The sequence below is a fragment of the Hymenobacter crusticola genome (genome assembly GCF_002154225.1).
GTDB classification, from domain to species: domain Bacteria; phylum Bacteroidota; class Bacteroidia; order Cytophagales; family Hymenobacteraceae; genus Hymenobacter; species Hymenobacter crusticola.
This window is the reverse complement of record NZ_MTSE01000011.1, coordinates 1-57,671: the sequence shown is the minus strand read 5'-3', so window position 1 is coordinate 57,671 and position 57,671 is coordinate 1. Positions and strand designations below refer to the sequence as shown.

The 57,671-nt window shown below is 57.4% G+C and carries 47 protein-coding genes, 1 pseudogene and 2 riboswitches (1 of these 50 running past the window's edge); of the genes and pseudogenes, 15 read left to right on the top strand and 33 right to left on the bottom strand.

The window, feature by feature from the left end; genetic code table 11:
- The 6 genes from kdpC to BXP70_RS18685 form a co-directional block, all read right to left on the bottom strand.
- Positions 1–523: the 5' portion of a potassium-transporting ATPase subunit KdpC gene (gene kdpC, locus BXP70_RS18710; protein ID WP_086595643.1), read on the bottom strand. The gene continues 44 nt to the left of window position 1, outside the view; the window shows 523 of its 567 coding nt (coding positions 1–523); it begins with the start codon at positions 521–523; its stop codon lies beyond the left edge, outside the window.
- A 214-nt stretch (positions 524–737) separates the two neighbouring features.
- Positions 738–2,783 (bottom strand): potassium-transporting ATPase subunit KdpB, encoded by a 2,046-nt coding sequence (kdpB, locus tag BXP70_RS18705; RefSeq protein ID WP_086595642.1) that lies wholly within the window; start codon positions 2,781–2,783, stop codon positions 738–740.
- A gap of 186 nt (positions 2,784–2,969) precedes the next feature.
- On the bottom strand, positions 2,970–4,670 hold the full coding sequence (gene kdpA / locus BXP70_RS18700) for a potassium-transporting ATPase subunit KdpA (protein WP_086595641.1): 1,701 nt from the start codon (positions 4,668–4,670) through the stop codon (positions 2,970–2,972).
- A 37-nt stretch (positions 4,671–4,707) separates the two neighbouring features.
- The gene (gene kdpF, locus BXP70_RS31070; protein ID WP_143436583.1) at positions 4,708–4,785 is read right to left on the bottom strand and encodes a K(+)-transporting ATPase subunit F; all 78 of its coding nucleotides are present in this window, start codon (positions 4,783–4,785) and stop codon (positions 4,708–4,710) included.
- Positions 4,786–5,225: 440 nt separating this feature from the next.
- The gene (locus BXP70_RS18690; RefSeq protein WP_143436575.1) at positions 5,226–5,579 is read right to left on the bottom strand and encodes a DUF7674 family protein; all 354 of its coding nucleotides are present in this window, start codon (positions 5,577–5,579) and stop codon (positions 5,226–5,228) included.
- Positions 5,580–5,714: 135 nt separating this feature from the next.
- On the bottom strand, positions 5,715–6,050 hold the full coding sequence (locus BXP70_RS18685; protein WP_143436574.1) for a DUF7674 family protein: 336 nt from the start codon (positions 6,048–6,050) through the stop codon (positions 5,715–5,717).
- Positions 6,051–6,780: 730 nt separating this feature from the next.
- Here BXP70_RS18685 and BXP70_RS18680 point away from each other — a divergent pair.
- Positions 6,781–7,077: a hypothetical protein gene (locus tag BXP70_RS18680; RefSeq protein ID WP_086595637.1), complete on the top strand. Its 297-nt coding sequence runs from the start codon at positions 6,781–6,783 to the stop codon at positions 7,075–7,077.
- 18 nt (positions 7,078–7,095) lie between these two features.
- Here BXP70_RS18680 and BXP70_RS18675 read toward each other — a convergent pair whose 3' ends face one another.
- Entirely contained in the window at positions 7,096–8,454 is a 1,359-nt protein-coding gene (locus tag BXP70_RS18675; RefSeq protein WP_086595636.1) for a sigma-54-dependent transcriptional regulator, read from the bottom strand.
- Positions 8,455–8,836: 382 nt separating this feature from the next.
- On the opposite strand from BXP70_RS18675, the gene BXP70_RS18670 reads away from it, so the two are divergent.
- Positions 8,837–10,069, top strand: a complete 1,233-nt coding sequence (locus BXP70_RS18670; RefSeq protein WP_086595635.1) for a cysteine desulfurase-like protein — start codon at positions 8,837–8,839, stop codon at positions 10,067–10,069.
- A gap of 89 nt (positions 10,070–10,158) precedes the next feature.
- On the opposite strand, the gene BXP70_RS18665 is transcribed toward BXP70_RS18670, so the two are convergent.
- From BXP70_RS18665 to BXP70_RS18625, 9 genes are all read right to left on the bottom strand, one after another.
- Positions 10,159–11,193 (bottom strand): aldo/keto reductase, encoded by a 1,035-nt coding sequence (locus BXP70_RS18665; RefSeq protein ID WP_086595634.1) that lies wholly within the window; start codon positions 11,191–11,193, stop codon positions 10,159–10,161.
- A 429-nt stretch (positions 11,194–11,622) separates the two neighbouring features.
- Positions 11,623–12,726, bottom strand: a complete 1,104-nt coding sequence (locus BXP70_RS18660; protein WP_086595633.1) for a serine hydrolase domain-containing protein — start codon at positions 12,724–12,726, stop codon at positions 11,623–11,625.
- Between the two features lie 170 nt (positions 12,727–12,896).
- On the bottom strand, positions 12,897–14,174 hold the full coding sequence (locus BXP70_RS18655) for a YeiH family protein (protein WP_086595632.1): 1,278 nt from the start codon (positions 14,172–14,174) through the stop codon (positions 12,897–12,899).
- 27 nt (positions 14,175–14,201) lie between these two features.
- Positions 14,202–15,653 (bottom strand): phytoene desaturase family protein, encoded by a 1,452-nt coding sequence (locus tag BXP70_RS18650; RefSeq protein WP_086595631.1) that lies wholly within the window; start codon positions 15,651–15,653, stop codon positions 14,202–14,204.
- Positions 15,654–15,854: 201 nt separating this feature from the next.
- Positions 15,855–17,549: a hypothetical protein gene (locus BXP70_RS18645; RefSeq protein ID WP_245849681.1), complete on the bottom strand. Its 1,695-nt coding sequence runs from the start codon at positions 17,547–17,549 to the stop codon at positions 15,855–15,857.
- Between the two features lie 283 nt (positions 17,550–17,832).
- Entirely contained in the window at positions 17,833–19,326 is a 1,494-nt protein-coding gene (locus BXP70_RS18640) for a DoxX family protein (protein WP_245849680.1), read from the bottom strand.
- 117 nt (positions 19,327–19,443) lie between these two features.
- Positions 19,444–20,844, bottom strand: coding sequence for a RagB/SusD family nutrient uptake outer membrane protein (locus tag BXP70_RS18635; RefSeq protein ID WP_086595630.1), 1,401 nt, complete (start codon positions 20,842–20,844; stop codon positions 19,444–19,446).
- Positions 20,845–20,943: 99 nt separating this feature from the next.
- A complete protein-coding gene (locus tag BXP70_RS18630; protein ID WP_086595629.1) occupies positions 20,944–23,988 on the bottom strand; it encodes a SusC/RagA family TonB-linked outer membrane protein in 3,045 nt (1,014 codons plus the stop codon).
- 164 nt (positions 23,989–24,152) lie between these two features.
- Positions 24,153–24,401, bottom strand: coding sequence for a hypothetical protein (locus BXP70_RS18625; protein WP_086595628.1), 249 nt, complete (start codon positions 24,399–24,401; stop codon positions 24,153–24,155).
- Between the two features lie 693 nt (positions 24,402–25,094).
- Positions 25,095–25,186, bottom strand: a riboswitch (SAM riboswitch).
- A 315-nt stretch (positions 25,187–25,501) separates the two neighbouring features.
- A riboswitch (SAM riboswitch) is annotated at positions 25,502–25,616 on the top strand.
- 143 nt (positions 25,617–25,759) lie between these two features.
- On the opposite strand from BXP70_RS18625, the gene BXP70_RS18620 reads away from it, so the two are divergent.
- Positions 25,760–26,944 carry a PLP-dependent cysteine synthase family protein gene (locus tag BXP70_RS18620; protein WP_086595627.1) on the top strand — a complete coding sequence of 395 codons (1,185 nt, stop codon included), beginning with the start codon at positions 25,760–25,762 and terminating at the stop codon, positions 26,942–26,944.
- Between the two features lie 179 nt (positions 26,945–27,123).
- Here BXP70_RS18620 and BXP70_RS18615 read toward each other — a convergent pair whose 3' ends face one another.
- Together BXP70_RS18615 and BXP70_RS30325 are read right to left on the bottom strand one after the other, a co-directional pair.
- Positions 27,124–27,696, bottom strand: coding sequence for a Crp/Fnr family transcriptional regulator (locus BXP70_RS18615; RefSeq protein WP_086595730.1), 573 nt, complete (start codon positions 27,694–27,696; stop codon positions 27,124–27,126).
- Positions 27,697–27,783: 87 nt separating this feature from the next.
- A pseudogene (locus tag BXP70_RS30325) lies at positions 27,784–28,185 on the bottom strand (hypothetical protein); the annotation flags it as partial.
- 928 nt (positions 28,186–29,113) lie between these two features.
- Between BXP70_RS30325 and BXP70_RS18605 the strand changes: the two are divergent.
- The gene (locus tag BXP70_RS18605; protein WP_086595625.1) at positions 29,114–29,824 is read left to right on the top strand and encodes a pirin family protein; all 711 of its coding nucleotides are present in this window, start codon (positions 29,114–29,116) and stop codon (positions 29,822–29,824) included.
- 117 nt (positions 29,825–29,941) lie between these two features.
- On the opposite strand, the gene BXP70_RS18600 is transcribed toward BXP70_RS18605, so the two are convergent.
- The 4 genes from BXP70_RS18600 to BXP70_RS18585 all read right to left on the bottom strand — a co-directional run bounded on the left by BXP70_RS18600 (position 29,942) and on the right by BXP70_RS18585 (position 34,263).
- A complete protein-coding gene (locus BXP70_RS18600; RefSeq protein ID WP_086595624.1) occupies positions 29,942–30,334 on the bottom strand; it encodes a hypothetical protein in 393 nt (130 codons plus the stop codon).
- A 157-nt stretch (positions 30,335–30,491) separates the two neighbouring features.
- Entirely contained in the window at positions 30,492–31,007 is a 516-nt protein-coding gene (locus BXP70_RS18595; RefSeq protein WP_086595623.1) for a hypothetical protein, read from the bottom strand.
- A 289-nt stretch (positions 31,008–31,296) separates the two neighbouring features.
- Positions 31,297–32,649 carry a glycoside hydrolase family 88/105 protein gene (locus BXP70_RS18590; protein ID WP_086595622.1) on the bottom strand — a complete coding sequence of 451 codons (1,353 nt, stop codon included), beginning with the start codon at positions 32,647–32,649 and terminating at the stop codon, positions 31,297–31,299.
- A gap of 276 nt (positions 32,650–32,925) precedes the next feature.
- On the bottom strand, positions 32,926–34,263 hold the full coding sequence (locus BXP70_RS18585; RefSeq protein WP_086595621.1) for a rhamnogalacturonan acetylesterase: 1,338 nt from the start codon (positions 34,261–34,263) through the stop codon (positions 32,926–32,928).
- Positions 34,264–34,565: 302 nt separating this feature from the next.
- Between BXP70_RS18585 and BXP70_RS18580 the strand changes: the two genes are divergently transcribed.
- Positions 34,566–35,273, top strand: a complete 708-nt coding sequence (locus BXP70_RS18580; protein ID WP_086595620.1) for a GAF domain-containing protein — start codon at positions 34,566–34,568, stop codon at positions 35,271–35,273.
- Positions 35,274–35,358: 85 nt separating this feature from the next.
- On the opposite strand, the gene BXP70_RS18575 is transcribed toward BXP70_RS18580, so the two are convergent.
- Positions 35,359–37,230: a M2 family metallopeptidase gene (locus tag BXP70_RS18575; protein ID WP_086595619.1), complete on the bottom strand. Its 1,872-nt coding sequence runs from the start codon at positions 37,228–37,230 to the stop codon at positions 35,359–35,361.
- 199 nt (positions 37,231–37,429) lie between these two features.
- Here BXP70_RS18575 and BXP70_RS18570 point away from each other — a divergent pair, with 199 nt between their 5' ends.
- Genes BXP70_RS18570 through BXP70_RS18560 form a run of 3 tightly spaced genes read left to right on the top strand, consistent with a single transcriptional unit; the run spans position 37,430 to position 39,448 of the window.
- Positions 37,430–38,236: a sterol desaturase family protein gene (locus tag BXP70_RS18570; protein WP_086595618.1), complete on the top strand. Its 807-nt coding sequence runs from the start codon at positions 37,430–37,432 to the stop codon at positions 38,234–38,236.
- Between the two features lie 46 nt (positions 38,237–38,282).
- Positions 38,283–38,870 carry an O-methyltransferase gene (locus tag BXP70_RS18565; RefSeq protein WP_086595617.1) on the top strand — a complete coding sequence of 196 codons (588 nt, stop codon included), beginning with the start codon at positions 38,283–38,285 and terminating at the stop codon, positions 38,868–38,870.
- Between the two features lie 44 nt (positions 38,871–38,914).
- A complete protein-coding gene (locus tag BXP70_RS18560; RefSeq protein ID WP_143436572.1) occupies positions 38,915–39,448 on the top strand; it encodes a hypothetical protein in 534 nt (177 codons plus the stop codon).
- Positions 39,449–39,494: 46 nt separating this feature from the next.
- Here BXP70_RS18560 and BXP70_RS18555 read toward each other — a convergent pair whose 3' ends face one another.
- Together BXP70_RS18555 and BXP70_RS18550 are read right to left on the bottom strand one after the other, a co-directional pair.
- Positions 39,495–40,442 (bottom strand): M90 family metallopeptidase, encoded by a 948-nt coding sequence (locus BXP70_RS18555; protein ID WP_086595729.1) that lies wholly within the window; start codon positions 40,440–40,442, stop codon positions 39,495–39,497.
- A gap of 135 nt (positions 40,443–40,577) precedes the next feature.
- Positions 40,578–40,928, bottom strand: coding sequence for a low molecular weight protein tyrosine phosphatase family protein (locus tag BXP70_RS18550; protein ID WP_143436571.1), 351 nt, complete (start codon positions 40,926–40,928; stop codon positions 40,578–40,580).
- A 278-nt stretch (positions 40,929–41,206) separates the two neighbouring features.
- On the opposite strand from BXP70_RS18550, the gene BXP70_RS18545 reads away from it, so the two are divergent.
- Positions 41,207–44,077: a glycosyl hydrolase gene (locus tag BXP70_RS18545; RefSeq protein WP_086595615.1), complete on the top strand. Its 2,871-nt coding sequence runs from the start codon at positions 41,207–41,209 to the stop codon at positions 44,075–44,077.
- A gap of 127 nt (positions 44,078–44,204) precedes the next feature.
- The gene (locus tag BXP70_RS18540) at positions 44,205–44,723 is read left to right on the top strand and encodes a gluconokinase (protein WP_086595614.1); all 519 of its coding nucleotides are present in this window, start codon (positions 44,205–44,207) and stop codon (positions 44,721–44,723) included.
- A gap of 75 nt (positions 44,724–44,798) precedes the next feature.
- On the opposite strand, the gene BXP70_RS18535 is transcribed toward BXP70_RS18540, so the two are convergent.
- Positions 44,799–46,181 (bottom strand): DEAD/DEAH box helicase, encoded by a 1,383-nt coding sequence (locus tag BXP70_RS18535; RefSeq protein WP_086595613.1) that lies wholly within the window; start codon positions 46,179–46,181, stop codon positions 44,799–44,801.
- Positions 46,182–46,358: 177 nt separating this feature from the next.
- On the opposite strand from BXP70_RS18535, the gene BXP70_RS18530 reads away from it, so the two are divergent.
- Positions 46,359–47,597: an MFS transporter gene (locus BXP70_RS18530; RefSeq protein ID WP_245849679.1), complete on the top strand. Its 1,239-nt coding sequence runs from the start codon at positions 46,359–46,361 to the stop codon at positions 47,595–47,597.
- Here BXP70_RS18530 and BXP70_RS18525 read toward each other — a convergent pair.
- On the bottom strand, positions 47,594–48,589 hold the full coding sequence (locus tag BXP70_RS18525; protein WP_143436570.1) for a YihY/virulence factor BrkB family protein: 996 nt from the start codon (positions 48,587–48,589) through the stop codon (positions 47,594–47,596). The two genes, BXP70_RS18530 and BXP70_RS18525, sit on opposite strands and share 4 nt — an antisense overlap.
- Before the next feature lie 87 nt (positions 48,590–48,676).
- Here BXP70_RS18525 and BXP70_RS18520 point away from each other — a divergent pair, with 87 nt between their 5' ends.
- On the top strand, positions 48,677–49,186 hold the full coding sequence (locus BXP70_RS18520; protein WP_179197741.1) for a DUF2062 domain-containing protein: 510 nt from the start codon (positions 48,677–48,679) through the stop codon (positions 49,184–49,186).
- Positions 49,187–49,261: 75 nt separating this feature from the next.
- Here the strand turns inward: BXP70_RS18520 and BXP70_RS18515 are convergent, their stop codons facing one another.
- The 4 genes from BXP70_RS18515 to BXP70_RS18500 form a co-directional block, all read right to left on the bottom strand.
- Positions 49,262–50,206: an enhanced serine sensitivity protein SseB C-terminal domain-containing protein gene (locus tag BXP70_RS18515; protein WP_086595610.1), complete on the bottom strand. Its 945-nt coding sequence runs from the start codon at positions 50,204–50,206 to the stop codon at positions 49,262–49,264.
- A gap of 129 nt (positions 50,207–50,335) precedes the next feature.
- On the bottom strand, positions 50,336–50,761 hold the full coding sequence (locus BXP70_RS18510; protein WP_086595609.1) for a c-type cytochrome: 426 nt from the start codon (positions 50,759–50,761) through the stop codon (positions 50,336–50,338).
- Positions 50,758–51,453, bottom strand: coding sequence for an SCO family protein (locus tag BXP70_RS18505; protein ID WP_086595608.1), 696 nt, complete (start codon positions 51,451–51,453; stop codon positions 50,758–50,760). The genes BXP70_RS18510 and BXP70_RS18505 overlap by 4 nt, the downstream gene beginning before the upstream one ends.
- A complete protein-coding gene (locus BXP70_RS18500; protein WP_143436569.1) occupies positions 51,450–51,887 on the bottom strand; it encodes a hypothetical protein in 438 nt (145 codons plus the stop codon). The genes BXP70_RS18505 and BXP70_RS18500 overlap by 4 nt, the downstream gene beginning before the upstream one ends.
- 312 nt (positions 51,888–52,199) lie before the next feature.
- Here BXP70_RS18500 and BXP70_RS18495 point away from each other — a divergent pair, with 312 nt between their 5' ends.
- Positions 52,200–52,970, top strand: coding sequence for a hypothetical protein (locus BXP70_RS18495; protein ID WP_143436568.1), 771 nt, complete (start codon positions 52,200–52,202; stop codon positions 52,968–52,970).
- Between the two features lie 17 nt (positions 52,971–52,987).
- Here BXP70_RS18495 and BXP70_RS18490 read toward each other — a convergent pair whose 3' ends face one another.
- Entirely contained in the window at positions 52,988–54,340 is a 1,353-nt protein-coding gene (locus BXP70_RS18490) for a sensor histidine kinase (protein WP_086595605.1), read from the bottom strand.
- Positions 54,330–55,706 carry a sigma-54-dependent transcriptional regulator gene (locus BXP70_RS18485; protein WP_086595604.1) on the bottom strand — a complete coding sequence of 459 codons (1,377 nt, stop codon included), beginning with the start codon at positions 55,704–55,706 and terminating at the stop codon, positions 54,330–54,332. The genes BXP70_RS18490 and BXP70_RS18485 overlap by 11 nt, the downstream gene beginning before the upstream one ends.
- 311 nt (positions 55,707–56,017) lie before the next feature.
- Here BXP70_RS18485 and BXP70_RS18480 point away from each other — a divergent pair, with 311 nt between their 5' ends.
- Together BXP70_RS18480 and BXP70_RS18475 are read left to right on the top strand one after the other, a co-directional pair.
- Positions 56,018–57,277, top strand: coding sequence for an efflux RND transporter periplasmic adaptor subunit (locus tag BXP70_RS18480; RefSeq protein WP_086595603.1), 1,260 nt, complete (start codon positions 56,018–56,020; stop codon positions 57,275–57,277).
- A 38-nt stretch (positions 57,278–57,315) separates the two neighbouring features.
- The coding region (locus BXP70_RS18475) for an ABC transporter ATP-binding protein (RefSeq protein WP_143436582.1) at positions 57,316–57,671 on the top strand (356 nt) is incomplete at its 3' end.

The window sequence follows — 57,671 nt, the reverse complement described above, 5'->3', positions numbered from 1 at the left end:
GCAGTACGTTGACCCGGTCGGGGTTGATGACGCCTTTTTCTAGGTTGTTGTTAATTAAGCTTTTAATGGTGTTGGAGTCGATGTTGCGGGCCTTAGCAATGCGGGCCACCTGCACGTAAGCGCCCTGCGCCGACAAGTGCGGATCGAGCCCTGAGCCCGACGCGGTAATCAGCTCGGCGGGCACTTGGTCTTTCGTTACACCGGGGTTTTGCAGCAGAAAGGTATCAAGCCGGGCCTTCACGGTACCTAGGTACTCGGGGTTGGAAGGGCCTTTGTTGGAGCCAGCCGAACCGGCGGCGTTGTAATCCACCGCCGAGGGGCGGGAGCTGAAGTACTCGGGCCGGTCGAATTTCTGCCCTACGTTGTCGTAGCCGACCACGCGGCCGTTTTTGCTTACCGTTTCACCTAGGCCTTGGCCCGGTGCGAGTTGTGCCCCCGCCCACACCAGGGCCGGGTAAATAAGGCAGCACACCACCAGCAGAACCAAGGTGAGGCGGATGGCTGGAAGCAGTTGATTTTTCATTTTAAGAGAAAGTAAAAAGCTAGGGTTAGAGCTAGTTCCCCTCCTTTTTTCAAGGAGGGGGGCGGGGTGATTCCTCGGTGAACGACTTGCGTTTGGTCGTTTTAGCTTGGCTGTTTTTAGTAAACAACATCAGCAACGACGGTCAACCACCCCAGCGGCGCCTTCGGCGCCGCGTCCCCTCCTCATCTGAGGAGGGCAGCTGTCATTCAATCAATTACATAAACACGCCCACCAGCAAGTCAATCAGCTTGATGCCGATGAAGGGCACGATTACGCCACCTAGGCCGTACACGAGCAGGTTGCGGCGGAGCAGCGCCGAGGCGCCGATGGGCTTGTAGGCCACCCCGCGCAGGGCCAGCGGCACCAGCGCCGGGATGATGATGGCGTTGAAGATAACCGCGCTCAGAATGGCCGACTGGGGCGACTCTAAGTGCATGATGTTCAACGCACCTAGGCTCGGAATGGCGACCATGAACAAGGCCGGCACGATGGCGAAATACTTGGCCACGTCGTTGGCGATGCTGAACGTGGTGAGCGTGCCGCGGGTCATGAGCAGCTGCTTGCCGATTTCCACCACTTCGATGAGCTTGGTGGGGTCGTTGTCGAGGTCGACCATGTTGCCGGCTTCTTTGGCGGCTTGGGTGCCCGAGTTCATGGCCACCCCCACGTCGGCTTGGGCGAGGGCGGGAGCGTCGTTGGTGCCGTCACCCATCATGGCGACGAGCTTGCCGCTTTGCTGCTCAGTGCGGATGTAGGTCATTTTGTCCTCGGGCTTGGCTTCGGCAATGAAGTCGTCGACGCCCGATTTCTCAGCGATGAACTTCGCCGTTAGGGGGTTGTCGCCGGTTACCATCACCGTTTTGATGCCCATTTTGCGCAACCGCTCGAAACGCTCCTGAATGCCGGGCTTGATGATGTCTTGCAGCTCCACCACGCCCATCACGCGGTCATTTTCGCTCACGACCAGCGGCGTACCACCGTTTGAAGCCACGGCTTCGGCGCGCTGTGTTACTTCCTGCGGGAAAGGCTGGTTGGCCTTGTTGGCGAGCTGACGGATGGCGTCGGAAGCACCTTTGCGGATGCGGGTACCGTTGGCAAGCGTCACGCCGGAAGAGCGGGTTTCGGCGGTAAACTTGATCAGTTCAGCGCCTTGCAAGTGGGCTTGCAGCTGTTGCGGGTCTACGTTTTGCTCGCGGGCTAGCTCTACGATGCTCTTGCCCTCGGGCGTTTCGTCGCTGAGGGAGGCGGTGGTGGCTAGCTCGATAAGCTGGCGTTCGTCGACGCCGGGGGCGGGCCAGAAGTGGGTGGCTTTGCGGTTGCCGATGGTGATGGTGCCGGTTTTGTCGAGCAGCAGCACGTCGATGTCGCCGGCCGTTTCCACGGCTTTACCCGACTTGGTGATGACGTTGGCCCGCAGCGCGCGGTCCATGCCCGCAATGCCGATGGCCGAGAGCAGGCCGCCAATGGTGGTCGGAATCAAGCACACAAACAGCGCAATAAACGAGGCAATGGCAATCGGCGTTTTGGAGTACACGGCGAAGGGTTGCAGCGTAACGCACACAATCACGAACACCAGCGTGAAGCCCGCCAGCAAGATGGTGAGGGCAATTTCGTTCGGCGTTTTCTGCCGGGCGGCGCCTTCCACGAGGGCAATCATTTTATCGAGAAACGACTCGCCGGGCGCCGTAGTCACGACTACCTTGATGCGGTCGGATAACACCTTGGTACCACCCGTGACGCTGGATTTATCGCCGCCAGCTTCGCGAATTACCGGCGCCGATTCGCCCGTAATGGCCGATTCGTCGATGGTGGCTAGGCCCTCAATGATTTCGCCGTCGGTGGGGATGATTTCGCCGGCTTCCACCACGAACATCTGGCCTTTCTGGAGCTGGGAGGAGCTAACCGACGAAATGTTGCCTTTTTCGTCGATGACGCGGGCAGGTGTTTCCTCGCGGGTTTTGCGCAGGCTTTCGGCTTGGGCCTTGCCGCGAGCTTCGGCAATGGCCTCGGCGAAGTTGGCAAATAGCAAGGTGAGCAGCAGCACCAGGAAGACCACGAAGTTGTAGGCAAACGAGCCCTGCGCCGGGTCGGGGTTCACCAGCAGACCTAGGGTCACGAAGAGCATGACCACCGTGCCGAGCTCCACGGTGAACATCACCGGGTTGCGGTACATCAGCCGCGGGTCGAGCTTCACGAAGGATTGCTTGAGCGCTTCCTTCACGAGCTGGGGCTGAAATAGGGATTGGGATTTGGGAGACATGAGATTGTCGTTCTGACAGGCGCCTCACCCCCTAGCCCCCTCTCCGAAGAGGGGAAACTAGCTCTAGTTTTCTAGAATGCTAGTTCTAGTAGGATATGGCAATGAGTTACTAAGGCTAAAAAGCTAGGCTAGTTCCCCTTCTCCTTTTCGGAGAGGGGGCTAGGGAGTGAGGCGCCCGTGTGGCGCCTAATACAGGCTAAAATGCTCAGCAATAGGGCCTAGGGCCAGGGCTGGGAAGAAGGCCAGGGCGGCGATGATGACGATAACCGCCAGCACCATCACGCCGAAGGTGGCTGTGTCGGCGGGGAGCGTGCCGGCCGATTCGGGCACGACTTTCTTGCGGGCGAGCAGGCCGGCAATGGCGACCGGGCCGATGATGGGCAGGAAGCGCGAGAGCAGCAGCACCACGCCCGTCGAGATGTTCCACCACGGCGTGTTGTCGCCGAGGCCCTCGAAGCCGGAACCGTTGTTGGCGGAGGCGGAGGTGAACTCGTAGAGCATTTCCGAGAAGCCGTGGTAGCCGGGGTTGGCGAGCCAGCCCGCGTATTCGGTGGGGTTGCCGGCGTAGAGGTGAGCCGTCATGGCGGTGCCAGCCAGGATGAGCAGCGGGTGCAGCAGCGTCACGATAACGGCAATTTTCATCTCGCGGGCTTCAATCTTTTTGCCCAGGAACTCCGGCGTGCGGCCCACCATCAGGCCCGCAATGAACACGGCGATAATCAGATAGGCGAAGAAGTTGAGCAGACCCACGCCGCAGCCCCCGTAGAAGGCGTTGGTCATCATGCCTAGCATCTGACACAGGCCCGACAGCGGCATAAACGAGTCGTGCATGGAGTTGATGGAGCCGCAGGAAATCACGGTGTTGGTGATGGACCAGTAGGCTGAAGCCGCCGCCCCAAACCGCATTTCCTTGCCCTCCAGCGCCCCTAGACTCTGGTTGATGCCCATCTGGGAAATGGCGGGGTTGCCGTGCATTTCGTAGTAGATGGTGGGGGCGAGCAGGGCCACGAAGCCTACGGTCATCACCCCAAAGATCATCCAGGCCAGGCGCTTACGCTTGAGGTAGAAGCCCAGGGCGAAGATCATGGCCAGCGGAATCAGCGTCAGGGCCACGTTCTCGACCACGTTGGTGACGAAGTTGGGGTTTTCGAGCGGGTGCGCCGAGTTGGCACCGTAGAAGCCGCCGCCGTTGGTACCCAGCTCCTTGATAGCCACCATGGCGGCCACCGGGCCGCGGCTCACGGCCACTGAGTCGCCTTGCAGCGTAACAAGCTCTTGCTTGCCAGCCATGGTCATGGGCGTGCCGTTGAAGGCTAGGATGAGCGCAATGACCAGCGACAAAGGCAACAGCAAGCGCGTCAGGCTCTTGAGAAAGTAGTTGTAGAAGTTGCCGAGCTTGTCGGTGGTGCGAGCTTGTAGGGCGTTGAAGATGACCACCGCGGCGGCAATACCGGTGGCGGCCGACACAAACTGCAAGAAGGTAATCACCACAATCTGCGACAGATACGACAGGCCCGACTCGCCGGAGTAGTGCTGCAAGTTGCAGTTCACCAGAAAGGAAATAGCCGTGTTGAAGGCTAGGTCCGGTGACATGCTGGGGTTGTGGTCGGGGTTGAGGGGCAGCACGCCTTGGGTGCAGAGCACGGCCATGGCCAGCACAAACCATACAAGGTTGATGGTGAGCAGCGCCACTAGGTGCTGCTGCCACGTCATTTCGCGGTTGGCGTCGATGCCCGAAAGGCGGAAAATGCCGCGCTCGACGGGCGCGAGGAAGTCCAGCGCATTTTTGTCGCCGCGGAATACGTTCGCCAAAAAGCGTCCGAGCGGCAGCGCCAGCCCCAGCGCGAGGCCAAACATGACGAGGACACCTAGCAAATCTTGATTCATAACACGAGAGAAGTAGAAGGGAAAAGGCAGAAGGCGACTAGAAGCGCTCGGGCTTCAGCAGCACGTAGATCAGGTAGCCAAACACGGCCAGCGACAACAGAAAAAGGGCAATCATCATGGCGCAACGGGCGTTAGATGTGGTCGAAGTATTCCACGGATTTATAGAAGAGCCAGAAGCCAGCGAGGCCAGCGGCAGTGAGCAACGGAATCATGAGAGCGGGCGCCATGGGGCAAAGTGGTGTAGTGAATGATTGGATATGCCAGGTAGCTTGCGAAAGTCAGCCCAACCGGCATTGTTCTGCTCGGTTATTCTATTTATCATTGATATACAGTGCGTTGTATTGCTGAAAATCGACTTTGCGCTGACCGAAAAACCAGGGGGTACTAGCGTTTCGCTAGGGTCGCTTTACCAGAATGCTAGGGCCGCGCGCTACCTAGGGCCGCCTGTGGCGTTGCTAGAGTAGGAAGCCACACGGAGCACAAAGGGCCGAAAAGTCAAACGCGGCTTCTCAACCTGAGAAGCCGCGTTTGGCGGTTAGTGGCAGTGAAACAGGCTTAGGCTAGGATGTCGGCACGCTGGTGTTCATAGGCTTGGAAGAGGCGGGTGGGCATAAGTTGGCGGGCTAGGGCCACGCCTTCGGGCGTGTCGTCGAGGTGCAGGTCGGGGAGGTAAATGGTTTCCATGGCCGCGGCGAGGTAGGCATTGCCGCGGCGCAAGAGCTCCTCGGCCACGGCAAAGCACTGGCGCAAGCGGGTGAGCTGGTTGGCCAGAATGGCCTGGTGGGTATAGAGTGCAAACTGACCCAGCGGGCGGTAAAAGCCGCCGCAGCGCGGAACGGGCTGAAGCTTCAGCGCCAGATCGGGAAAGTTGGAAATGAGCAGTTGGATGGTTTCGTTGGGGGTAAGCATAATCGTAAGCATTGACAAGGCGGAAGCGAAAGGCGCGGGCAGAACTAATCAGATAATCAGCTCAATAGCTAGCCAGAGCAGCAGCAAAAAACCAAGGGTATATTTCATGGAAGCAATGGTAGGGGAAGCAAAAACCTAGCGGCGGGCGCAAGCCTGCGACAACGGGCGGGGCATGAACTGCTCCAGCAACTGCGGATCTTGGGGGAGTTCGGCTAGGTGCAGCGCGGGCAGGTAGCCGTGCAGAACGGCCGCCGTCAGGGCCGGGTCGTTGAGTTGCAGCAGCTGATTGGCCAGCACCAGGCAGGCGCGTAGTTGCGGCAGGCGCCCGGTAAGGGCCACGTGGCGCGTGTAGGCCGCAAAGGCCGCCAGCAGGTCGGGGAGGGCGGCGGGCTGGTTGCAGCCCGGCAGCTCATGTTCGAGGGCCGGAATGTGCTGCACCAGCAGCGCTGAAAGTTGAGAGGAAGCCATCATAGCCAGCAAAAAAGGACAGTGAAACAGACTGACTGCGCGGTTGCTGCCAAGCAAGCAACTGCATGTGCCAGAAAGTTGTCAAGGCAGGTGCCAGGCGCTGGATACTTGATTCTTCTGTTTGTAAATAGTTGTTAATGAGATAATAATCGTAAAAGGATGCGGCCGTAAGGTCGCCAAAAAGCGTGATGCCCCCTGTCGTTTCGCTACAGGTGCTCTACGCTTTTGCATAGCTCTAAATGAGATTTTAGCTTCGGCTGCTGGTAATATTGCTAGGTATAGGCCTTGCTCGGCCGGATTTATAATCCGGTCGTTCGGAGCTGCGGATTTGCAATCCGCCCGGCCGCGCCGCTAGGTGTTTTCGTGCAGGCGCAACTGCCCGCTTTGCGGGCGGGGATTACAAATCCCCAGCTCCTAACAGCCGGATTACAAATCCGGCCGAGCAAGACCGAGCAAGACCGAGCAAGACGAGCAGACCTAGCAACTGCTACCACTGCACCGGCAGCACGCGAGATGTCTCCCGCTGGTCGACATGACGTTCTCTACTGATGTTCCTTGATTTTACTGGCCATCGGCCCACCCTAGCAAAATGAAAGGCGGGGTGCCGGGGCAAGTGGCGCTTACAGGGCGGAAATCCACTGGAGAGGGCAGTGGCACCTAAATGGCGGGGAGATACTGCGTGAGGCTAGCTCACCTACTATTTCCACGAACCCAAAGCCTCATCACGCCACCTATGCCTGATCTACTTGCCGAAATAACGCACGCTGCGCGAGCGTACTACCAACAGCTCCAACGAATTAGCTGCACCGAAATCGATTTTCGAGATTGGCTACAGGCATTGCCGATGGTTGAGCGCGAGCAAATGGTGGCAGATGGGTTTGCTATTGCGTGCACGCGGCGCGCGTTTCAGCGCCACTGTTTGGAGTGGCGCGGCTACTTGATGCGCGAGTTTATGCGAACCCACTTGTCGGTTGCTGCTTTCGACTTGTGGGAAGCGCACGGTGAGTTCAATGGTGATTTGTCGACCTAGGTTCTGGTAGCCAAGTAATTAGAGCTCGTACTCTTGCAGCTTGCGGTACAGGGTCGTCAGGGCAATACCTAGGATGCGGGCCGTTTCGGTTTTGTTGCCGTGCGTTTCGAGCAGGATGCGACGAATGTGACTTTTCTCTGCGCTCCGTAGCGTGCGCTCGTCGTCGACCAGGCTAGGAGCCTCGGCGGACGGTTGGGGCTGGTCGAACTCGGCGGGCAGGTACTCGGGCGTCAGCACGTCGCCGTCGGCTAGGATGACGGCGCGCTCTAGCACGTTTTTGAGCTCGCGCACGTTGCCGCGCCAATTGTAGTGGGTGAGGTGACGCAGAAAATCAGCGTCCATGCCGCGCAGACGCTTGCGGAGCTTGGCGGCGTAGAGGCGCAGAAAGTGGTTGGCCAGCGGCTCAATATCTTCGCGGCGGGCATTGAGCGGCGGCACGGCCACCGTGAACACGGCCAGGCGGTAGTATAAATCGGGGCGGAAGTGGCCTGCGTCGGCTTCCTGGCGCAGGTTGCGGTTGGTGGCGGCCACAATGCGCACGTCGGCGGAGCTAGGTTTGGTCGCGCCAATTTTGGTGAATTGCTGCGTTTCCAGCACCCGCAGTAGCTTGGCCTGAAGCTCTAGCGGCAATTCCCCGATTTCGTCCAGAAACAGCGTGCCCGTGTTAGCTTCTTCCAGCAAGCCTTTCTTATCAGTGAGGGCACCCGTAAACGCGCCTTTCTTGTAGCCAAATAGCTCCGACTCAAGCAAATCCTTCGGAAACGCGCTGCAATTGACGGCCACAAACGGCTTCGTACGGCGCGGACTAGCCTCGTGGATGGCCTGGGCAAACAGCTCCTTGCCGCTGCCCGTCGGGCCTTCCAGCAGCACGGTGCTATCGGTTTGCGCCACGCGTTGCGCTAGGCTTTTGGCTTGATTGAGCGCCGTCGAGTGCCCAACCATGGCGTCGAAGGTGTAGGGCAGGGCCACGCGCTTTTCCAGCTCGGCTACGCGACGCTTGAGCTGCGCTTTATCGACGGCGCGACTCACCACGGCCACGAGCTGGCGGTCGGAGTCGCCTTTGGTCAAGTAGTCGAAGGCGCCTTGCTTCATGGCCTGCACCACGTCGGGGATGGTGCCGTAGGCCGTCATCAAGATAACCTCGGCCAAGGGCGCTTTTTCCTGATAACGAGGCAGTAAGGCTAGGCCGTTGCCGTCGGGCAGCTTCACGTCGGAGAGAATGACGAGGATTTCATCGACGTGTTCCTGCAAAAGCTCTAGGCCGCGGTAGGCGGTGGCCGCTTGGAGCACGGTGTAGCCTTCAAGCTCTAAAATTTGGCTCAGCAGTTGGCGTAAGCTAGGCTCATCGTCGATGAGCAGCAGGGTGCCGGTAGGCATGGGGAGAATGGTTGGTGGAAAAACCGGCCGCAAAGTACGGCGGAATGCGTGTAGCGCGGACTTTGTAGTCCGCGAGTACGGGTAATGAACGTAAACGCTACAGTTGGAGGAGCAGACCGACAAGCGCGGACTACAAAGTCCGCGCTACAGGTATTCAGCATGGAAAACCAGCCGCTGATGCGACAAGACGCAAATTGTTGCGTCTCTACCTCGTTCACCAACTATCTCAACGGTAATCATATCGACCAGCGGGAGACCTCTCGCAGGCAGTGCTAACTTCAATGGCTCGGTTTAGCTTTACAACAACAGCACGCGAGATGTCTCCCGCTGGTCGATATGACGTTTATTTGTTTGGCAATCTTACTGTAATCTGAATCCCCTCATGCCTTTTTCTTCTGAGTCCATTCGGGCTTGCTTTCCTGCTTTACAAGAACGCGCTGACCATAAACCGTTTATCTTTTTCGATGGCCCCGGCGGCACCCAAATGGCGCAGCAAACCATCGACGGTTTGCTCGGCTACATCACCGGCGGCATGGCGAACTTGCACGGCACGTTCGCGACTAGCCGCGCCACCGACGAGTTATTGGAAGCCGGCCGCCGCGGCATGGCCGATTTTCTGAATTGCCAACCGCAGGAAGTGGCCTTCGGGCAAAACATGACCTCGCTGGCCTTCACCATTGCGCGCAGCCTAGGTTCTTTCATCCAAGCCGGCGACGAAATCGTGGTGACGGAGCTCGACCACCGCGCCAACGTGGACCCCTGGGTGACGCTCGCCCAAGACCGCGGCGCCGTGGTGAAGTTCATCCCCGTGAACCCCGAAACCTACACCCTAGAACTCGACCACCTCGACGAGCTGATTACGGCCAAAACCAAGCTGGTGGCCGTCACGATGTCGTCGAACGTAGTGGGGACGGTGCCGCCGGTAGAGCAGATCATTCAACGCGCAAAAGCCGTGGGCGCGTTGATGGTACTGGATGCCGTGCACGCCACGCCGCACTATCCTATTGATTTTCAGAAGCTAGGTGCTGATGTGCTGTTTTGCTCGGCGTACAAGTTTTTCGGCCCGCACCTAGGTATTGCGGTGGTGTCGGCGGGGCTGTTTGAAAAATTGCCTGTGTATAAGCTGGCACCGGCGCCCACCTACATTCCCGATAAGCTCGAAACCGGTACGCAGAACCACGAAGGCATTGCCGGCTTGCTCGGTGCTTTGGCGTTCATCGAGAGCCTAGGTGAAGGCAACACCCGCCAAGAGCGACTGCGCACGGCTATGCAAACCGTTGAAGAACAGGAACAACGGCAGGCGCAGGAGCTCGAAGCCTTCTTGCAAACGCTGCCGCACGTGCGCCTGTACCGAGCCCCGGCCGGCACGCGTAAAACACCTACCGTTGCCTTCACGCTGGAAGGCGTCAACTCGCGGGAGGTCTGCGCCTGGTTTTTCGAGAACTACAACATGAACATCGCCGACGGCCACTTCTACGCTTCCACGCTGGCAGAAAAGCTAGGTATCATGGCGCAAGGCGGCTGGATTCGGCTGGGCCTAGCTCCGTATAATACCGATCAGGAAATCGAGCTGTTCAAAACTGCACTGCTGGCTTTTATAAAAAGAAGCTACTGAACTATATGAAAAGACCGTCATGCTGAGCTTGCCGAACCGAAGGAAGGCGCGAGCCAAGCATGACGGTCTTTTATAGCTTAGCTGTGACCCTAGAAAATCTGCACGGGTGGCGGGTTAAGCTCTGGGCGCTGGCGCTGGTGCCAGTAAGGGTAAACCGGCGGCGTGTCGCTGACCTTGTCCAGGCGGGTTACTTGCTCGGGCGTCAGGTTCCAGCCCACGGAGCCTAGGTTCTGGCGCAGCTGCTCTTCGTTGCGAGCCCCGAAAATAACACTGGTAATCGTCGGGCGCTGCAAGAGCCAGTTGAGGGCAACCTGAGCGACGGTTTTGCCGGTTTCTCCGGCTAGCTCGTCCAGCACGTCCACGATGGCGAATTGCAACTCATCGGGTACGTCGGGGCCCTGGCCGCCGCCTTGCTGCAAGCGGCTGCTCTCCGGAATCGGCTGACCACGACGTACTTTGCCACTGAGGCGCCCACTTGCCAGCGGCGACCACACAATGGCACCCACGCCCTGATCCAGCCCTAGCGGCATCAGTTCCCACTCGTATTCGCGGTTGATGAGGGAGTAATACACCTGGTTGCCGATGTAGCGCGACCACCCGTACTTCTCCGACACCGACAGCGACTTCATCAGGTGCCAGCCCGAGAAATTGGAGCAGGCGATGTAGCGTACTTTGCCGCTCTGCACGAGGTCATCCAGCGCGCGCAGCGTCTCCTGCACGGGGGTGCGCGAGTCGAAGCCGTGCATGTAATACACGTCGATGTAATCGGTGCCTAGGCGCTTCAAACTATCCTCGCAAGCTTTCACCAAGTGCAGGCGCGAAGAGCCAAAGTCGTTCGGGCCTTCGCCCATCGAGAAGGTGGCCTTGGTGCCAATCAGAACCTGTTGGCGCCGGTCGCCGAGCGCCTGAGCGAAGATTTCCTCGGCCATGCCGTTCGAGTACACGTTGGCCGTGTCGAAGAAATTGACGCCCGCTTCCAGGCAAATGTCGATCAGGCGGCGTGCTTCCGCCACGTCGGTGCTGCCCCAGGCTTTGAAGAACTCGTTGCCTCCGCCGAAAGTCGCGGTGCCGAAGCTCAAGACGGGCACGTACAGGCCCGAGGCCCCTAGCTGTCTGTATTCCATAAGTTGTTTTGGTTGGAAGGAGAACCTAGCCATAACCGGACAATCGGTGGTCTGGTTATGGTCGAGGTGCTTACGGCGCTGCTTAGAAAGTAGTCAAAAGCCAAAAAAGAACGTCCTACTGAGCTGGTCGAACCGAAGGAAGGCGCAAGCCAAGCTTCGCTGCTGAAGCCGAAACGATGTAGAGACGCGACACTTCGCGTCTCCTCCTTGAACGATCTACCTGGAGCGACCTAGGTAAACAACAGCCGCAACGAGGAGACGCAAAGTGTTGCGTCTCTACAATCGGTAGGCGAAGCGGTAACTTCGACAGGCTCAGCAGGACGGCCAAAGCAGATTATTCAGCTTTGCTAAACACCTTCGATTATCCGAAAGGGCCCCACGAACCTAGCCTAGCAAGCACCAACCTGTCGAGCGTATGTAAGCAGTACGCTACCTATCCTCGGCTAGCCACTGCATCGTTTGATACTGGCCCGAACCTAGAAAAAGCTGCAAGATTTTATCCGTCATTTTCAAGCCATTAGCGCTGTTGGTCAGGAAAACAATACTTTCCTGCTTGCCGGGGAAGGCCATGAAAAAGCCCTGAAAGTCGCCGTTGTCGCCCCACTGCCAAATGGCCGGGCCGTGGCTAGTAGTAGCTAGGCCAACCCCGTAAGCCCACGCAATAGCGGCATCGGTAGAAGTAGGGGGCACGCGGCAGCGGTTGGCCGGGTTGGCTGGCGTAAGCAGGAGCTTAGCTGTGGCAGGAGCTAGGCCTTTGCCCGTTAGTACGGCTTGCAAAAAACGGTTGTAGTCGCTGGCCGTGGAGAGCAAGGTGAAAGCCCCGTAGGGCGCGGTAAAGTGCAGCTGCTGGGTGGGTTTGCCCGCGGCATCATGGCCGAAAGAGGCATTAGTGGTAAAAGCATCGCGCCAGACGAAGCTGCTGTGCGCCATCTGCAAGGGGGCAAATACTTCCTGCTGCGCCAACGTGTTGAAGGGTTTTCCGGTCAGATGCTCCAGCGTTTTTTGCAGAAATACATAGGCCTCGCCGGAGTAATTCCAGCAGCTATCGGGCGCGTAGCGCAAGTGCAAAGGCGTGGTGCTCCAACTAGCACTCAAAGGGTTTTCCGCCCAGTTGGGCAAGCCGGTAGTGTGCGCCAGCACCATGCGCGCCGTGATGTTGGCGGCGCGTGGCTCCTGTTGCAGCCGCGGATACGCGTAGTACGTCAGCAGCGGCGTATCCAGCTTCAGTACGCCTTGGTCGCACAAGCGCAGCGTGAGGTAAGCCAAAACCACTTTGCCGAGCGAGGCCGCTTGAAACGTGGTGCCCGCCTCAACAGCTTCAGCACTACCGCTTTTGCGCAAACCTAGGTTGTAGACAGTGGCAGTGGCTTTCTGACTGTAAACCAGCTGCATGCCGGGCACTTTTTCTTGTTTCAGCAACGCCTCTAGTTGTGCTTGCTTTGTGGCCTTGTCACCAGGCGCCGCCCGATGCGGGGATTGAGCCGCCCCAACCAGCGCCGTGGTCCAAAGGAATAAGAGTAAAAAAGCTTTCATGAAAAACGGATCAGTAGGTGATGCAAGCTAGATGCAAAACGCACCTGGTCCGTTGGCTGAACAGAGAGATACCCAAAACAAAAGCCTCAGCGTGCGCCGAGGCTTTTGTTTGTAGAAGTAAACGGGTCGCCCGGACTACAGAATTCGAGCTGCTTGAACCGGGGTTTTTTCTACCGAAACAGCAGATAGGCAATACCTAGGGTCACGAAAATATTGAAGGTTTGAGCGATCAGGAAAGCGTAGAGCGGCTTCTTGTTTTCCTGCTTGAACAGGTCGTTGAAGTTGGTTTCCAGGCCGATGCTGGTGAAAGCCAGGGCAAACCACCAACCTTGTGCGCTCTTCAAACCAGCTTTCAGGCCGTCCGTTGTTTCGGGGGCTAGGAAGAAGGAGAACAGCAGCGAGGCGGCAATGAAGCCCAGCACGAACTTCGGAAACCGCTCCCAAATCACACCGAGGGTCGGCTTGCCTTCGGGCTCGGCGGCGTTTGGGTGGTTGGTGTACGTCCAGTACAGCGAGATGGCGAAGGCAGCTAGGCCAAGCAGCACGTTTTGGGAGAATTTCACGATAGTGCTGATTTTCAAGGCGGTTTCGCCCACCAGCGTGCCCGAGGCTACTACGGCGCCGGTCGTGTCGATGCTACCGCCGAGCCAGGCGCCGGTTACTTCCTGCGACAAACCGAGCCAGTGCGCCGCGTAGGGCATAAAAATCATCATCGGGATGGCTGTGATGAGTACGAGCGAAATGACGTAAGAGAGCTTCTTGGGGTCGCCTTTGATGGCGCCCGCCGTGGCAATGGCCGCCGACACACCGCAGATGGATACGCCGCTGGCAATCATCATGGTTAGCTCGTCGTCGACTTTTAGCTTGCGGCACGTCCAGAAGGCGAAGTACCACACCGACAGCACCACCACCAGCGCCTGCACCAGCCCGAGTGAACCGGCCTTGAGAATGTCACCGAAAATGACGCTGGTGCCCAGCAGCACCAGCCCGATCTTCACAAATAGCTCCGTAGTGAGCGTGGCCCGCAGCCAATCGGGCAACCCGAATACGTTGCTGACGATTAAGCCCGCCAACAAGCTGAAAATAACTGCTTCCAACCCTAGCCCACGCGCCTGCGGACTACCAGCCACAATCAGGGCCAGTAGCGTGAGCAGATACACCAGCGGAAAACCCAGGGCGAAGTTGCGCACCGACTTACCCGTAAGCCGCGCCCCAATGCCAGCGACGGCGGCCAGGTAAACGAACTGCGTCAGAATGAGTTGTAGGTTGGCGGCGCTGAAAACTTTGCCGGTAAGCTCGGCCGTGCTGTTCCAGTTGAACACGGGCACCGCAAACGGCAAACCTAGCAGCGAAAGCCCAATGAGCAGCCCGCCGAGGACGACGACCACCCAATCTTCGTGGAGGGTAAAGGCTCTGCGGGTGAGAACGGGGGAAACAGTGGTGGACATAGAGGAAAGAATAGTAAGATGGGAAAGCTAGTCTTGGTAAAGCGGCGGGGCTTTGAGGTTAAACACGTCCTTCAGCGCGCGATTGGCGGCGTGGTAGCCGCACATGCCGTGCACGCCGCCACCGGGCGGCGTGGCCGAAGAGCAAATGTAAAGCCCTGACTTTGAGGTGCGATACGGTGACGCCCGCAACGCCGGCCGCGTGTACAGCTGGGTCGCATTGAGCAAGCCGCCGTTGATGTCGCCGCCCACGTAGTTGGGGTTGTGCTCCTCGATTTGGGCCGTGTCGAAGGTGTGGCGGCCGATGATCCGCTCGCGGAACCCGGGGGCGAAGCGCTCCACTTGCCGCTCGATAATATCGGTCATGTTGACGCGGGAGCCGTTCGGGACGTGGCAATAGGCCCAGGCCGTGTGCTTGCCGGCGGGCGCGCGGGTGTCGTCGAAGAGGCTTTGCTGGGCCAGCAGCACAAAGGGCTTGCTAGGGTGCTGACCGCTGGCGGCGACTTTCTCGCTGGTGGCAATTTCGGCCAGCGTGTTACCCAGATGCACCGTGCCGGCTTGGTGGCACTCGGGCGCCGTGAACGGAATCGGCCCATCCAAGGCCCAATCGACCTTATACACGCCCATGCCGTAGCGGTAGCGCCGCAGCTGCCACTGGTAAATGGTGGAAAGGCTATGCCCCGCAATCTGAAGCAGTTGGGCCGGCGTCACGTCGAGCAACACGGCGCGGGCTTTCGGCAGTTGCGCCAACGAGCGGACGAACGTACCCGTTTCCACCTTGCCACCTAGGGCTACGAAGTGCGCCACCAGCGCATCGGCAATGCGCTGGGAGCCGCCTTTTGGCAGTGGCCAGCCTTTGCGGTGCGCCGCCGTCAGTAGCACCAAGCCGATGGCCGACGTGGTGATATTTTCGAGCGGCTGAATGGAGTGGGCCGCCATGCCCGCGAACAGGCCCTTGGCTTCTTTGGTCTTGAAGCGGTTGGTGAGCGTAGTCGCCGGCAGCAGGGCCGATAAGCCAAACTGCGCCATGTTGATGGGGTGCTTCGGAATGTGGAGCGGCGCCAGCACGTCGTTGGCAATGCTTGGCCAATTAGCGACCAGCGGCTCCATTAAGTCGCGGTACGCTTGCTCATCCGGACCTAGGCGGCGGGCGGTTTCGGCCAACGAATTAAGCACGGTAGCCGCTGTGCCGTCATCAAACGGGTGCGCCGCCGCAACGGGCGGCGTAATATATTCCAAGCCATACTGCGCAAGCGGCAGCGTTTGGAAGTAAGGCGAAGCCGCCGCCAGCGGGTGAATGGCGGAGCAAATGTCGTGGTGAAAGCCCGGCAGCGTCAGCTCGGCCGTGCGCAGGCCGCCCCCTAGGTCCTTCTTGCCTTCAATTAGCAACACCGACAAGCCGGCTTGCTGCAACACAATGGCAGCGGCCAGCCCATTCGGCCCCGAACCAACGACAACGGCATCATAATCAAAATTATCCATGGAGTGATGAAGAAGCTCCGCGGCTGATTTTCAGCGCAGCGCTTGTAAGTGAGAGAGTTGAACGTCCCGGTCCGACGCCCTAGGCGTCCGACCGGTTGTCGTTGCGAATGTTCGCGTCCTATAAACAAGGCAGCCGCAACATCAGCCCGAAGTTCGTTCAACGATACCAGTCGGACGCCTAGGGCGTCGGACCGGTGCACGCTAGTACTGCCCGGCCGACAACGTCGACTCCGATAAGGTGTACTTACGGTCAACTCGGTCGAGGACTACGTAGAGCGAGTCTTTTTTCTCATTAAGGCCGCGCAAAACGACGTGCTTGCCGTCGTCGGTGGCCTGATAGGTGAGGATCATATGGTCGCGCTTTTCGGGGCGCTGCTCGGCCTTGACGCCGCGCACGCGGCGCGTGCTATAGGCGCTGGGGTTGATTTTGGCGGTTTCGTCGCCGATGTGGGCGAGGGCCGTGGGGCTGATCCACTCGGCCAGGGAGGCTTGGTATTTCGCTTGGCGCTCGGCGTCGTTGCCACCTAGGTAGCTGCCGCCAAAGTCGCCGCCGTAGCCGTTGGTGTGGGCGGCGGCAATGCTGCTGCCTTTCGGCACGCGCTTCTGGGCAACAGCTTCATCTCGGTTGCGCCGACCACGCCGGTCGTTGCCGGTGCGGATTTTACTTTGCAGATACAGCGTGTGGTCGATGGTGTCGGCATCGTAATAAAATACGCGCTGCCCACCGGCCAGGCCTGTCGTTTCGAAGGTGCGATTGATGTCGCGCATGGGCGAGCCGCCGCCGTTTGAGAGGTCGAGCTTCAGGGGACGGTTTACCTTGTAGGTCAGCGTAGTCCACTTCTCAAACGTGGCCTGCTGCCACCGCACACTGTCGAGGGGTGAGTAGGGGATGGTCTGGCCGTTGAGGCGAAATTCAGTTACGTTGTAGAGGCCGCGCAAGGCCGCGACGCCTTTTTGGGCGGGCTGCTTGTAAGGGTCGTAGGTGAAGTTCTCGTATTCAAGGTAGGTCAGGTACACCAGGAAAATGCCGATGGTTGCGGTTTTCAGACCTAGCCTGGTGTAGCGCAGCCACGCCTCGCGGAACCTAGGGTAATAGTGATGCGGCACCGTGTACTGCTCTTTGATGAGCAGATTATACAAATTCGGAATGTCCTGAATCATCAGAAATGCCGCCAGCAGCACGAAGTAGGAACTGTAAACGTGCACGCCGCCATCGTAAGCGAAGTTGACGAACACAATGTCCCCGAGGGCACCAAGCAGCAAGGCTGCTCCTAGGAAGGTCGTGCGGCGGAAGAACAGCAGCACGCCGGCCAGCGTCTCCACCAGCCCCGTAAACACCTGGTACCATGGCACAATTCCGATCTGGAGCCAGAAGATTTTCTGGGCCGTCATGTCGCCAAAGTCGCTGTTGAGCAAGCCGATAGAAGGATACGGCATCTGCGTCGGGAACACCTTCGTGAAGCCAAACCCGATGATGCCGATACCGGCCCGGAAGCGTACAATCACGCGCAGCCAGTAGTACAGCACCTCGTACTCCTCGCGCTTGCGGTCAACCAGCGTCCAGATTATCCCGATAACCAGCGCAATACCTAGGGCCACAAACCACTTATCGTAGCCGAGCAGGGCCGGGGCGCCACCCTCCGCGCCGCCCGGCAGGAAGAACGTGGGCGAGAAGCGGGCAATGTCGTACACGTCGCGGTAGTGTCCGTGCAGCCAGTCAATCGTGAACAGATTCTTGTACCACCCGAAGTCACTGGGGAGGGACATCAGCACGAAAAACGGAAAGGCAATGCGGAACAGGATGCGCTGGTACGGCTTCCAAGGACGGCGCACCGAGGCGTCAGTGGCAGGTGCCGCGGTAGTTGGCAGCGGCGCAGTGAGGGAAGTAGGAGCCATGAGGAGAAGAGTCTAATCAGATTTGCTATTACTATCGGGTCATGCTTCATCTGGCGTCCGCTGGTCGAAGTATCTCTCCCGCTTCGTTGCCCGATGTAGAGACGCAACACTTTGCGTCTCCTCGTTGCTGATGTTGTTTACCTAGGTCGTTCGGGGTGAATCGTTCAACGAGGAGACGCGAAGTGTCGCGTCTCTACATTGACCTAGCTTCGTTCAACGAGGCGGGAGAGATGCTTCGACCAGCGGACGCCAGATGAAGCATGACGTTCTTTTTATCAGTGCATCACAGCTTCAGGCCCGCGCCGCGGCCGGTTTTGCTGGCTTCTTCGAGCAGGTATTTCTTGTTGCGCTTTTCGAGTACCACGTACAGATTTTGGCCTTGCGCATCGGTGCCGCTGAGCACGATGGTGCTGGCATCTGGGCGGGTGAGGCGCAGCGTTAGCTTATCGGGGCCTTCCAGATGGTTGCGGTTTTGAAGGTTGAGCGTCTGGCCATCGGCGCTGAGCGTGTAGCCGTAGTAGTGGCGGCCGGCGGCGCCGGCAAACTCGTAGTTGCGGGCTAGGTCGTCGGGGTGGATGGCTTCCGTGTTGCCTTGGTCGAGCACGACGGGGCGGTTGGAACGAATGCTTAACGTGGCCCATTTTTCAAACACCACATCTTGCCAGCGCACCGGGTCGGTGGCGGAGTAGGGATGCACTTGGCCGTTCAGGCGAAATTCGCGCACGTTGTAGAGGCCGGCAGCATTTGGCAAGCCCGCCGCGGTGGGGTAGTGGTAAGGCCCCGCGTGATACGCCGCGTAAGTTTTGGCGCCATAGATTCCTACGAAGAAGAGCACGAATGCCGCCTTCAGTGCCAGCTTAGCCGTGCGCGGCCACCCCGCGGGCAGCACCAGGCGGAAGCGGTTCGGTTGGGTAGGTTGCTCCAGGGTGAGCAGGTTGTTGAGGCGGCGCAGGTCGTACCAGAGCACCAGCAAACCTAGGGTAATCAGGTAGAAGCTGTACACGTACTCGCCGCCCTCGTAGGCTAGGTTCGAGAGGAACACGTTGCCCAAAAACGACAGCACGATAAACGCCCCGACGCTCGCCGTGCGCCGGTTGAGCAGCAGCAAGGCCCCCAGAATCTCTACCAGCCCCAAAAACGACTCGTACGAAGGCACAATACCTAGGCTCAAGGAGAAGATTTTCCAGTCGCTGAGGTCGCCGTAGCGCGTGTTCAGGTGGCTGAGCGAGGGCAGCGGCGACTGCATCGGGAAGAACTTCAGGAAACCGTAGGCCAGCAGCCCCGCCGCCAAGCGGTAGCGCGCCAGCACCCGCAGCCAATAGTATAAGGTGTCGTAGTTTGTGCGGGTTTGGTCGCGCAGGCCCCACACGGCCGCCCCAACGGCAGCAATACCGGCAAGGATGGCCCAGTTGACAAAGGAATCGGGCCCGTCGAAGAAGCGGGGCGAGTAGTGCGCCAGCCGAAAAATGTCGCCGAAGGAGAAGCCCGCCCAATTGCTGACCACGTCGCGGTAATACTTCCAGTCGAGTGGCACGATTTGCAGGAAGAAGTACAGGAAAGCGAAGCGGAACAGCCCTTTCTCGAAGCTAGACCACCGATCGGGCGTATGCGTCGGCGTGGGGGCTGTCGGCGCCGCTGAACGCTCCTGCACCGGCGTGGTTTGGAAAGACAAAGTGGTGCTCATGGGTTCGAAAGAATGAGTGGAAGGAAAGCCAGGCCCGTCGTGCTGGAGCTGGCGCAATGCATTCACGAGTGCGTCATTATCAGGAAGAAGCATGGCGGCTGGCTTAGAAAGGTGGTGGATGGATCGTATTTGGAGCAGATATGCTGTAGCGCGGACGCTGTAGTCCGCGCCGTGAACGAGCCAGGCGCGGACTACAGCGTCCGCGCTACGTTAGTACCCAGCGTTTTGCGTCAGCGCGGCATCGACTTGGATCTGGCTGATCGGAATGGGGAGCAGCAGGCGGAAGGAGGGCAGGGCGGCCGTGTTGTTCAGTGGGTCTTTGAAGACGGTGGTGGCGCGGCCCGTGCGGGCTAGGTCGAACCAGCGGTGCGGTTCCAGGGCAAACTCTAGGCGGCGTTCGTTTTCAATGGCCAGCAGAATGTCGCTCTGCGAAGTGGCGGTGCTGGCAGCTAGGCCAGCGCGGGCTCGCACAGCGTTCAAGTCGGCCAGCGCACCGGAAAGCTTGTTTTGCTGGGCCCGCGCTTCCGCCCGAATCAGGTACAGCTCGGCGATGCGGAAGATGTAGCTAGGGTCGGAGCCGGGGCTGCGGTAGTAGAGGTTGCCGTACCACGTAGTAGGGTTTGCACTGGCGATGAGCGTGTTACGACCGTTCAGGGTATTGTTGGGCGCCGTAGTCAGCAGGCTCACCAACTCATTGTTTGGGGCCCATTGCCGGGTGCCGCCGTTGGCCGTAGGCTGCCATTGCCCGCGGTGCCCGTTTACCTCCGTGGTGCCGTTGTAGAAAAGCTCAAACACCGACTCGCGGGTGCCGCGGGCATTATTGGCGAACCATGCGTTGAAAGGCGCTACCAACTGGTAGTTGGTGTTGTCGCTGATGAGGCGGGTGGCGTAGTCTTCGGCCGCGGCCCAGTTGCTTTGGTACAGATACAACCTAGCTTTCAGCGCCCACGCGGCTTTGCGGGTAGCGCGGTAGCGGTCATTGGTTTGCACGGTGGTGGGGTTGGGCAACAGCGGCTCGGCGGTGTCTAAGTCGCTGAGCGCCTGAGCGTAGATTTCGGCCTGGGTAGCACGCGGAATGCCTTGGTTGGAAGTGGCCGTGAGCGTGGGCTGCGTGATAATCGGCACCCCGCCGAAGGTGCGAGCTAGGTCGAAGTAGGCCAGGGCCCGGATGAAATACGCTTCGCCGAGGTACTGATTGCGCAGTGCATCCGTCAGCAGCGGGTCGGTTACTTTGGGCACGTTGGCAATGACGTGGTTCGCCCGGTTGATGGTCACGTAAATCGCCGACCACACGGTGCTGATCGTCGAGTTGTCGCCGCGCACGTTGTGGGTGACAAACTCCTGCACCTGCGACTGGGTGCCGGTCCACTGAATATCGCCGCCACCTAGGTAGCCAATCGATTGAAAGCTAGTGCCGTAGTAGCCGCCGCTCGCCAACGCGCTGTACACGCCATTGAGCGCCGTGCTAGCCGATTTCTGGTCCACAATCGTCTGGTCGTCGGCAATGGATTCGCGGGGTGCCACGTCCAAGAACTGCTCGCACGCACTCAGGCTCAAAACCAAGGCGACGGTGGAAAAAAGCGAGGCTATTTTTAGGTAAGTGAGAGACATAGGAGTGACTGAGTAGCTGAGTGACTGAGTGTTGCGTTTTGTATATTAAATGCTTGATATCAGTCATTTAATACTCAAGACTTAACACTCAACATTTCATTAAAACGTGGCGTTGATGCCCACTTGCAGACTGCGGGGCTGGGGCGGCGTACCTAGGTCGATGCCTTGTTGGTTGGCGTCGCTGCTCGAAGCCGATTCGGGGTCGAGGCCGGTGTATTTGGTCAGCAAAAAGAGGTTCGTGCCTTGGGCGTACACCCGCACCGAGCCGCCGAGCAGGCGCTTGGTTAGGCGTTCGGGGATGGTGTAGCCGAGGCTCAGGCTGCGCAGGCGCAGGAAGGAGCCGTCTTCGAGCCAGCGGCTGCCGCCGTCGAGGTAGTTGTTCACGTTGATGCCGTCGGGCCTTGGCACGTCGGTGACGTCGCCGGGCTTCTGCCAGCGCTTCAGGTTGCTGGCAAAAATGACGCGCGCCTCATCCCGGGCCCCGCCGCCCTCGCCGAAGAAGCGGTTGTGGTTGTACACCTTGTTGCCGTACTGGAAAGAAAGCAACACATTGGCATCAAAGCCTTTGTAGGTAATAGAGTTGGTCAGGCCGCCGAAGAACTTGGGCCAGATATTACCCACAATGTGGCGGTCGGCAGCCGTGATTTTGCCGTCGCTATCTACGTCGCGGTACACGGCGTTGCCGGTTTGCGGGTCCACGTACAGCTGCTTGTAGAGCCAGAACGAATAGAGCGGGTAGCCTTGCTGCTGCAAGATCAGGTCGCGGCTGCCGAACTTGGTCGGGGTAGCGAGCTTTTCAATGTTGTTGACGTTGCTGGCAATGTTGAAGTTGGTGTTCCAGGTGAACTGCTCCTTGCGAATGTTCACCGAGTTCAGCGCAAACTCCAGCCCTTTGTTGCTGACCTCCACCGCGTTGGCCCAGTAGGAGCTAAAGCCCGTCGTGGCTGGCTCCGTCAGCTGAATCAAGCCGTTCTTGGTGTATTTGCGGTAGGCGTTGAACTCCAAAGCTAGCCTGCCGTCGAAGAAAGCCACGTCTAAGCCAATGTTCGCCTGCGAGGTTTGCTCCCATTTCAAGTCAGCGTTGGCGAGCTGCTGGGGCGCAATGCCGGCCGAACCTAGGTAGTTCGAGCCGCCATTCCACAGGCCGCGGGCCGCGAAGTTGCCGATGCCGTTCTGGTTGCCGGTGAGGCCGTAGCTGGCGCGTAGCTTCAAGTCGCTGAGCACATGCACGCTTTGCAAGAAATTTTCCTGCTTGATGCGCCAGGCCGCGCCCACACTCGGGAAGTAGCCCCATTGGTTGGATTTGCCGAAGCGGGAAGAGCCATCGGTGCGGAAGCTCACGTTCAGCAGGTACCGGTCGTTGAAGTTGTAGTCGGCCCGCCCGAAGAAGGAAGCCAGCCGGTACCCCGACCAGTTCTGCGTGCTGCTCGTGACCGAAGCCGCCGAAATTTCCTTGAAGGAGTTGTTCGGGAAGCCCGTGCCCTGGGCAAACGTGCGGCCGTTGGTGTCGCTCTGCAAGCCGTTACCGACCACAATACCTAGGCCGTGCTTGCCAAATTGCTGCCGGTAGGTCAGCGTGTTTTCGTTGAGCAAGGAAGTGTATTGCGTGACGCTGGACGTGGCTAGCCCACCCACGCCAGCGCCCGCAATCAGGAACGTATTCCAGTATTCCGACTCATCGTAGTTGTTGTAATCGACGCCGAAGCTGGTGCGAAACTTCAGGTTGGGCAGCAGCTGCACGTCGCCGTACAGGTTGCCGATGTAGCGCAGGCTGGTCGAGTTAACGTCGTAGTTATCAATGAGCAACTGCACGTTGTCGAAGCTAGCCCGGCCCACGAGTTGCCCATTGGCGTCGTAAGGCGAAAGCAGCGTAGGCGTGTGCAGGGCCGCTTGCAGCAAGCCGCCCGCCGGCCCATCGCCCGCCCGGCCTTCGTTGCGGTAGGTGCGCGAAAACGAGTTGCTCACCCCAATCTGCACCTTGTCCGAAATCTGCTGATCGAGGTTGACCTTGAAGCTAGCCCGCTGAAAATCAATCGGCCGCAGAATCGACTCCTGCTTCGTGTAGCCACCCCCGATGTAGTAGCGCGTGCTAGCGCTACCGCCCGACACCGACAAATCGTAGTTCTGCAACCGCGCCGTGCGGAACACCTGCCCTAGGCGGTCGTAGGTGGGCTGCTCCTCCGGCAATCCGCGCCCGCCCTGCGAAACAGGCCGATAGGGACGGTTTTCATTCGTGTGCGGTGTAGTGCCGGTGGTGTTCAACCAGTTCTCGTTCACGAGCGTCGCGTGCTCCGGGCCGGTAGCTAGGTCCCACAGTTTGGCTGCCTTCGCCCAACCTTCCGACGCATTCAGGCTGATCTTTGGCTTCTGATTGAAGTTGCCGCGCTTGGTCGTCACGAGGATAACACCGTTGGCACCGCGGGCGCCGTAGAGCGCCGTGGCGTCGGCGTCTTTTAGCACCTCAATGTTCTCAATATCAGCCGGGTTCAGGTCGGCAATGGGCGAGCTAGCTTTGCCGCCGGTGCTGATGGTTTGCAGGCTGTTGTTGTTCATAAACACGCCATCCACCACGTACAGCGGCGTATTGGAGCCGTTGATGGTGGTGGCGCCGCGCACCCGCACGTTCGTGGCCTGGCCCGGCACGCCGCTGTTCGAGGAAATCTGCACGCCCGACACCTTGCCTTGCAACTGGGCATCGAAGCTGCCGACTGGAATGTCTTTGGTATCCGCCGGGTCCACTTTCACGATGGAGCCCGTTAGGTTTTTGCGCTGCTGGGTGCCGTAGCCCACCACTACCACTTCGTTGAGCTGTCCTTGGTCGGGCGCGAGCCGCACGGTGAGAGTGCCGTCGCGCCCCGCCTTGACCTCCTGCGACTTATACCCGACGAAGGAAAGAATCAGCGTTGCGTTTTCCGGCAGTGTAGGCAGCGTAAACGTGCCGTCCGGGCTGGTGGTAGTGCCTTCTGTGGTGCCTTTTACCCGCACCGTCACTCCGGGCAAGGCCGCGCCGGTTTCGTCCAACACCTTACCGGTGACGGGGCCTGCCGCGGCCAAGTAATGGTAGGTGTAGGAGGGAGCCGCCGCGCCGTGAGCTAGCGTAGGCAGCCCAAGGGCCAGTAAAATAAGGCGTACTGGTGATTTCATGATGCTGGGAGTTTCCTGACGGATGTCTAGGCTGGTGTGGGCTGGCCCGTCTCCCCAGCCGTTCGGTGTGCAGGCTGGGGAGATTTTAGCCAGAATTGTGAAGTAGGTAATAGCTGATTCTGAGGGATATAAATAATTGATAATCAGTAATATAATTTGATAGGTTAGCTTTCAAGTGAGCGAGTGCCACGCTGGCGCAGCCAACGGGTAAACTGCCCTATTTGCGCGTCGCTGGGCAGCTCAGGGGCTAGGTTGTCTAGCAATTCGGCGCGGTGAATACTAGCTAGGATTGCTTCCGCATAAGGAAAACGGTTTGCTGAATTCGCTTGCGGCGTGGTAGCCTTCAGGGTGTTGTTGGGAGCATCAAGCAGCGATTCACTAGCCGCTAAAACTTCATTCAAGAACTGATTCATGACAGTTGATATAGCTTGGAAGGGAGGAGTGGATACACCAGCAAGTCGCTCGCTTGGCAGCGGCTTTTCGGGGCGGCAGACCGCGTTGTGCCCCAGTGCTAGTGATGTAGGAAGGCGCTCAGCATAAGGATGTTAGGCTGAACGCTGGAGTAGGCTAGGCATAGCTAGCCCTGAGCCACGTAGAAGTGGCGTTTAACCGGAGCAATAGCTTAGCTCAAGCGGTCAAACTTTAACTATGCGAGGGAGAAAATGCCCTAGCTAATCTGCGCACAGTAAGGGTTTTGTACTTTCCCTACGCCCAAAATTTCTTTTGCTGTTGTGCCGAACAAACGGGCATTAGGTATGGCCTCGTCAAGCCACCGTTGAAAGCAGAAAAGAAATTAGCTTGGACTTTTTAGGCTACGTTTTCACTTTACCTAGACAGGCACCAAGGACTATCTAAGGGGAAGGCGTAGTGTAGCTAGCCCTAACAGCGCTTGTTAGGATGCAATACGCCCTAGCGGAGAACAATACTCCTGCGAAAGTGACAGCAAAAAGAGAGAAAGAGGGGGGTGATCAGCCTCAACAACAACCCATACAACCAACCACGCTCATACAGACAGCTGCTGCGGACATACCACAACAGCCACGTTGCGAAGCAACGAGCAGGGAAGATTGAGTGCTGAGTTGTTTGGAGTGATCCACGGCAACTTGTTTTTATATGGTCAGGATTTGGCACCGTTCCGGAAATTCCGGGGGTTGTCGGCGTTTCGTCGAGCCTGTCTCTCCACGCCTCTGTATAAAAACCAGCCTTCGTTATGAAGGCATTGATTGCGCCAAAGGTAGAATTGCGGCGCTGAGAATTCCAAATAATTATTTGTGAAATTTTATTTGGCGGATGCCACGGCGTATTTGGCGCCCACTTGCCCCTGATTTTTTTAGGCAAATAAACCCTTGCTAAGTCATTCAAGGACCAAACGCACCGTGACACGTTCCTACGAACTGTTCAGCATAGGGGGGTTAAAAATAACATAATCTTGGCAAAAGCACTGATTTCTTGCAAGATTGACTTGCATGGTGCGTATTGACCTCTATATTTGCAACGCGCTCCTTTACCGGAGCACTTATCAAGAAAGGCGGAGGGACAGGCCCTGTGAAGCCTTAGCAACCAGTAGCAATACCAGGTGCTAAATCCTGTTCTGAGAAGGCCGCGGCCGACTTAGAAGAAGATAAGTTGTAAGATGCTCATCACGCGGTGTTGCTCTTCTGACTTATCGGAAGGGCTTTTTTTATGCCCTTGCGGTAAGCTTTCTTGATCAAGTGCATACGGGAAAAGAGAGGCGTTTGTCAAACGTGTAAACCCCTCGCATTCCGCTGCCATGTCCGTTGCTACTTGCTCTCCGCGCTTCGTATCCTCTTCTTTTTTGACTGGTGCCCGTGCCACTCGCCGCTCTGTTGCTGTGCTCTCCAAGGTAGCGCACGCGGCTAGCCTAGAGCAGGTGGCAGCGCCAGCGCTGAAAAGTGCTTGTTGTCTTTCGCCAGAGTTGGAAGAAAAATTCAACCACCTCTGGCACCTTGTCGGCAACACGCCTATGCTGGAGCTGCACTACCGCTACCAGGGTCAGCCCGGCCGCATCTACGTAAAGTGCGAGCACTACAACCTGACCGGCAGCCTCAAGGACCGCATGGCCCTTTTCATCCTGCAAGAGGCGTACAAAAACGGCGAGATTAAGCCCGGCGACACCATCATCGAGGCTACCAGCGGTAACACCGGTATTGCCTTCGCGGCCATTGGCCGGGCCCTGGGGCACCCCGTGCAAATCATCATGCCCGACTGGCTCAGCGCCGAGCGGGTCAATATTATCAAGAGCCTAGGTGCCGAGATTACGCTGATTAGCAAAGCGCAAGGCGGCTTTTTGGGCAGCATTGCCCTGGCCGAAGAAATCGCCGCTTCCCGCTCCGACGTATTCTTGCCCCGGCAGTTTGAAAACAGCTTCAATGCCAAAGCCCACACCCAAACGACGGGCGTAGAAATCTGCGCGCAGCTGAAAAAGCTAGGTCGGGTGCCCGATGCGTTTGTGGCCGGCGTGGGCACGGGCGGCACCGTGATGGGCGTGGGCAGCTACCTGCGCAGCCAAAACCCAAACGTGCGCATTCACCCGCTGGAGCCCGCCGAGTCGCCCACGCTGACCACCGGCTACAAAGTAGGTTCGCACCGTATCCAGGGCATTTCCGACGAGTTTATTCCCGCTATTGTGAAGCTCGATGAACTCAATGAAGTCGTGCAGGCCAACGACGGTGACGCTATCCTGGTCGCGCAAAAGCTAGCCACCGAGCTAGGTTTGGCCGTCGGAATTTCGTCGGGCGCGAATGTGATTGGTGCCATCCGGCAAGCCGCGGCGCTCGGCCCCGATGCTACCGTCGTGACGCTGCTGTGCGACAGCAACAAGAAATATCTCAGCACCGATTTGCTCAAGGAAGAACCCGTGCGCGCCGGCTACCTGGCGCCCGAGCTAGAGTTCACCCACTATCAGCCGATTAGCCGCTTGAACTTCCCGGTGTAAAGCTAGGTTGGCGCGCTTGAGCAAGATTTGAGCAGCTTTCAGCTCTGCCAGAAGCTCTTTCTAAATGGTTGACTATAAGTAAGTATATGGAAAAAAACGTCATACGGCGCCTGCGCGAAGTATGGCGTTCTTTTTTTGCTTGTGGCACGTAGGCGCCTAACTGCCAAGTACCAGGGCAGCTAGGTAAGGTGGCGCCGGATGCGGCTTAGTGTTTCCGTTGTCACTCCTAGGTAGGAGGCAATCATGTGCTGGGGAATGCGCAAGGCAAAGCCAGGGTATTTCTGCAAGAATTCGCGGTACTTCTCCTCGGCCGAATAGCTGATAGCCGAGTGAATGCGGCTCTGGGCTGCTATGAAGCTGCGGTGAAAGATGGTGTTAATCACGCCATCGAGCGTCGGAATATCGCGGCGCAATTGGTCGAAATCATCCTTCTTGATCAGGAGAACTTCGGCGTCTTCGACGGCTTCAATGGTATAGCGTGACGGCTGGCCCGAGGTGAGGCTTTCTTGGTCACCGGTCCACCAATTCTCCACGGCGAAAGAGATAATGTGCTCAGCTCCTTTCGCATCCACGGAATAAGTGCGTAGGCAGCCGGAGGTCACAAAAGCATTGTACGTCCAGATGTCGCCGGCTTGTAGCAAGTAGTGGCGCTTGCGTAACGTTTTGAGCACGCTCGCTACTCTTATTTGCTCGATTTCGGCCGGCGTGAAGTCGGCCTTGCTTTGGAGATACTTTGCGAATACGTCAAACATAAGCGGGAAAGCGGGAGGAAGAACGCGCAAATAAATGGCTTTTGCGCTATCCTACCGCACTTCTCGTTTGCTCACGGAAGCGTATACCTAGCTCAAACGGCTTGCAGGTTGGTCGAAGGGTGGAGAAGTTGCCTTCTTTCGCTGCAAGAACAGCTGATCGAGCGAGTAGCGCCCGGCGCCGGTGAAGAACAACCCAGCGGTGATGACCAAGTAAAGCAGGGCTAGCTCGGCTGAGCCAGAACCACTGGGGCTGTGCCCACTGGCCCTCGCCAGCCAAAGAGGGAATTGGAAGAAAGCGGTGCCCAGTCCTTCATTCGTTGGGCTCACCGTGATGCGGTACAAAGGGGCGCTCGTGGCCACGTGGCCTAGCATAATGCCCACAAGCATGGTGCTAGCAATGCCCAGTGACGCGAATGGCATAACCAAGCTCAGCATTAGCGCCACACCACCGCCTACTTCACTGAAAACCGCCAGGAACTGAAGAAATGCGGGGACGCCATGCCCTAGCCAGCTGGTGCTGCCAGCTTAGGCAAACTATGCAGCACAAGACTAGCGCCACCAACTAGGCGAATAACCAAGAGTCCATTAGAGGCGAAAGAATTAGTGATTCGTTCCCCAATAACAGCCGCAGAAACGTAGTCGTTAGATTCATTTTGTGAGTTGCTGCAGTACTCAGTCGAGGAAGAGGTAAGAGTTTTGGGCGCCGTGGGGCATCGTGGTGGTTGGTGGTGCTCTAGCTAGTGGCAGCGGGCTTAATTTCGGAGCCTAATTGCCGGTTCCGGCGCGCAACATTGTGCGACGCTTCGATGAGCAGGTGCCTGCAAAATACGCCGCCCGTTATGGCGTATAGGTTCATGGTCGTAGGTGGAAGAGATAGAAAGACCGTTTTCGAAGTTCTAGCGCCAAGCGGCCAGCAGCGGCCAACGTGTTGGTCATCAGCTAGCCCAAATATGCGCGGATGATCAAGGATAGAACCTTTGTATTTTTTCTGAGTTGTGAGGTTAGGTTAGGCCTTGTCAAATGTGTCGTATCAATAATATAAAGGTGAAGTTGCCCTAACTCAGATCCTTTGATATAAGTCAAAAAGGCGCGTTGCTATTTGTCGGTGTGTTAGAAGTAAGACAAGCTTTTGATGGTGTTTCAGTGTTGTCAAAACTGTATAATTATTGAAAGCCAGCTTCCTGTAGGGGAGTATTTGCTTGTAAAGTACACTGCTTCCTGCTACCGACAGCATGAAAGAATAATTGAACTATGTTGATATAAGTCAACGCATTTTATTGACAAATATCAAAGGAAGAAACAAGGGCTAGGCTGCACCTTTGTACCGTCCAACAGGAGAGTTGGGCCGGTTGGATAGCTACCAATCCTAGGTTAAGCTGTCTGCCAAAGGTGTTACTAGCTTTTATGCTTTCCGACTATGTCAAACACGATTTTTCACGCGGCAAACACGCGTTACCACGCCGACTACGGCTGGCTTAATGCTTACCGCAGCTTCGGGCAAACTGCTGACCCGGCACGCCAAGCTTTTGGTGCTTTACAGATTCTTAATGATGATACCGTTGCGGCCGGCCGCGGCTTTGGCACCCACCCACACCAGAACATGGAAATTATTACGATTCCGCTGGCCGGCGCCCTAGAGCACCAAGATTCGCTTGGACATCAGGCCGTTATCCGGGCAGGTGAAGTGCAGGTAATGAGCGCCGGCTCAGGCATCGCCCACAGCGAAAAGAACCACAGTACACAGCAGCCAGTGCACTTTCTACAAATCTGGATTAGTACGAACCAGCCCAACGCCGCCCCGCGCTACGATCAGCAGGCTTTTGCACTTGAAAGCCGGCGCAATCAGCTTGTGCAGGTAGCCTCACCAAACCCCGACGAAGCTGGCGTGTGGCTGCGCCAGCAAGCTTGGTTGCACCTAGGGGCACTCGAGGCTGGTTTTGCCACCGAATACCAGGTGAAAAGGAATGGCAATGGCGTGTATGCCTTTGTGCTGCGCGGCGCAATGACGATCAATGGGCAGCCGTTGGGGCCATACGATGGCCTAGGTAGTTGGGGTGAAGATTCGCTTCAAATTCAGACACATAGCTCAGCCGAAGTGCTGTTGCTCGATGTGCCTTTGGTTGCCTAGCAGACGCGCATAACCCGCGGAACATAGTTGAGGGCTCTGGAGCTACTGACGCATTCAGTAGCTTCAGAGCCCTCAACTATGTTCCGCGGGTTGCGTTTTGACGACGCAGCGCGTGGGTTATTTCACCATCAGCGTCCGCACGGTGCCAGTCTGTTTATCTACTTCGAACGCAGCACGGTTGGGCATTCGACCCGCCCAATCGGTGCGTGGCACAAGCACTTGCCAGTGGTTGTCCACGTCGACGACGCTTGCCGAGTCGACCACGTAGAGGTTAGCATTCGACTGACCTTTTAAGTAGCGGGTTATGGCCTCGCGGGCCGCCGCTTCCGTTAGCGCCGCTTGGGTTGGGGCGGTAGCTTCCGTGGGGGCCGCCGCCGTCTGGGGCGCATCCGTAGCCACGGGTTTGGCTTGTTGGCAGCTCATAAGCACGCTTGCTAGCCCCGCCAAGAAGTAGTGCGTCCGTACAGGAAAGGAAGCGGGCGTACGCAAGGGAGAAGCTGAAAATTTCATGAAAACGGATGGTGGATTAGTTGTAAAAACAAAAGACATTTTGTGGCTGCAAGGTACAGCTTCCTGCTCAGCTACCCGGTGCCTACGGTATTGATAGGCTGGTGGTGGTTAGCTGCTATTCTAGCGGGCAAGTGCGGCCCGAACCGACCACAAAAAGCTAGCCTTGGCGCAGCACCAATCGCAACGAAAGAACCCCGAGCAGAACAATCGCCGCCGCGAAGCAGCCGACAATGACCGCCCACAGGCTCCGCTGAATGGTCGACTTGGGGGCGGGGCGTAGCAGCAGCAGCGGCAGCACAACTGGCGCTAGGGTCTGGGAAATTGTGGCGCCCGCCAGCAACTCGCAAACCCCTACGGCACAAGAAAGTAGCGTGGCGGCTCCTAACGCTAGCTGCTGCCAAAAGGGAAGAACCGGCAGCGAAAATGGTTGCCACTGCTCCGGATCGGTGGGGGCAGTGCGACGGGCCGTTCTTTGCCGGGTGCCGCGGCGGGTAAACTCATTCAGGCGCCGGTTGACGTCTTTACGGAGCCGAATGAGCGTGAAAACAGCCACCACCACTACCAAGAACGTCGATACGGCAAAGACAATGAGCAGCGGCACTAAGTGCTCTTGCTGGCCAGGAGCGGCCGCCATAAGTAAAACCGAAGAAAACGTGGGCAGACGGAGATTCATCACGTGAAAAATACGCTTTTAAGCGTTGATCGTATAGGGCCAAGCAAAAAGAACGCGCGTAGCGCGCAGCAAGCCAGAGTAAGAACGTTGGCTGGCTACGTCGTATTCTGTGCTGGCTCGTGCAGACTAGGCATGAGCTGCTTTTCTCCCGACTACGAACACGGGAGAGGGCCTTTTTGGCAGAAGAAAGGTTTATTATCCGCATAAAAAAGCCCCAAACCAAATCGGTCAGGGGCTTTTCGTGGCAAAGCTTCGGGCGTTTATCGCCGCTGTTGGGGGCTAGGTTGGCCTACTTGGTTATTTGTACCGAGCTGTCGTTGATGTCAAATGGGTGATTTTTGAGCAGGCGGATGATTTCGGCGCCGGCCAAAATCACCGGACCATAGCCGTGTGCCGCGTACACATTCACGGGGCGGTAGTAGTAGAAAGCTGGGTCGAAGCCCATGCCGGTGCCGACGCAGGTACCCTCTACTTGACCATTGGCGTTTACCTTGGTGCTCACGGCGTTCCAGGCAAGCAAAGCCATCGGTCCGTAGGCTTTGGGGTCGAGCCAGCCTTTGTTGATGGCGTGGGCAATGGCGTAAGCGTAAATGGCGGTGGCCGACGTTTCTAGGTACGAATCGTTGCGGTCGAGCAGTTGGTGCCAGAACCCGCTGCCTGCCTGGCGCGTGGCGAGGCCGTCGGTGTGGGCGCGCAGTTGAGCGAGAATGGCCGCCCGGCCCGGATGATCTTCGGGCAGCACGTCCAGAATTTCGACTTTCGTCAGCAATGCCCAGCCGTTGGCACGGGCCCAGTGAAACTCGGGGTGTACGGCCATATCCTGCACCCAGCCGTGCATGTACAGGCCTTTTTGCTTGTCGAACATGCGCTGCGAAAACTGCGTGAACTGCTTCACCACCTCGTCGTAGTAGCGCCGCTCGCCGGTGAGCTTGCCCATCTGCGCCAGCGCCGGCAGGCCCATATACATGTCATCGAGCCAGAGTGAGTTGGGCTGGGGGCGGTTGCGAGCTAGGGTGCCATCTGACAGCCGAAACTCCTTGGTCATGATGTAGTTGGTAAAGCTGTCGATCAGGGGGCGTAAGTCGGCGGAGAGGCCGGCCCGCTGCGCTTTGATCATGGAGGCCGTGAGGGCGCCGCCGTCGTCCAGTGCGTGCGGGTTCATGAAGCCGCGCATGGGCGTAGGCGCCTGCGGGTTGGCCGTTTGGTAGGCGCGGTAGTAGGGGGCTAGCTCCGCCAGAAACTTCAGACGCGTGAAGGTGTAGTCGGTGTATTTCTTGTCGCCGGTTACTTCGCCGGCCAGCAGCATGCCCGAATACGTCACGCCCCATTCGTAGCTGGTCAGGCGGAAGTCGCCGGGCTTGATGATGGCCTCGGGGTTGAACTTGCCTCGGGTATTAACGGCGGCATTAGTCTTTTTATCAACGAGTTCCGCGGGCGTAGCCTTGTCCAGGTAGTTGTACACCCGATCCAGTACCTGCTTTACTTCCTCGGGCTTGGTTTTGCCGTAAGGCACTGGATAGTCGGGCTGCAACAGGTGCAGGGGCGTGGTGGTGTCGTTGGCTTTGGGTGGGGCAGTCTGGGCCGAAGCAGCAACGGAACCTAGCAGTAGCAGACCTAGGTACGGTAGACGTGTTCTTTTCATAGAGCGGAGAAAGAGGTGGGAGATTAAATCAGGAGATACTATAGAGCGCCCTATTGAGCCCGTCGCAATTCGCGTGTGTTTGCAGACGGTCATTCACTAGCTGGCGCATTAAGTGGCGGGAGGAATCTCGCGTGCAGATGTTGCACTACTAACCTTGGTGACTGGTAGTTATCACCGCACGCGAGATGGCTCCGTTGGTCGGCATGACGTTCTGGGAAGGCACGCCAAACGGCTCATTCGGTCCGGAATGACGTTCTACGGTTTTTCAGACACAGCTTAGTTGCCATCTGGCTTCACCACGTCGTTTTTGGGGCTGTTGGCCCAGTGCCAACTGGCTAGCGCATCGGGGTGGCTGGGGTCGAAGGAAGGCGTGTCGTTGCGGAGGTATTTGGCCAGGCCTAGCTTGTTGGCCTTGATGCCTTCTACCACGCACTTAGCAATTTCGTAGGCGCCATAGGGGTTGAAGTGCGTGTTATCGGCTAGCGCTTGGGTTTGGCCGGGGTACGTGTTGGCGGGGTAGTGCACTAGCGCCTTCTTCGAGTCTTCCACACCCAGGGCTTCGTAGAGCTGGGTGGTCATTTGGTTGAGGTCGATGAGCGCGACGTTTTCCTCCTTGGCTACTTTGCGGGCCGCATCAGGGTAGTCACCTAGGCTGTTCACGTTTTTGCCCGTGGCCTCATCGAAGTTGCGGCGGGCGGTGGAGGTCAGAATCACCGGCGTGGCACCTTTCTTCTTGGCTTCGCTTACGAACAGCTTCAGCCGCTCAGTGTAGCTTTTGTAGGCGCCATCGTTGGGGCCTTTCTCTTTCTGGTCGTTGTGACCAAACTCAATAAAAAGGTAGTCGCCGGGCTTGATCACGCTCAGTACCTTCTCCAGGCGCTTGGAACCCATGAAGCTACCTAGGGTCAGGCCCGATTCGGCGTGGTTGGCAACGGCGACGCCGGGCTTGAAGAAGCGCGGGATCATCTGACCCCAGGCGGCCCACGGTTCGTCGTCTTGGTTCACCACGGTGGAGTTGCCGGCTAGGTACACGGTCACGGCGTTTTTCGCGGGCGTAATTTCCAGAGCGGTGAGGCAGGTTTTTGAGCCGTTAAATTCCAGCGTCAGCTTATCGTCCCAGTCGAATTTGCCCTTCTCCCTCGGTTTCAGGCTCACCTCGCCGCCGGTCGAAATCTTTTGGTCTTTGAGGTTGATGGTAAACGTCTGGGTCGTGAATTTGCCGGGAGCGGTTTCGGTTTGCTCTAGCAGCAAGCGCCGCGACTCTGCCTTCAACGACGTCGACGACGTTCCCTGGAGGTCACCTAGGGTCACGGTCACGTTGTAGTTGCCCTCGGGCAGCTTCACGGAGAAGTAAAACGGCTTGTCGCTGGTCACGAAGTCGCCCTTCAGTGCATCCTTGCCGCCGCGGTTTACGGCCGTAGCCGTGGTGTTGAAATCGAAGCCGTAGCCGGTGCTAGGAGAGTAAGCGGCCGTTGGAAGCACCTGCGTATAACCGGGCGCCACGTTGCCGCTCCCAAAGTCAAATTTGTAAGACGTTTTGGCAGATTGAGCGGCGGCGCTATTGGCACAAGCCAACCCTAGCAACAGGGTGTACGAAAGAGGTAGGCGTTTCATGAAAGGCATTTAGGAACCAGCAAGGTCGAGCGAAATACCTCACATGCCTCGAATAACACCCTTGGCTTAACCTCCGCCGTCCTGTAGTCTGCTGGTCAGGCTAGTCGGTACGAACTGCACCCAACTTTCAGCCAGGAAGCGGAGCAGAATATTTTAGCGGACGGGCTATTTTCGAGGAGTTTGGATACGGTTTTGCTTGATACTAAAATGCAACTAAATCTTGGCTATATTCAGTAAGCTAGGGGGTTGACTTCTCTTTTATCACTTGCCGTTCTGCTACTACCGCACCTTCATTTCTCTACGTGAGTACATTTCTTCTCGATTCGCTGATTCCGACCGATGATGTAGTACGCTTGCGTACGCTGCATCTCTACCAGATTGTTAATACCACGCCCGAGCCCGTATTTGACGAGTACGTAGCGTGGGCCGCGCAACTATTCAACACGCCCATTGCGCTGATTTCGTTTGTCGATGAGGACCACGTGTGGTTCAAGGCCGTGACGGGCGTAGAGGGCATTCAGCAGCTCGACCGAACCGAAAGCATGTGCTCGGCCGCCATTCTACAAGATAAAGTAGTAGTAACGTCCGACTACAAACCGAGCAGCTGCGAGCTGATCAAGCCCGACGTTGCTCAAGCTAACGGATTGAATTTTTATGCGGGCTCCGCCCTGCAAATGCCCGATGGTGCCCGCATTGGCATGCTAGCCGTTATCGACAAAGAAGAGCGCACGCTCTCCGACGCGGAAGCTGCCGTACTGAGCCGGCTGGCTGGCCTAGTGGGCCAAACGATTGAGCTACGTTTTCGCTACCTGGTGATCAACCAAGAGGCCGACGAGTGGGAAGATGCCCAGCGCGAGCTAGCTGCTACCCTCGACGACAACGCCGCCCTAGCCCGCTACCTGATCACCCGCAACCAGCGCATCGACCTCGATGACGACGAAGTGGCCCAGCCCATTCTACACCGCTTAGAAAACGTGGCAAAAGTGCTGAACAGACGACTGGCAGCGTAAAAGCTAGCTAGAGCTAGGGTTGGACTATAAAGAAACAGCCCCGCCACACGACGTGTGGCGGGGCTGTTTGCTGACGGGGCTAGCCTTACATTGTGTACGTACGGCCTTTGTTCTGCTGCTTCAAATACGCCATCAGCGGCTGGAAGTAATCGACCATGGCGCGGGCGGAGAGGTCTTCGCCGGTTTTTTCTTTCAATACGGCGCGCCAATCTTTGCTGGAGCCGGGACGCATGATGTCGCGCAGGAAGTTGCCCACTTCCTTGCTGCCGTAGTAGTTAGTAGCATGCGGGTCTTGGTGCAGGATCTGCTTGGCGATGTGGTCGTGGAGCTGAAACAGGATGACGTAGCTCAGGGCGTAGTCGTAGTACTGCGCGGGGTCGTCGTTGATGTGCGTTTTGGTGGCGGGGTCGAGGTACTGCTCCCCACGCGGCGTGGGCGGCACGATGCCCTGGTACTTCTTCACCAGCTCCCACCACTTGGTGTTGAGCTGGTCGGCGGGCAAATTGTCGGCGTAGAAGCTATTTTCCCACTCGCTCATCACGCCTGAAGAGAAGGGGATGAACGTCACGTAGTTGAGGGCTTCTTTGAGCAAGGTTTGCGTCTGGTCCGTCTGCGTTTTTGGGTCCATCAGCTGCAAGCCGACTAGGAACGGCTTTTGGCTGGCGGCTAAGCCCATGAGGCTGCCCATGGCTTCGTGGTAGGCGCGGTTGGCACCTTGGCGCAGCAGCGGCGGCACCTCGGGGTTGGTGTAGGTGAGGTAGTAGTAGATATGGCCTAGCTCGTGGTGGGTGGTTTCGTACCACTCGGTGTTGGCCTCTACGCTCATCAGGCTGCGCACGTCGTGCTCCAGGTCCATGTGCCAGGCCGAGGCGTGGTTGTTTTTCTTATAGGTAGCGCCGGCGGGCAGGGGGTACAAGCTACTTTTCTCCCAGAAAACGGCGGGCAGCGCCTGAAAACCTAGGCTTTGGTAGAAGCGCTCGGCCTGCTTTACTTGCCACTCGGGGCCTTTCTTGGCGAGCGTCGCATCGAGGTTCACGCCTTTCACGTCCACCATGGCGCTCCAATCCTGGCCCCAGCGGTTCGGGAGCCAAGAGGCGGGCAGGTAGTCGGGCACTTGCTTCACGCCGTATTTTTTGGCTAGCTCGTAGCGGGCGTAGGTGTGCAACTCGCGGTAGAGCGGCCGTAGCTCCTCGTTGATTTTGCGCACCAAAGCCATCATCTCCTCCCGGCTCATGCCGTAGTCGGAGGCTTGATAAGAGAAAAAGTCGGTGTAGCCAAGGGCTTGCACCGTCTGGTTGCGCAGGCCGCGTAGATTCAGCAAGCCCTCCTTCAGGGTTGGGCCGATGGCTTTGCTAGCTTCCCAGACGGCCTGGCGCTTCTGCGGGTTCCTTTCCGTGCGCAGTAGTTCGTCTATATCATTCGTGGTGACGGACTTACCGTTGTATTTATAGTCGAAGCCGTAGAGCTTTTCCGTCTGAGCGGCTTCGGCTTTAATGCGACGCTTCACTACATCTGCTACGGTTTGGGGCGAGTTGGCAGCGTTGTAGAGGGCCGTTTGCAGCTCCTTTACCTGAATTTCGGAGAGCTGCTCTTTGTGCTCCAGGAATTGACGCAGCCGTTGAATGTTCTCGGCGCTACCCGCAAAGGCAGCGGCCCGCTCGTTAGCGCGGGCCGTAGCCCCTGAGTTAGTGGTGTCGCCCGGCACGATGTGGGTATTGGAACGCCATTCTGCTTCGCTCGACTGAGTATAGAGCCGTTGGTATTCAGCGGAGTATTGTTTGAGGAAGGCTTCGGCCTGGGTGCGCCAATCGGTAGCACTGGGCTGGTAGGTAAGAGGTGGCGTCGCGGCTGGCGTGGCAGTGGTACTAACGGCAGGGGCTTTGGTCGCGGGTGCACACGACCATAGCGCCGTGCCCAAGGTTGCGAGAGCTAGGCCGCTGAGATAAGATTTGTTCATGGTAAAAACAGAAAAGAAGACGAAGCTAGGACAAAATGCAGGTGCTCGTCAGCAAGTCTCGAAAATACACAATGCCGCGCGAATCAGCCGAAACGCAAAAGCGAGCAGTGCTGTTCAAAGGCTGGCGCGGAGTTAGTCGTATTCATGCGTTCTTTTGCTGGCTATCTTCGATTCTGTTTTTCTTTCTCTTCCGTAGTTTATGTCTGCGTCCACCACGCTTGCTCAGGCCAGTGCACTGTATGCTGGTCACTTTCTGTTCACCCTCGCCCGTTATGGGCTGTTTGCCGGCGTAGCCTATTTCATCTTCTGGCGTTGGCGCAAAGACCGGTGGCAGTCGCGGCGCGTGCAGCAGAAGTTTCCCGATGACAAGCACCTGCACACGGAAGTAAAATACTCACTACTTACCTGCCTTATTTTCGCGGCCGTTGGCGTCGGCATCTTCGTTGCCCGGCAGGCTGGCTACACGCGCATCTACACCAACCTAGCCGATCACAGTTGGGCGTACTTCACGTTCAGCATTCTAGCTACGATCGTAGCCCACGACGCCTATTTTTACTGGACCCACCGCTTTATGCACTTGCCGCAGGTGTTCAAGTACGTGCACCGGGTGCATCACCTGTCGCACAATCCCTCCCCGTGGGCGGCGTTCTCCTTTCATCCCCTAGAGGCCGTCATCGAAGCCGGCATTGTGCCGCTCATGGTGTGCCTTATGCCGATGCATCCGCTCGCCATTGCTGTGTTTATGATGTATATGATGGGCATGAACGTGCTAGGTCACCTAGGGTACGAGCCGTATCCTGCTGGTTTCCTGCGGACACGATTTGGCCGCCTGCACAACACCAGCACCCACCACAACATGCACCATCAGTACGTGAAAGGTAACTATGGCTTGTACTTCAATGTGTGGGACCGCCTTATGAGTACCAACCACGCCAAGTATGAAGAGCGGTTTGAAGCCGTAACGGAAGGCAAGAAGGTGCAAAAAGTGGCGAAGAAAGCAGCGTAAAAGCCTAGGTACTACCTAGCTTCATCCCTACCTAACAGTTCGCCTTATGAATCAAATGCGCGCGGACCTGCTCCGGCAGTTAGCTGAGTTTGGACAGGAGAATGACCAGCAGGCCACGCGGCGGGAGGAACGGCTGCTCAACATTACGCCGGATACCGGGCCGTTTCTGGCCCTGCTCATCAAAGCGATGCAAGCGCGAGCTGTGCTGGAAATCGGGACATCAAACGGGTATTCTACCATTTGGCTGGCCGATGCGGCACAAACCACCGACGGCCACGTGACAACCGTGGAAGTGAACAAAGCGAGGGCTGCGCAGGCGCACCATAACTTTCAGCAAGCAGCCTTAGCCGATACGATTACGCTCAAAGTAACTCCAGCCGAAAGCCTCCTGCCTACTATCGCTAGCGCCTCCTTCGACTTTATCTTCTTGGATTCGGACCGGACGCAGTATTGTGTGTGGTGGCCGCTGTTGCACCGTATCCTACGGCCGGGCGGCCTGATGGTGGTAGATAATGCCGTGTCGCACCAGCACGAGCTCGTTGATTTCTTGGCCTTGTTGGAAACTGAAGCAGGAATAGAAACGTCGCTGGTGCCGCTCGGGAAAGGCGAACTGTTGATCTGGAAGCAGCGGTAAATAGCTAGCCTAGGTTCAAGCTATTTACTCTGTAAAACTAGTCTTTGAATGCATACTTTGAAGAGTGCACCATGCAGAGAATTGCGCTTTTGTTGGTACTCTATTATTTATCCTTTGGCATGACAAGCAGTCAAGTCAAGCAGGATACTGATAAAATGAGCTTAGTTGTAAAAAGTGCTGAAAAGGAGTTTTCGAATGATTGTCTATTCATTACGCTCGAATTCAAAAATACGAGTAATAAGACGATTAGACTACCGGAATTTAATTACAAACAGATGAAAATATTATATTTTACCTCTGTTCTTGTTCAAAACGAAAGAGGGAGGATTGTTGCTGTTAAACCAGGCCCTCCAAAATTTGAGTTCGTAGAAGCTCCCGGAGAAACTACTTATATTGAAATTCCAAAAAATCAATCATATCGCCGGACAATAAACCTGAAAGGTTATTTATGGCACGGAAAGTCTAAATTAGAGCCAGGTTTGTATAGGATAAACAGCCATTACTGGAATTGGTATGGTGGTGAATGTATTAAAGGAGCTTTCCATTCAAATGAATTATTGCTCCGAATTAAAAAATAAATAGCGATAACCGGTATTATTTATTTATTCGACGGCTTCTCATTTATTAAGCAGCCTGTTTCTCTTGCTGCAACAAGTGGCAATCTTTATACTTCTTACCACTGCCACACGGACACGGGTCATTGCGCCCGAACTTGCGCTTGCTGCGCAGGGTCTTTAGCCACTCCCTAGGATCAACGCTGAAGCGCAGGAAGCGCTTCTTGGGGTTCTGGCGTAGGGCACGGCTCAGGAGTTGGTACAGCTCGGGATGGTTTTCCTGGAGCTTCTCGGGCTTCTCGAAAAAGTACTCCGTGACGACGGCGAAGAACTCGGCTTCGTTGGTGGCGCCGTAGGGGTTAATTTCGGATTTGCCATCCCGAATGGCTTGAATTTCGCGCTGCATTACCTCGGCCCAGGGTTGGAGCAACTCGGGCGGCAAGGCTAGCTTCGGCACGCCGTCGATGACACCGTCGGCTTGGTCGAGGAGGTGAGCAAATTCGTGGATGCCCACATTTTGCTTGTCCATGGCGTCGCGGAAGCCTTGCTCCAAAGAAGCCTTGGAGAGACGCATATAGTGCTGGTTTTGGAAGTTTTGCACGCTGCCTAATAGCGTGCCTTCCAGCGGTGCTACCTCTTTGTTCGGGTCTTTGTCCATCTTCCAGGCGTCGGGCACGATGAGCACTTCTCCTAGGTTGCCATATTGCCAGTCGGGGAAGCCAAAAACCGGGATGATGGCTGATGCCGCCACCAGCACGCGCGTGGAATCATCTACCTCGACCTGCACCCCGGTGATGCGCGTTTCAGCCAGAAAGATCTGCACGGCCCGCTCGAAGCGCTGCTTTTCATTTTTTGACAACGCCAGATAAAAGGCCACGCGCTCGGCTAGGATCTGGCGCCAACCGGCGGGAAAATCTTGCGCTAGCGCTGCGGCGCGCACGCGACTTTCGCGGGTCACGTAGCGGTAAAAAGCAAAAATGACGGCGGCCAGCACTGCTAGCCAGATGATGTAGTTCATGGGAGGAAAATGCAACAGCGCCCGTGTACGCACCAACGCGCCGAATGGCTAGGTTTCGGCGCTTTTTTCTCCCATAAAGCAGGTTGCGATGCTTCTCCGGCCGCATAGCTGGCGTCGTACCGGACAGACACCAATTCAAAAGTGCGTTAGGTGCTCTTGCAGCCGCTCGCGCAGCAGTTCTTGCAATACGTGGTCGAGGAACTGAAACTTATCGGGGATGCGCAGGCAGATAACGGGCTTGCCGGCTAGCTCCGGGGCAAACTTTTCGCGCAGAATATCAGCGTGTTTGCGCTCCATGACGAAGATAATATCGGCCCAACCTAGGTGCCCAGCTGTGACGCGCACCCGGGCGCCCGGCTCGGTACCGGCCGAGCGCGCCACGTAGTGCGGGTGCTGGTCGAACAGGTGCTCGGCGGTGAGGCTGCGCCAGCGGTTCTGACTGCAAATAAAGAGAAGCTGGCGAGCGTCGGGGGAGAGGTGCGGCAAAGTGACTGGTGGGCTGATCGGCGCAAAAATACGAAGGCAATTTCCTGCTTCGCTATCGAAGGCGAGGTCGTCAGACCACAACCTGCTTGCCGACCAGCAGACTTCAGGTGAGTGCGCACCACAAATGCGCGTTTATTTGCTCTGCTACAGGCTGCGCTGGTGGGCTACCTAGCCACTACAAGAGCTTGTACACCACCTCACTTTTCTTTTCTCGTTCCTGAAATAATCGGCGCTCCTTGCTCCTTCGTGGCGCTTTGTTTCCGTCCCAAAACCTCCCAATGTTGCCACTCGACCCTAAAAAACTCCTGGCTACTGCGCTGTGCGCCTTGGCTTTTGCTGCCTGCCAGCAACAGATTACCGCCTCCAATACGGCGCCGCCGTCAACTACTACCACCTCACTTTCAGCAGCTTGGCCCACCGTGAAAGCGGAAAATCGACCCTGGACGCGCTGGTGGTGGATGGGCAATGCCGTGGACGAAGCCAACCTTACCCGCAACTTAAAGCTCTACGCCGAGGCTGGGCTAGGAGGCGTGGAGATAACGCCCATCTACGGGGCCGTCGGCTACGAGCAGTCGTATATCGATTATCTCTCGCCCACCTGGATGCGCATGCTCGGTGCCACGGTGCAACAAGCCCACACCCTTGGGATGGGTGTGGATATGAACCTCGGTACCGGCTGGCCCTATGGTGGCCCGCAGATTACGCCGGAAAGTGCCGCCGGCAAGCTTGTGGTACAAACCTACGAGGTGAAGGCCGGACAGCGCCTCGCCGAAAAATTGGTGGCGCAAGATCCCAAGCAGCAAAAGCTAGGTGCCCCGCTCAAGGCTGTAGTAGCCTACGGCCCCAAAGGCGAACGACTTGACTTACTGGCGAAAGTGGACGCCAGCGGCCTGCTCGATTGGCGCCCAACGGCCGGCACCTGGCAGGTTTATGCCGCCTTTGGCGGGCACACCGGGCAGATGGTGAAGCGGGCCGCGCCCGGCGGGGCTGGTCTTACGATGGACCACTTATCGGAGCAGGCACTGAACACGTACCTGCGCCGCTTTGATACGGCGTTCGGAGGGAAGCCCGCGGGCATCCGGTCGTTTTTTAACGACAGCTACGAGGTGTACGACGCCGATTTTTCGCCTAGGTTGTTCGAGGAATTTCAGCAGCGTCGCGGCTATGACTTGCGACTGTATTTGCGCGAGCTGGTGAGTAAAGAAAATAACGACCAAGTAGCCCGCATCCGCGACGATTACCGCGAGACAGTGGCTGAAATGGTGCAGCAAAATTTCACCAAGCCTTGGACGAATTGGATTCACGGACAGAAAGCCGTTTCCAGAAACCAAGCGCACGGGGCGCCCGGCAACGTGCTCGATCTGTACGCCAGCGTAGATATTCCCGAGTGTGAAACCTTTGGCCTGACCAAGTTTCCCATTCCGGACATGCGCTACTATACCGTCGATACGAAGAACGTGCCGCCCGATCCGGTGATGATGAAGTTTGCTTCCTCCGGGGCCAACGTGATGGGCCGGGCCCTAACTTCTTCGGAAACCTTTACCTGGCTCGGGGAGCATTTCAAGGTGCCGCTGGCGCACTGCAAGCCCCAGGCCGAGCTCGCTTTCCTGACGGGCGTCAACCATATTTTTTACCACGGCACTACCTACTCGCCGGAGCAGGCCAACTGGCCGGGCTGGCTGTTCTACGCATCCACCAACTTTGCGCCCTCTAATAGCTGGTGGCCTCACCTGAAAGGGCTCAACGAGTACATCACGCGCTGCCAATCGGTGCTGCAAGCCGGCCAGGCCGACAACGACGTGCTGATGTACTGGCCCGTGTACGACGTGCGGCACAACGCCCCGCCCAAGCTCGACATGATGATCAGCATCCACACCATCGAGGAGTGGCTGTATCCCACGGCGTTCTACAAAAACGCGGTGCAACTCGCCAAAACCGGTTACGCCGTCGATTTCGTGTCGGATGCTATGATTCGGCAGGCGCAAGCCACTGGCACCAGCCTGCGGGTGGCGGCGCAAGGACCTAGCTACAAGGCGCTGATTATCCCGGCTACCGGCTACATGCCCGTCGAGACGCTGGCCAATGCGGTGAAGCTAGCTCAGCAGGGTGCCACCGTTATTTTGCAGGAACTGCCCAAAGATGTTCCCGGCTTCCACGACCTCGAGGGTCGGCGGCAGCAGTTGAAGGCCCTTACGGCGGGGCTGAGCTTCGCAGCAGCCGGCACTGGCGTGCAAGTCACTAAGGTCGGCAGCGGCCAGATCGTACTAGCCGCCGACGTGCAGCAAGCGTTGGCGTACAGTAAGATCAACCGCGAAACGCTCACCGATACGGGCTTGCAGTTTGTGCGTCGCAACGACAAGGGCACGCGCTACTACTACCTCGTCAACCACACAGCCAATACCGTCGATTCGTGGGTACCGTTGAACACCAGCGCAAAGGCTGTGACGATTCTGGACCCCCAAGATGGGCGCGCTGGGCTCGCCAGCACGACCGCCGAGGGCGGCCAAACCAAAGTGCGCCTGCAAATCAAGCCGGGTGAGTCGTTGATTCTGAAAGCAGCGGAGCAGGCGGAAGTAGCCGGGCAGCCCTGGCAATACCTAGCCCCGACCGGCACACCCGTCGCCGTCGCTGGCGACTGGAAGCTGCACTTCACCAGCGGCGGCCCCGAACTGCCCAAAGACCAAACGCTAACTAAGCTCACCTCCTGGACCGACCTAGCCGACGACAATGCCAAGCGCTTCGCTGGCACGGCCGAGTACACCGTCACGTTCACCATGCCCGCCAAAACCGGCGCCGACTACCTACTGAAGCTCGGCGACGTGCGCGAAAGCGCCCACGTGTGGATCAACGGGCAAGACGCTGGCTACATCTGGAGTCATCCGTACGAAAAGAAAGTGGGTGCCTACTTGAAGAAAGGCAAAAACACGTTAAAGCTAGAAATTGCCAACCTGATGGCGAACCGCATCATCGACCTAGACAAGCGCAAAGTGGAATGGCGTAAGTATCACGAAATCAACTTTGTGGATTTGTATTACAAGCCATTCGATGCATCCAGCTGGCCGTTGCAGCCTTCTGGCTTGCTAGGTCCGGTTACGCTACAGCCCTTAGCGGTAAGTACGGAAGCCCGAACTCAGAATAGCGGACAGTAACCACTGCTTAGGGATTTTAGCAAGGACTAGCGTCGAACTTACCAAGGCAGCGACAAAAACTAACTTACATGCTTGAGCTTATACTTATACGTATAAGGCCAAAACATCAATTTCAACGCAATCGAGCATGGCAAGTGGTAGTATTTTCATTGTAATGGGCGTATCGGGGAGCGGCAAGACGACGATAGGCGAACTACTAGCGAAAGAGCTAGCAATTCCCTTTCACGACGCCGACGATTTTCACTCGGCGGCTAACAAGGCGAAGATGGGCAACGGCATTCCGCTCACCGACGATGACCGCCGCGATTGGCTTGCGCAAATGGCCGCCGGCATCAGCGAGTGGGAGAAAACCGGTGGCGCCGTGCTAGCCTGCTCTGCCCTGAAGGAAACGTACCGCCAAACCTTGCAAGGTGGCGCCGAGCAGCCGATTCACTGGGTCTTTTTGGATGGTTCGCGCGAACTCCTGCGCAGCCGCTTAGAGCACCGCACAGACCACTACATGAAAGCCGATATGCTTGATTCGCAGTTGGAAACGCTGGAAAAACCGGGTTACGGCGTGCGTATCGAATTGAGTAACGAGCAGAGCCCGCAAAATATAGTAGCGCAAATTATCCAGGACTACGCGCCCCAGGACGTCGCCAAGTAGAGACGCGAAATATCGCGTCTCTACACGTGGCCGGGGTAGTTTAGCTAGGGGATGCTGTGCCGAGCCTAGAGCCACTTATTCCACCAACGACACCCGAATCTTGCGGCCTTTGATCTTGGCACCCGTCACGCGCTCGGCCACTTCCTGAGCTTGCTGACGCGGTACAGCCACGTAGCTGTAGTGGTCAAACACCTCGATGTGCCCTACAGCGTCGCGCTCCAAGCCGCCGTGCGCCACGAAGGTGCCTACCAGATCGTGGGCACTCACTTTGTCCTTGCGGCCTGCCGAAACGTGCAAGGTCGTGCTGACCGGTTTCGGTGTTTTGGGAGCCGCAGGGGGCAGCTTCGGCGCGTGCATAGCTTTCCACTGTATTGTCTCGGCCACGGGCCACTTCTGCACGTGGCTTTGCTCAGCGGGCGTGGCAAGCAGGTGGGCAGTGCCTTCGGCGCCCGCGCGGGCGGTGCGCCCGGCCCGGTGCTGGAAGGCATCCGCCTTATCTGGCGACTCATACTGAACCACCGTGTCCAGGGCCGTCACGTCGAGGCCGCGGGCGGCTACGTCGGTAGCTACCAGCACTTGGCTGGAGCCGTTGCGCAGCTTCATCAGGGCTTTGTCGCGCTCGGGCTGGGGCATTTTGCCGTGCAACACCTCTGCCGCCACGCCGCGCCCAACCAGGAAGCGTGCTACCTCCTGGCACTTTTCGCGCGTGTTGCAGAACACCAGCACGCGACCCGCATCGGGCTGCTGCAACAGGTGATACAATGCCGCTGGCTTCTGCTCCACCGACCCAACGTGGCCAAGCAGCGTCAGATTTTCGGGGATGCGGCCTTCCTCTTCACCTAGGTTCACCACCCGCGGCCGGGTAAGATTGGCCCGAATCAAGTTCAGCACTTTCTCCGACATCGTGGCCGAAAACAGCAGGGTTTGGCGGCGGCGCGGCAGGCGCTTCACAATTTCCACCAGCTCGTCTTGGAAACCTAGCTCCAGCAGCTTGTCGGCCTCGTCGAGCACGAGGGTCTTGAGCTGATTCGGGACGATGGTGCGGCGCTCCAAGTGGTCGAGCAGGCGGCCGGGTGTGGCTACCACGATGTGCGGGGCTTGCTTGAGGGACGAGGTTTCGTCGCGCATGGCATGGCCGCCGTAGAACGCCGCCACTCGCAGGTTGGGGAGGTATTTACCTAGCTTTTTGAGCGCGTCGCGCACCTGCAAGGCTAGCTCGCGGGCGGGTACCAGCACCAGCACCTGCATCGCATCCTGCGTCACATCCACGTGTTGCAGCACAGAAAGACCGTAAGCAGCGGTTTTGCCCGAGCCCGTTGGCGCCTGTCCGGCTACGTCTTGCCCGGCGAGTGCCATGGGCACTACTTGCTCCTGCACGGGCGTCGGCGTGGTAAAGTTGAGCTCGGTGAGGGCTTGGAGCAGGGTGGGGGCGAGACCTAGGTCGGCGAATGTGGTCATAAGAAACAAAGAATGCTAGGGCAAAGGTAGGAAGGTATCAGCGGCTACTCGTCGTTTCTCTTTTTACGACGGCCAGAACCTCGCTGCATACGTAGTGGTTGAAGAAAATTAGCGGGAGCGCCCCACGGTGCATTCCCGCGTGATCTGCCTTTACATTGAAAAGAGCGTACCCTACTAATGAGTAACAACAACGTACTGACCGCGCGCGTGCCCGCCTCGGAAGCGCAAACGGCGCCAGTGACCCCCATGAGCAACTCCCTGGTGTGGCTCATGGCCATTTCCTGCGGCTTGGTGGTCGCCAATATTTATTACAACCAGCCCCTGTTAGCGGAAATAGGCCGCACTTTCGGCTTGTCCGACAGCCACGTGAGTTTGGTAGCTACCGCCACCCAGATCGGCTACACCCTAGGGTTGCTGTTTGTGGTGCCGCTGGGCGATAAGCTAGAACGTAAGCGTCTGATCTTGCTAGAGCTGGTGCTCGCAGCCGTCGTGATGGGCGTAGCGGCCTGGGCGCCCTCTTTCACCATCCTGCTGGTAGCAAGCGTGTGGATTGGCATTTTCTCGGCAGTGCCCCAGCTGCTGATTCCTATGGCGGCCAACCTCGCCAGCAGCGCGGAACGCGGCAAAATTGTGGGAAAAGTAATGAGTGGATTATTGGTAGGCATTCTGCTCTCGCGCACCATCAGCGGATACGTAGGGGCGCATTTTGGCTGGCGTACAGTGTTCGGGGCGGGTGGCTTGGCCATGCTGCTGCTGGTAGCGGTGCTGGCCCTAAAGCTACCCAAAGACCAGCCAGTGTTTGAGGGCACGTATGGTAGCCTAATGAAATCATTGGTAACGCTCACGCGCAAGTTTGTGCCGTTGCGGCGCGCGGCGCTGGTGGGCGGCTTCCTGTTTGCTTGCTTCAGCGTCTTCTGGACAACACTAGTCTTCTTCTTGGAAGGTAGTCCTTACTTCTACAAGAGCGATGTCGTTGGCTTCTTTGGCCTGATCGGGGCGTGTGGTGCGCTGGCGGCGCCTATTGCCGGTAAAATGGCCGATAAGCGCGGCGCCGACTACGCTATTGGCCTAGGTATCTTAGCGTCGCTAGCGGCGTTTATAATCCTAGGAGTCAGTGGCCAATACCTAGTGGGACTAGTGCTAGGCATTATTTTGCTGGACGTGGGCGTGCAGGGCGCGCACATTTCCAACCAGTCCCGCATTTTTGCCCTGTTGCCGGAGGCCCGCAGCCGCCTGAATACCGTGTACATGACGGCTTATTTCATCGGGGGCTCGGTGGGCTCGGTGGTGGGCGGCGCCGCTTGGACTGCCTACCGCTGGCACGGCGTGTGTGCCGTAGGACTGTTTTTCGTGCTAATGGCCTTCCTCGCTAACCGGTTCTACGGGCGTTCTGCGGAACCAGGGCCGGTAGCCTAACGCTTTGGCTCTGAGCCGTGGTGGTCATCGTCTAGCTCTACCAGTCGGTAGCGCACGGCCGACTTCTTGGGCCGGATGTCCATCCCGACGTAGTGGGCATAAACCTTGGTAAAGCAAGCGCCGAAGTAGAAAATGATAGCGCAATAAAACACGAAGAGCAGCACCAGCACGATGCTGGACGCCGGCCCGTAAATCGGACCTAGGTTGCGCGGCACGAGCAGAAAGCCAAGCACATTCTCTCCTAGCTCAATGAGCACCGCGGTAAGAGCGGCTCCGCGCAGCACAGCTCGCCAGGGCACTTTAGCGCTGTTCAGGGTACGAAAAGTGGCTGCAAACCAAGCCGCCAGAATCAGCAGCGACGTGATAACATTCAGTACCTGGAACAGAAAGTGGCTAATGTTGACGTCGAAGCTGTGCAGGTAAGCCGTGAAGAAGCTCAGGGCAGCATCAATCAGGAAAGCGAGCATCGACAGCATGCCGGTGGCAAGGAGCAGCCCCAGCGACCGGGCCCGCTCTTTCACGATCTTGGTGAAACGCCCGCTCGCCCGTCGTGGCCGGATCTGCCAGAGCTGATTCAAAGAATTCTGAATCACCACAAACAGCGTGGTGGCAATGAACAGCAAAAAGCCAAACCCGAGCCACGTCACGAGGCGGCTGCGCTCGATGTTGGTCACGTTTTGCAGGATCTGCTGAACCAGTCCCGCCGCCGCCGTGCCTAGCAGGGCCGAGAGCTTGGTGAGCAATAGCCCCCGCACGGCCGAGCGGGAGTAAAGCGAACCAAGCAGCTGAATCAGGATGATCAGAATGGGCGGCAGGGCAAACGTGGTGAAGAATGCCGTGGCTGCCCCCAGGCGTAGCGGATCGTTGGCGGCTAACTCACGGGCGGCCCGCCGCAGCAGCAGAAAGAAATCCGTCCAGACTTTCGGCCGGGGCTGACCCGGTTGGCGTACTTTTGTCATTAACTCGCGTACAATCCGTGGGCGCGAGGCCACGCGGAGCAGAAACGAAGGTACTGCCCCGCGCTTGAATGGACTAACGCCCACCGCACCAAAATTTGTTGCTCAAAAACTACGACTGCTTTGTCTCTGCCACCCGCGTCGCCCGCTTCTTCTTCTGGTCCTGTCGCCTGGCTGCGTCGCCGCGTGGTCGATCCGCTGCTGCACTTACTCAAGCAGGGATTGTCGCCGAGCCAGTTGGCCCTTACTGTTGCTTTGGGGGTGGTGTTTGGCCTAGTGCCTTTCCTGGGCGGTACCACTTTTCTCGTCACCATCACGGCCGTGCGCCTGCGACTGAACGTAGCGGCTATGCTGCTCGTGAGCCACTTGCTCAGCCCGGTGCAATTGCTGCTCATCATCCCATTATTGCGCTTGGGTGCGCGCCTGTTTGGCCAAGGTCCTGCACCCGACCTGACAATGGCTAAGCTCCGCCACTTGCTGGAGCACGACCTAGGGGGAGCGTTTAGTCTGCTGTGGCGTGCTGAGCTGGGGGCTCTACTGCTGTGGGCGCTGGGGTCGGTGGTGCTGGCGGGGCTGTTGTACCTAGGCCTGCGGCCGGTATTCAAGCGAATTATTGCGCGGCAGGCGGCATAAACGACAGAGCGTCAAGCTCCGAATCTGGGGCCTGACGCTCTGGGTAACTCTCTCGGAAAAAACCAGACAAGTAGCTTAGGCGCGCTGGTAGGTCGGCTCGACTTGCTGGAAATATTGGTTCAGCGGCTCGTCGGAGCTTGGGTCAATCAGCATCATATCCACAAACTGGTGCGTGCTCGACAAATTACCCTGGATAACGGGGCCTAGCTCTTGCAGGAAGGCTGGGTCGTTGGTTTCCGTCTGGAAGGCCAGTAGCAAGCGCGGCGGCTCCTCGCTGTTTTCCAATCGCAGTTCAGCTAGGTGCGCAACTTCGATAAATGGGTGTTCGGCGCAGTAAGCTCTTAGCGCTTCTATCAGCGCCGTTGGCTCCTCGGCGGGCGGGCCGATGAGCATTTGGGCACCTTCTGGCGGCGCGCCAGCGCCTTGGAAAAGATTACCCGACAACAAATCGGCTATTTCAGCAGCGGGCAGCAATTTGCCCACCACCGAGAAGGGGTTCAACGCGCAGTCGGCGCCCTGCACCATGTTGAATAGATCGAAGCCGCGCAAACGCAGGTAGGACAGCGGCTCTGGTACGTTCTCCCCGTCAAAAATTCGATCTTTCGAGGTAAACACCGGAATCTTACCGTCGTGCAGTACTTGCAGCTGAATTTCGCTGCCCGCTTCCACCGTTACTTCGCCGGCTGGTACCCCTTCTTTGGGCGCCGTAATCACGATAACCTCTTCTTGCAGCAGCGCCTGGTAGAAGCCGGGGCGTACTTGTGGCTCGGTGGCGGCGCGCATCAGCAGCTCTTCCAAGATGTTGGTGGGCTGGAAGGCCGGCGGTTGCGGCATTGGGGGCATAGGCGGAATCACTGGCGCCGGTGGTGCTGCGGGAGCTGGCGCTGTGTAGTTAGAGCCTTTATAACGTGGACCCGCGGCCCCAGGAGTCGTGGTCGGAGCAGCAGAGGAATCGGCCGGTGCTGGCGTAGCAGGGGCGTCGGTAGGCTTTTTAGATTTTAGAAAGTCGAAGAGACCCATAGGTATAAATGATTTGGACTGGCAAGCTACTGAGGATTGAGGAAAAACTTAACCTGCTCGCACTATAGATTTTTGAAGATAGGATTAGGCAAAACTAATACCTAGGCAACTACAATACCTAGCCTAGGCCTACAGCCCGCGCGCCCCGCCACAGTACTGCAGCTCGTCGGCCACCTCCCGAATTGTCCAGACTTCGCCTTTATTTCCCCAAGAGGTTTGGACGAAGTTCAGCAAATTAGTGATTTCCGAATCGGTGAGGCTTTCGTTGCCGGGCATCAACTGATTGTATTTCACGCCGTTCACTACAATTTCGCCGGCCAAGCCTTTGCGTAGCTGGCAAGGGAGGCTGCTGCGGTGCTGGGCTAGGTAATCGGAGCCAGCTAGAGGCGGGATAAGGCGGCGCAAGCCTTCCCCTTGTTCGCCGTGGCAGCTGGCACACCGCTGAGCGTAGAGGCGGGCACCTTCGTCTTTCCGCTTGGTAAAGCAGCCGGCGAGCAGCAGTATGGCCACTAGCACGGCCGCGGCCCGCACCCATTGCAGTGGACCTAGCTTCATCGGGCGGCAGTTTGCTTTTCGGCTTCTATCTCCTTCAGCAGCACCGGAATATCCTGCATCAGTTTGTTTACCTGGCTGGGCTCCATGCCGTCGTACACCCCGCGAATGTGGCGCTGTGGATCGACCAGCGCGAAGGTGCCGCTGTGTGCAAAGCCGCCTTTCACGGTTGCATCTTCCATGGCACCCGTCATATAGGCGCGGGCTAGGCTAAAAATTGTGTCGTGCGGGGCGGTGGCAAAGTGCCAGCGGCTAGCATCCTTGATCCCGAGACGCTCGGCATAGTCGCGCAGCACCGGAATAGAGTCGTGCGCCGGGTCGATGGTGTGGGAGAGAAACAGCACCCGTGGGTCGCCCTGAAACTTCTCGTACACGCGCAGCAGCTCGCTCTGCATCTTGGGGCAAATGCTAGGACAAGTCGCGAAGAAAAAGTCTGTCACGTAGATCTTGCCCTTGAAGGTATCGTTGGTAATGGTTTTGCGGTCCTGATTGGTGAGCGTGAAGCTAGGTACCGTAAAAATAGTGTCGGCCGGCCCACTAATCGGCTCGGGCTGCATGGCCCGGTCGCCATAGTAGGGCAGGTGCGTGGCCGTTTCAGAAGGGGCGTTCTTAGAAGAGCAAGCAGGAAACAGGATGGTGCCGGTCAGGGCCAGCAAACTCACGTGCACGGCACGACGAAAAACGGAAGAAATCATTGGGCGGAAGGTTGGGAAGCCGGTTGGGCGTGCTTAAGCACACGCTGCGCCGAATCAATACTATGTTCCATCAGTACCCCGACGGAATCAATGAACTGTTGCTGTTTTTGAAAGTAAGCCAGCTGCTGATCGGCTGCCACCGAAGCAGCGGGCTTGTGATACTGGTGCATCCAACTCATCATAGCTGCATCGGCTGCCAGCAAAGACCGGCGGCGTTGGCCCGCTTCTACCGTATCAGGCAGGCTAGCTTTCTGAAGCTGCTGCCGCAGGTCGTAGAGCTGGTCCATCTTGCCCATCAGCTCGTCGTGCTTGCCTAGCACAGCTTTTTCGGCGGTTTCAGCTTTTTGCTCCTCACTTTCCAGCGAGAGGCAGGCGGGCAGCACCGTCAGAAGGGACCAGGCTGCAAGTAAGAGGGTAAAACGAGAGAATTCCACGGCGCGAAGGTACAGCACGCGCGCGGAAGCCAGCACGTGCACCGATACAACAATCGGCGGCGGGTGGGTTGTTCAATAAACAACGCCTTACTAAGAGGATGTTCGCCCACCTAGGTGGGGCAAAGTTGCCCTTCTCCAAAAGGCCGCCCTGTCAGCAGTGGGCAAGGCGTGGTAAAAATAAATAAGCAGAATAGAAGCGAAAGTGCTGGAGAATTATCCTATTTGCTTTAGGAGTGTCTATTGACGAGCTTGGCTCTCGTGAGGTGATTAGTTTTTTCGGAATTATTCTTTTAATCTATTATCACGTGCTTTATGCGTCACGCACTTCTGCTGATGGCGGTGGTCCTCGGAGTTACCGTTGCTAGTTGTCAAAGTACAAAAGGAATTGCCCACTTCCCTGCGGTACGCGAGTATGGCCCACGCTCAACAGCCCCACTGCTGGTAGCCTCCGCTGAGCAAGCGGAACCCGTGCTACCGGCCGCAGTGTCGAATGAAGCTCCCGCAGCGCAGACAATCGACCGGCCACAGGCCCCGGTGCCGACCATGGCGGAAATCAAGCCCTTGGAAGCTCCCGCCGACACCTTGAAGAAAGTGCTGTTACCAACGCCAAGCAGCAAGCCCGACCCCGCTACTACCGGGGTAAATGTGGTAGGTGGGGTCCTGACCGCCGGGGGCCTAGCAGTTGTAATTGCTAGCGCCAACGCTGACACTGGCGGAGAATGGCCGGGCCTGGCAAAGGCTATGGGGGGCTTCCTAGGGTTGATGCTGATGATAGCTGGCGTGGCTCTACTGTTTTTTCAAGGGAAAAACGGCCGACTGCGCCGTTTGCGCGAAGAACGCAGAGCTGCCAGAAGAGCGCTTATTTCTCCTACGGCAGCGCCAGAAGCAACCTCAGATGCACCTACCGAGGAGAAAACAGCCACCAAAAGCATAGGCCAACGCAGCAAAGTTGGGCTAAGTTTAATAATTGCTGCAGGCATCTTATTGCTCCTGAGCCTTTTGCCTGTCGGCTTGTTTTTTATTAGCTTACCTATAGCATTTATTCTGCTGCTGGTGGGGGTGATCCTCATGCTAGCTGGCTAGCATACGCTGCTAGCTTATCAGAAGGCCAGCCGAAACACGCTGCCCGCGCCTTCCACCGACTGCACCTGGATGCTGCCTTTGTGCAGGTGCATGATCTGCCGGGCTAGACTAAGTCCAATTCCCGACCCATTCGGACGCGTGGTGAAAAAGGGAATAAAAATACTGTCCAGCAGGTCAGTCGGAATGCCGCTGCCATTATCCAGCACTTCGAGCACGACCCGCCCGTCGGCTGTGCTTTTGCCTATTAGCTGAATTCGCGGCTGCGAGCATTCCGCTACGGCATGTGCTGCGTTAAGCACCAAGTTGATCAGCACTTGCTCCATGAGTTGGCTATCGGCTTGCAGAAGCAAATCGGCCGGTTGAACGGAAAGGACTAACTCAATGTGCTGTTCGGCGAGCTGGCGCGCTAGCAACGCACGAATGCTCTGAAACAGCTCCTGCACGTAGATAGTGGTGAGCAGGGGCGTCGTGATTTTGCTGAAATTGCGGTACACTTGGGCAAAGTTCAGCAGCCCCTCGCTGCGGTGCTGAATGATGCGGATGCCCTCTTCCACATCGTCGAGCAAGTCGGAGTCGGTGCCGAGCGACACGGCGGCTTTTGCCTTTTCCAGGTGCACGTGGCGACGCAATGTGTCAGCCAGTGAGGCAATTGGTGCTACCGAGTTCATAATCTCGTGGGTCATCACGCGCAGCAGCTTCTGCCACGCCTCGGTCTGGGTTTCCTCCAAGGTATGGCTTACGTTTTTGAAGGCAACTAATGTGAAGCTGCGCTGGTGGATCTTAAAGGAGGTTGCCGACAGTAAGAGCTGCATCGTTTTTTGCCCAACAGTCAGCTTCACTACTGCCGGGACGCCGACTTGTAGCTGCTGAATGGCCTCGTGCAACACCGGATGGCGCTTCTGCAAAGCGTGCATGTTGCGCAGATACGGCAGCTCCAAGATCTGCTTAAACGACTCGTTTACCCACTCCACCTGCCCGTTTGAGTCGTAGGAGATAATACCCGTGTCGATCAGTGCCAAGATGGTTTGCAGGTACGTAAACTGCGCTTCCTTCTCGGCGCTCAGCTGGCGAAAGGTGCCGTTTAGCTGGTTGAAAGCGGTGTGAAGCTGTTTTAGGGCCGGGTCGGTATGCGCTTCATTGAAGTGCTGGGAAAAGTCGCGGTATTTTACGGCCAGCAGAAAGCTCGCTAGCTCCTGGTTGCTGCGCGTGACGTAGCGGGCTAGCTCCAACCCTAGCCCTACAATCAGAAAACCCAGGAACAACGCGGGCATGTAGGCGCTTTGGTGCGCGTAATGCACGGCTGCGTACAACAAGGCAAACAGCCCCAGCAGTCGAATCAAAATACCAACGTCGAACCGCTTAAAGATCATGTTTTTCGAGGCGACGGTAGAGGGCAGTGCGCGTAATACCTAGCTCCTTGGCGGCCTTAGTGATGTTGCCGTTGTGCCGCTCAATGACGCGCAGGATTGTGTTTTTTTCCACTTCCTGCAACTGCAAAGGCCCCGTTGGGTACGCCAGCAGGCTTGGCGCAGGCTGTGGCGTTTCCATGGCCGAAAATGTAAAGTCCTGGGGACGTAGCACGTTACCGTCGGCCAGGATAACGGCCCGCTCCACGGCGTGCTGTAGCTCCCGAATGTTGCCGGGCCAACTATGCTGCTTGAGCTTTTTGAGCGTAGCCAGCTCAAACTCGGGAGTGGGCTTGTGGTTGCGGGTTGCGTACAACGCCGCAAAATGGCGAGCTAGCAGCAGCACGTCGTCGCCCCGCTCCCGGAGGGGCGGTAAGGTGATTTCAACGGTATTGATGCGATAAATCAGGTCTTTCCGAAACTGCTGGGTGGCCGCAAGCTCGTAGAGCGGGGCATTGGTGGCCGAAATAAGTCGAATATCGACGGGTACGGGCGTATTGCTGCCCACCGGAATTATCTGTCGGTTTTGCAGGGCTGTGAGCAATTTGGCCTGTTGCGGCAGCGAGATGTTGCCAATCTCATCCAGAAACAGCGTGCCCGTGGAGGCCGCTTCAAACCGCCCGATTCGGTCGTCTTTGGCATCGGTAAAGGAGCCTTTTTTGTGTCCAAAAAGCTCGCTTTCGAAGATTCCCTCGCTCATGGCGGCTAGGTCGGCCGTCACGAAGGGCTTGTTGGCGCGAAAAGAACGTTGGTGCAACGCTTTGGCAACAAGCTCTTTGCCCGTGCCATTCTCGCCGAGCAGCAGTACGTTGGCTTCGGTAGGCGCTACCTTCTCTATTTTGTGAAACAGCTCCTGCATCGGCTCTGAATTGCCCAGAATAGCATCGGCGGCGAAGGACGTGGGGCGCTTGGGCTGGCTATTGGCGGGGCTAGCTTTCCGCGCTTTCTGCTGCAAGGCGGCGTTCAGCGTTTCCAGAAACTTCTCGTTGTGCCAAGGCTTAACGATAAAATCGGTGGCACCGGCCTTCAACGACCGCACGGCCGTGCTGATTTCGCCGTGTGCGGTAATCATAATCACGGTGGCCTGCTGGTCGCGCTCCAGGATGCGGCCGAGCCAGTAGAGGCCTTCGTTGCCGGTACCTAGGGTGCTCTTGAAGTTCATATCCAAGAAGATAGCGTCGAACGACTGCCGACTTAAGAGCGGAAGTAGGTTCTCCGGGTTCTTCTCGGTCACGACTTCCTGCACCTCGGTTTTGAGCAACATCTTCACGGCAAACAGCACATCGCTGTCGTCATCAACTATCAGCACGCGCGCCTTACGGAAAGTCATTGAACTATTGAAAATAGAAGAAGAAAGAGCCAGTCGGAAACCTAGGTACTATGCATTCGAATGCCAACCACAAACTATACTAATTTACAAAAAGGCCGATTCTGGCGTGCTAGACAGGTTTCTGCGCTGAGCACAGACCAATGTGTATCAGGACCGGACGGTGCAGTGTATCGAAAACGAACAGTTTTACTGCCTCTTAAGATATATTTAGTTGTAAGTAGTTTATTTTCAAGTATTTGTACGAGTGGCATAATCCTTACGGCGGGTCAGATAACCGCGGTTGGCAAGGTAAGCAACGAGCGGGGAGCGACATGGACGTAATAATTCAACAGAAAACCTGGACCACCCGCAAGCTACTGCTCCTGGCAGGTGTGGTGCTCGTGGCGGGGCTCGTGGCGGCTAGCTTCTTCTCCACGGCTGGCCCAACCAAGCTGAACGTTGACCCTGAGCGCATTACCATCAGCGAGGTCACCAAAGGCGCGTTTCAGGAGTTTATTCCCATCGATGGCACCGTGATGCCCATCAAAACTATTTACCTGGATGCTACCGAGGGCGGCACGGTGAAAAGTATTTTGGTGGAAGACGGCGCCGCGCTAGTGCCCGGTCAGCCCATTTTGCAGCTAGTGAACAGCGACTTGCAGCTGGAAATGGTGAACCGCGAAACGGCCGTGTTCGACCTGATGAATAACCTGCAAAACACGCGCAACCTGATGCAGCAAAACCGGATCCAACAGCTCAACCAGCTAGCCGACGTCGACTACCAGCTGAAGGAAGCCAAGCGCATCTACGAACTCAACAAAACGCTCTACGAGCAGAAGGTTATTTCGCGTCAGGATTTCAACCAGAGTCAGAACACCTACCAGCACCAAGTGCGCAAGCAGCAACTCACCCGCCAAACCCTGCGCCAGGATTCGCTTGCTACACGCCAGCAAATCAACCAGATGCAGCAGTCGGTGGCGCGCATGCAGAGCAACCTAGCCCTAATGCGCAAGAAGATGGACGACCTCACCATGAAGGCGCCGGTGGCCGGGCGCCTTACCTCCCTGAACGCCGAAATTGGGGAGTCGAAAGCCCGCGGGCAACGCATCGGGCAACTCGATATGCTCAACGGCCTGAAGGTACGCGCCAACATTGACGAGTACTATATCTCGCGCATCTTCCCGGGGCAGCAAGGCGAGTTTGTGCTCAACGATAAACGCTACGCGCTCAGCGTGAAAAAGATCTATACCCAGGTAGCCAAGGGCTTACAAGTAGATATGGAGTTTGTGGGGACGCCACCGGCCGACATTCGCCGCGGACAAACCTTGCAAGTACGCCTTGCTCTGAGCGACCAAACCCAGGCCGTGCTGGTGCCCAAAGGCGGCTTCAACCAGAAAACCGGCGGCAACTGGATTTTCAAGGTAAACGAAAGCGGCACCAAAGCCTACAAAGCCGACATTCGTCTCGGGCGCCAAAACCCGGAGTACTACGAAGTGCTGGAAGGCTTGAAACCCGGCGATAAAGTAGTCACCTCCAGCTACGAAGGTTACGACGACATGGGCGAGCTCGTGCTCAAAAACAAGTCGGAATAATTTATCCTACCTAACCAACACCCGAAATAATGAGCCACATGATTAAGATCGAAAACCTGGAAAAAGTGTACCGCACGGAAGAGGTCGAGACCAAAGCCCTAAACAAGGTTTCGCTGCACGTGAGCGAGGGCGAGTTTGTCGCCATCATGGGGCCTTCGGGATGCGGCAAGTCTACTTTGCTGAACATCATTGGCTTGCTAGACGAGCCAGATGGCGGCAGCTTGCAGTTTGCCGGCACTGAAATCGCGCACTACACCGAACGCAAGCGGGCCGAGCTGCGCAAGCGGGACCTAGGTTTCGTCTTTCAGAGCTTCAACCTGATTGACGAACTAACGGTGGTAGAGAACGTGGAGCTGCCGCTCGTCTACCTAGGGGTAAGCGCGGTCGAGCGCAA

Bases quoted from the DNA above. Each gene is read 5' to 3' on its own strand.
- kdpF (WP_143436583.1), bottom strand. From the start codon at position 4,785: ATGATTGCCCTTTTTCTGTTGTCGCTGGCCGTGTTTGGCTACCTGATC.
- BXP70_RS18535 (WP_086595613.1), bottom strand. From the start codon at position 46,181: ATGACCACATTCGCCGACCTAGGTCTCGCCCCCACCCTGCTCCAAGCC.
- BXP70_RS18680 (WP_086595637.1), top strand. From the start codon at position 6,781: ATGCCTGATCTACTTGCCGAAATAACGCACGCTGCGCGAGCGTACTAC.
- BXP70_RS18635 (WP_086595630.1), bottom strand. From the start codon at position 20,844: ATGTCTCTCACTTACCTAAAAATAGCCTCGCTTTTTTCCACCGTCGCC.
- BXP70_RS18600 (WP_086595624.1), bottom strand. From the start codon at position 30,334: ATGAAATTTTCAGCTTCTCCCTTGCGTACGCCCGCTTCCTTTCCTGTA.
- BXP70_RS18670 (WP_086595635.1), top strand. From the start codon at position 8,837: ATGCCTTTTTCTTCTGAGTCCATTCGGGCTTGCTTTCCTGCTTTACAA.
- BXP70_RS18595 (WP_086595623.1), bottom strand. From the start codon at position 31,007: ATGAATCTCCGTCTGCCCACGTTTTCTTCGGTTTTACTTATGGCGGCC.
- BXP70_RS18620 (WP_086595627.1), top strand. From the start codon at position 25,760: ATGTCCGTTGCTACTTGCTCTCCGCGCTTCGTATCCTCTTCTTTTTTG.
- BXP70_RS18685 (WP_143436574.1), bottom strand. From the start codon at position 6,050: ATGATGGCTTCCTCTCAACTTTCAGCGCTGCTGGTGCAGCACATTCCG.
- kdpA (WP_086595641.1), bottom strand. From the start codon at position 4,670: ATGAATCAAGATTTGCTAGGTGTCCTCGTCATGTTTGGCCTCGCGCTG.
- BXP70_RS18490 (WP_086595605.1), bottom strand. From the start codon at position 54,340: ATGATCTTTAAGCGGTTCGACGTTGGTATTTTGATTCGACTGCTGGGG.
- BXP70_RS18625 (WP_086595628.1), bottom strand. From the start codon at position 24,401: ATGAATCAGTTCTTGAATGAAGTTTTAGCGGCTAGTGAATCGCTGCTT.
- BXP70_RS18585 (WP_086595621.1), bottom strand. From the start codon at position 34,263: ATGAAACGCCTACCTCTTTCGTACACCCTGTTGCTAGGGTTGGCTTGT.
- BXP70_RS18690 (WP_143436575.1), bottom strand. From the start codon at position 5,579: ATGCTTACCCCCAACGAAACCATCCAACTGCTCATTTCCAACTTTCCC.
- BXP70_RS18605 (WP_086595625.1), top strand. From the start codon at position 29,114: ATGTCAAACACGATTTTTCACGCGGCAAACACGCGTTACCACGCCGAC.
- BXP70_RS18650 (WP_086595631.1), bottom strand. From the start codon at position 15,653: ATGGATAATTTTGATTATGATGCCGTTGTCGTTGGTTCGGGGCCGAAT.
- BXP70_RS18675 (WP_086595636.1), bottom strand. From the start codon at position 8,454: ATGCCTACCGGCACCCTGCTGCTCATCGACGATGAGCCTAGCTTACGC.
- BXP70_RS18545 (WP_086595615.1), top strand. From the start codon at position 41,207: ATGTTGCCACTCGACCCTAAAAAACTCCTGGCTACTGCGCTGTGCGCC.
- BXP70_RS18615 (WP_086595730.1), bottom strand. From the start codon at position 27,696: ATGTTTGACGTATTCGCAAAGTATCTCCAAAGCAAGGCCGACTTCACG.
- BXP70_RS18495 (WP_143436568.1), top strand. From the start codon at position 52,200: ATGCGTCACGCACTTCTGCTGATGGCGGTGGTCCTCGGAGTTACCGTT.
- BXP70_RS18640 (WP_245849680.1), bottom strand. From the start codon at position 19,326: ATGCTTCTTCCTGATAATGACGCACTCGTGAATGCATTGCGCCAGCTC.
- kdpB (WP_086595642.1), bottom strand. From the start codon at position 2,783: ATGTCTCCCAAATCCCAATCCCTATTTCAGCCCCAGCTCGTGAAGGAA.
- BXP70_RS18645 (WP_245849681.1), bottom strand. From the start codon at position 17,549: ATGGCTCCTACTTCCCTCACTGCGCCGCTGCCAACTACCGCGGCACCT.
- BXP70_RS18485 (WP_086595604.1), bottom strand. From the start codon at position 55,706: ATGACTTTCCGTAAGGCGCGCGTGCTGATAGTTGATGACGACAGCGAT.
- BXP70_RS18480 (WP_086595603.1), top strand. From the start codon at position 56,018: ATGGACGTAATAATTCAACAGAAAACCTGGACCACCCGCAAGCTACTG.
- BXP70_RS18655 (WP_086595632.1), bottom strand. From the start codon at position 14,174: ATGTCCACCACTGTTTCCCCCGTTCTCACCCGCAGAGCCTTTACCCTC.
- BXP70_RS18530 (WP_245849679.1), top strand. From the start codon at position 46,359: ATGAGTAACAACAACGTACTGACCGCGCGCGTGCCCGCCTCGGAAGCG.
- BXP70_RS18510 (WP_086595609.1), bottom strand. From the start codon at position 50,761: ATGAAGCTAGGTCCACTGCAATGGGTGCGGGCCGCGGCCGTGCTAGTG.
- BXP70_RS18660 (WP_086595633.1), bottom strand. From the start codon at position 12,726: ATGAAAGCTTTTTTACTCTTATTCCTTTGGACCACGGCGCTGGTTGGG.
- BXP70_RS18505 (WP_086595608.1), bottom strand. From the start codon at position 51,453: ATGATTTCTTCCGTTTTTCGTCGTGCCGTGCACGTGAGTTTGCTGGCC.
- BXP70_RS18515 (WP_086595610.1), bottom strand. From the start codon at position 50,206: ATGGGTCTCTTCGACTTTCTAAAATCTAAAAAGCCTACCGACGCCCCT.
- BXP70_RS18575 (WP_086595619.1), bottom strand. From the start codon at position 37,230: ATGAACAAATCTTATCTCAGCGGCCTAGCTCTCGCAACCTTGGGCACG.
- BXP70_RS18570 (WP_086595618.1), top strand. From the start codon at position 37,430: ATGTCTGCGTCCACCACGCTTGCTCAGGCCAGTGCACTGTATGCTGGT.
- BXP70_RS18665 (WP_086595634.1), bottom strand. From the start codon at position 11,193: ATGGAATACAGACAGCTAGGGGCCTCGGGCCTGTACGTGCCCGTCTTG.
- BXP70_RS18590 (WP_086595622.1), bottom strand. From the start codon at position 32,649: ATGAAAAGAACACGTCTACCGTACCTAGGTCTGCTACTGCTAGGTTCC.
- BXP70_RS18555 (WP_086595729.1), bottom strand. From the start codon at position 40,442: ATGAACTACATCATCTGGCTAGCAGTGCTGGCCGCCGTCATTTTTGCT.
- BXP70_RS18565 (WP_086595617.1), top strand. From the start codon at position 38,283: ATGAATCAAATGCGCGCGGACCTGCTCCGGCAGTTAGCTGAGTTTGGA.
- BXP70_RS18540 (WP_086595614.1), top strand. From the start codon at position 44,205: ATGGCAAGTGGTAGTATTTTCATTGTAATGGGCGTATCGGGGAGCGGC.
- BXP70_RS18630 (WP_086595629.1), bottom strand. From the start codon at position 23,988: ATGAAATCACCAGTACGCCTTATTTTACTGGCCCTTGGGCTGCCTACG.